At 72.3% G+C, this 56,747-nt stretch carries 51 protein-coding genes and 1 other RNA gene (1 of these 52 running past the window's edge); 14 read left to right on the top strand and 38 right to left on the bottom strand.

Features of this window, described 5'->3' with window-relative positions:
- Positions 1–61: 61 nt before the first annotated feature.
- From VMF51_RS10135 to VMF51_RS10160, 6 genes are all read right to left on the bottom strand, one after another.
- Positions 62–415 carry a cupin domain-containing protein gene (locus VMF51_RS10135; RefSeq protein WP_325474302.1) on the bottom strand — a complete coding sequence of 118 codons (354 nt, stop codon included), beginning with the start codon at positions 413–415 and terminating at the stop codon, positions 62–64.
- Positions 416–478: 63 nt separating this feature from the next.
- On the bottom strand, positions 479–1,204 hold the full coding sequence (narI, locus tag VMF51_RS10140; protein ID WP_325474303.1) for a respiratory nitrate reductase subunit gamma: 726 nt from the start codon (positions 1,202–1,204) through the stop codon (positions 479–481).
- Positions 1,204–1,938, bottom strand: a complete 735-nt coding sequence (narJ, locus tag VMF51_RS10145; RefSeq protein WP_325474304.1) for a nitrate reductase molybdenum cofactor assembly chaperone — start codon at positions 1,936–1,938, stop codon at positions 1,204–1,206. The genes narI and narJ overlap by 1 nt, the downstream gene beginning before the upstream one ends.
- Positions 1,935–3,584 carry a nitrate reductase subunit beta gene (gene narH / locus VMF51_RS10150; protein ID WP_325474305.1) on the bottom strand — a complete coding sequence of 550 codons (1,650 nt, stop codon included), beginning with the start codon at positions 3,582–3,584 and terminating at the stop codon, positions 1,935–1,937. The genes narJ and narH overlap by 4 nt, the downstream gene beginning before the upstream one ends.
- A 1-nt stretch (position 3,585) precedes the next feature.
- A complete protein-coding gene (locus VMF51_RS10155; protein WP_325474306.1) occupies positions 3,586–7,314 on the bottom strand; it encodes a nitrate reductase subunit alpha in 3,729 nt (1,242 codons plus the stop codon).
- Complete coding sequence (locus VMF51_RS10160) at positions 7,311–8,525, bottom strand: MFS transporter (protein WP_325474307.1); 1,215 nt, start codon at positions 8,523–8,525, stop codon at positions 7,311–7,313. The genes VMF51_RS10155 and VMF51_RS10160 overlap by 4 nt, the downstream gene beginning before the upstream one ends.
- Before the next feature lie 284 nt (positions 8,526–8,809).
- Between VMF51_RS10160 and VMF51_RS10165 the strand changes: the two genes are divergently transcribed.
- The gene (locus VMF51_RS10165; protein ID WP_325474308.1) at positions 8,810–10,354 is read left to right on the top strand and encodes a Ppx/GppA family phosphatase; all 1,545 of its coding nucleotides are present in this window, start codon (positions 8,810–8,812) and stop codon (positions 10,352–10,354) included.
- A gap of 29 nt (positions 10,355–10,383) precedes the next feature.
- On the opposite strand, the gene VMF51_RS10170 is transcribed toward VMF51_RS10165, so the two are convergent.
- From VMF51_RS10170 to VMF51_RS10180, 3 genes are read right to left on the bottom strand one after another with little or no spacing between them, the layout of a single operon-like run.
- Positions 10,384–11,922 (bottom strand): MFS transporter, encoded by a 1,539-nt coding sequence (locus VMF51_RS10170; RefSeq protein WP_325474309.1) that lies wholly within the window; start codon positions 11,920–11,922, stop codon positions 10,384–10,386.
- Between the two features lies 1 nt (position 11,923).
- A complete protein-coding gene (locus VMF51_RS10175) occupies positions 11,924–12,232 on the bottom strand; it encodes an SHOCT domain-containing protein (RefSeq protein ID WP_325474310.1) in 309 nt (102 codons plus the stop codon).
- 14 nt (positions 12,233–12,246) lie between these two features.
- The gene (locus VMF51_RS10180) at positions 12,247–12,687 is read right to left on the bottom strand and encodes a DUF6325 family protein (protein ID WP_325474311.1); all 441 of its coding nucleotides are present in this window, start codon (positions 12,685–12,687) and stop codon (positions 12,247–12,249) included.
- 121 nt (positions 12,688–12,808) lie between these two features.
- Here VMF51_RS10180 and VMF51_RS10185 point away from each other — a divergent pair, with 121 nt between their 5' ends.
- Positions 12,809–13,573: a hypothetical protein gene (locus tag VMF51_RS10185; RefSeq protein ID WP_325474312.1), complete on the top strand. Its 765-nt coding sequence runs from the start codon at positions 12,809–12,811 to the stop codon at positions 13,571–13,573.
- 27 nt (positions 13,574–13,600) lie between these two features.
- On the opposite strand, the gene VMF51_RS10190 is transcribed toward VMF51_RS10185, so the two are convergent.
- Both VMF51_RS10190 and VMF51_RS10195 read right to left on the bottom strand, forming a co-directional pair.
- Positions 13,601–13,843: a hypothetical protein gene (locus tag VMF51_RS10190; RefSeq protein WP_325474313.1), complete on the bottom strand. Its 243-nt coding sequence runs from the start codon at positions 13,841–13,843 to the stop codon at positions 13,601–13,603.
- On the bottom strand, positions 13,840–14,073 hold the full coding sequence (locus VMF51_RS10195) for a ribbon-helix-helix protein, CopG family (protein ID WP_325474314.1): 234 nt from the start codon (positions 14,071–14,073) through the stop codon (positions 13,840–13,842). The genes VMF51_RS10190 and VMF51_RS10195 overlap by 4 nt, the downstream gene beginning before the upstream one ends.
- 222 nt (positions 14,074–14,295) lie before the next feature.
- On the opposite strand from VMF51_RS10195, the gene VMF51_RS10200 reads away from it, so the two are divergent.
- On the top strand, positions 14,296–15,798 hold the full coding sequence (locus VMF51_RS10200; protein WP_325474315.1) for an amidase: 1,503 nt from the start codon (positions 14,296–14,298) through the stop codon (positions 15,796–15,798).
- A gap of 103 nt (positions 15,799–15,901) precedes the next feature.
- On the opposite strand, the gene ssrA is transcribed toward VMF51_RS10200, so the two are convergent.
- From ssrA to VMF51_RS10235, 7 genes are all read right to left on the bottom strand, one after another.
- Positions 15,902–16,272, bottom strand: a transfer-messenger RNA (tmRNA) gene (ssrA, locus tag VMF51_RS10205).
- 56 nt (positions 16,273–16,328) lie between these two features.
- A complete protein-coding gene (locus tag VMF51_RS10210) occupies positions 16,329–17,201 on the bottom strand; it encodes a hypothetical protein (RefSeq protein WP_325474316.1) in 873 nt (290 codons plus the stop codon).
- Entirely contained in the window at positions 17,198–18,070 is an 873-nt protein-coding gene (locus VMF51_RS10215) for an amidohydrolase family protein (protein ID WP_325474317.1), read from the bottom strand. The genes VMF51_RS10210 and VMF51_RS10215 overlap by 4 nt, the downstream gene beginning before the upstream one ends.
- Positions 18,063–18,542, bottom strand: a complete 480-nt coding sequence (gene smpB / locus VMF51_RS10220; protein WP_325474318.1) for an SsrA-binding protein SmpB — start codon at positions 18,540–18,542, stop codon at positions 18,063–18,065. The genes VMF51_RS10215 and smpB overlap by 8 nt, the downstream gene beginning before the upstream one ends.
- A gap of 149 nt (positions 18,543–18,691) precedes the next feature.
- Positions 18,692–20,140 (bottom strand): LCP family protein, encoded by a 1,449-nt coding sequence (locus VMF51_RS10225; protein ID WP_325474319.1) that lies wholly within the window; start codon positions 20,138–20,140, stop codon positions 18,692–18,694.
- A 153-nt stretch (positions 20,141–20,293) separates the two neighbouring features.
- Positions 20,294–20,875, bottom strand: coding sequence for a GNAT family N-acetyltransferase (locus tag VMF51_RS10230; RefSeq protein ID WP_325474320.1), 582 nt, complete (start codon positions 20,873–20,875; stop codon positions 20,294–20,296).
- A gap of 5 nt (positions 20,876–20,880) precedes the next feature.
- On the bottom strand, positions 20,881–21,390 hold the full coding sequence (locus tag VMF51_RS10235) for an acyl-CoA thioesterase (protein ID WP_325474321.1): 510 nt from the start codon (positions 21,388–21,390) through the stop codon (positions 20,881–20,883).
- Between the two features lie 23 nt (positions 21,391–21,413).
- On the opposite strand from VMF51_RS10235, the gene VMF51_RS10240 reads away from it, so the two are divergent.
- Positions 21,414–22,640 carry an LCP family protein gene (locus VMF51_RS10240; RefSeq protein ID WP_325474322.1) on the top strand — a complete coding sequence of 409 codons (1,227 nt, stop codon included), beginning with the start codon at positions 21,414–21,416 and terminating at the stop codon, positions 22,638–22,640.
- A 104-nt stretch (positions 22,641–22,744) separates the two neighbouring features.
- Positions 22,745–23,428 (top strand): HAD family hydrolase, encoded by a 684-nt coding sequence (locus tag VMF51_RS10245; RefSeq protein WP_325474323.1) that lies wholly within the window; start codon positions 22,745–22,747, stop codon positions 23,426–23,428.
- Positions 23,429–23,431: 3 nt separating this feature from the next.
- On the opposite strand, the gene VMF51_RS10250 is transcribed toward VMF51_RS10245, so the two are convergent.
- From VMF51_RS10250 to VMF51_RS10265, 4 genes are all read right to left on the bottom strand, one after another.
- Positions 23,432–24,010, bottom strand: coding sequence for a DNA starvation/stationary phase protection protein (locus tag VMF51_RS10250; protein WP_325474324.1), 579 nt, complete (start codon positions 24,008–24,010; stop codon positions 23,432–23,434).
- Positions 24,011–24,116: 106 nt separating this feature from the next.
- On the bottom strand, positions 24,117–24,878 hold the full coding sequence (locus VMF51_RS10255; protein WP_325474325.1) for a dienelactone hydrolase family protein: 762 nt from the start codon (positions 24,876–24,878) through the stop codon (positions 24,117–24,119).
- Between the two features lie 14 nt (positions 24,879–24,892).
- A complete protein-coding gene (locus VMF51_RS10260) occupies positions 24,893–26,557 on the bottom strand; it encodes a GAF domain-containing sensor histidine kinase (RefSeq protein ID WP_325474326.1) in 1,665 nt (554 codons plus the stop codon).
- Positions 26,554–27,201, bottom strand: coding sequence for a response regulator transcription factor (locus tag VMF51_RS10265; RefSeq protein WP_325474327.1), 648 nt, complete (start codon positions 27,199–27,201; stop codon positions 26,554–26,556). Before VMF51_RS10265 ends, VMF51_RS10260 begins: the two co-directional genes overlap by 4 nt.
- Positions 27,202–27,310: 109 nt before the next feature.
- On the opposite strand from VMF51_RS10265, the gene VMF51_RS10270 reads away from it, so the two are divergent.
- The 4 genes from VMF51_RS10270 to cydD are packed head-to-tail and all read left to right on the top strand — an operon-like array spanning position 27,311 to position 34,133.
- Entirely contained in the window at positions 27,311–28,234 is a 924-nt protein-coding gene (locus VMF51_RS10270) for a nitroreductase family protein (RefSeq protein ID WP_325474328.1), read from the top strand.
- Between the two features lie 58 nt (positions 28,235–28,292).
- On the top strand, positions 28,293–29,744 hold the full coding sequence (locus tag VMF51_RS10275) for a cytochrome ubiquinol oxidase subunit I (RefSeq protein ID WP_325474329.1): 1,452 nt from the start codon (positions 28,293–28,295) through the stop codon (positions 29,742–29,744).
- 29 nt (positions 29,745–29,773) lie between these two features.
- Entirely contained in the window at positions 29,774–30,793 is a 1,020-nt protein-coding gene (gene cydB, locus VMF51_RS10280) for a cytochrome d ubiquinol oxidase subunit II (protein ID WP_325474330.1), read from the top strand.
- 7 nt (positions 30,794–30,800) lie between these two features.
- Positions 30,801–34,133, top strand: coding sequence for a thiol reductant ABC exporter subunit CydD (cydD, locus tag VMF51_RS10285; RefSeq protein ID WP_325474331.1), 3,333 nt, complete (start codon positions 30,801–30,803; stop codon positions 34,131–34,133).
- Between the two features lie 15 nt (positions 34,134–34,148).
- Here the strand turns inward: cydD and VMF51_RS10290 are convergent, their stop codons facing one another.
- The gene (locus VMF51_RS10290; protein ID WP_325474332.1) at positions 34,149–34,625 is read right to left on the bottom strand and encodes a GAF domain-containing protein; all 477 of its coding nucleotides are present in this window, start codon (positions 34,623–34,625) and stop codon (positions 34,149–34,151) included.
- Between the two features lie 94 nt (positions 34,626–34,719).
- Positions 34,720–36,060, bottom strand: coding sequence for an FAD-dependent oxidoreductase (locus VMF51_RS10295; RefSeq protein ID WP_325474333.1), 1,341 nt, complete (start codon positions 36,058–36,060; stop codon positions 34,720–34,722).
- A 92-nt stretch (positions 36,061–36,152) separates the two neighbouring features.
- On the opposite strand from VMF51_RS10295, the gene VMF51_RS10300 reads away from it, so the two are divergent.
- The gene (locus VMF51_RS10300; protein ID WP_325474334.1) at positions 36,153–37,043 is read left to right on the top strand and encodes a LysR substrate-binding domain-containing protein; all 891 of its coding nucleotides are present in this window, start codon (positions 36,153–36,155) and stop codon (positions 37,041–37,043) included.
- Positions 37,044–37,148: 105 nt separating this feature from the next.
- Here the strand turns inward: VMF51_RS10300 and VMF51_RS10305 are convergent, their stop codons facing one another.
- Positions 37,149–37,706: a cysteine dioxygenase family protein gene (locus VMF51_RS10305; RefSeq protein WP_325474335.1), complete on the bottom strand. Its 558-nt coding sequence runs from the start codon at positions 37,704–37,706 to the stop codon at positions 37,149–37,151.
- Positions 37,703–38,620: an amidohydrolase gene (locus tag VMF51_RS10310; protein WP_325474336.1), complete on the bottom strand. Its 918-nt coding sequence runs from the start codon at positions 38,618–38,620 to the stop codon at positions 37,703–37,705. The genes VMF51_RS10305 and VMF51_RS10310 overlap by 4 nt, the downstream gene beginning before the upstream one ends.
- A gap of 128 nt (positions 38,621–38,748) precedes the next feature.
- Between VMF51_RS10310 and VMF51_RS10315 the strand changes: the two genes are divergently transcribed.
- Entirely contained in the window at positions 38,749–39,132 is a 384-nt protein-coding gene (locus VMF51_RS10315) for a hypothetical protein (RefSeq protein ID WP_325474337.1), read from the top strand.
- A 48-nt stretch (positions 39,133–39,180) separates the two neighbouring features.
- Here VMF51_RS10315 and VMF51_RS10320 read toward each other — a convergent pair whose 3' ends face one another.
- From VMF51_RS10320 to VMF51_RS10340, 5 genes are all read right to left on the bottom strand, one after another.
- Complete coding sequence (locus VMF51_RS10320) at positions 39,181–39,756, bottom strand: RNA polymerase sigma factor (protein WP_325474338.1); 576 nt, start codon at positions 39,754–39,756, stop codon at positions 39,181–39,183.
- Positions 39,749–40,447 carry a hypothetical protein gene (locus VMF51_RS10325; protein WP_325474339.1) on the bottom strand — a complete coding sequence of 233 codons (699 nt, stop codon included), beginning with the start codon at positions 40,445–40,447 and terminating at the stop codon, positions 39,749–39,751. The genes VMF51_RS10320 and VMF51_RS10325 overlap by 8 nt, the downstream gene beginning before the upstream one ends.
- 115 nt (positions 40,448–40,562) lie before the next feature.
- Positions 40,563–41,810 (bottom strand): threonine ammonia-lyase IlvA, encoded by a 1,248-nt coding sequence (gene ilvA, locus VMF51_RS10330; RefSeq protein WP_325474340.1) that lies wholly within the window; start codon positions 41,808–41,810, stop codon positions 40,563–40,565.
- Between the two features lie 58 nt (positions 41,811–41,868).
- On the bottom strand, positions 41,869–42,723 hold the full coding sequence (locus VMF51_RS10335; protein WP_325474341.1) for a resuscitation-promoting factor: 855 nt from the start codon (positions 42,721–42,723) through the stop codon (positions 41,869–41,871).
- A gap of 487 nt (positions 42,724–43,210) precedes the next feature.
- Positions 43,211–44,116: a LysR family transcriptional regulator gene (locus VMF51_RS10340; protein WP_325474342.1), complete on the bottom strand. Its 906-nt coding sequence runs from the start codon at positions 44,114–44,116 to the stop codon at positions 43,211–43,213.
- A 363-nt stretch (positions 44,117–44,479) separates the two neighbouring features.
- Between VMF51_RS10340 and VMF51_RS10345 the strand changes: the two genes are divergently transcribed.
- Complete coding sequence (locus VMF51_RS10345; RefSeq protein ID WP_325474343.1) at positions 44,480–48,073, top strand: glycosyl hydrolase; 3,594 nt, start codon at positions 44,480–44,482, stop codon at positions 48,071–48,073.
- Between the two features lie 82 nt (positions 48,074–48,155).
- On the opposite strand, the gene VMF51_RS10350 is transcribed toward VMF51_RS10345, so the two are convergent.
- The 4 genes from VMF51_RS10350 to VMF51_RS10365 all read right to left on the bottom strand — a co-directional run bounded on the left by VMF51_RS10350 (position 48,156) and on the right by VMF51_RS10365 (position 52,677).
- On the bottom strand, positions 48,156–49,319 hold the full coding sequence (locus VMF51_RS10350) for a matrixin family metalloprotease (RefSeq protein WP_325474344.1): 1,164 nt from the start codon (positions 49,317–49,319) through the stop codon (positions 48,156–48,158).
- 268 nt (positions 49,320–49,587) lie between these two features.
- Complete coding sequence (locus tag VMF51_RS10355) at positions 49,588–50,295, bottom strand: hypothetical protein (protein ID WP_325474345.1); 708 nt, start codon at positions 50,293–50,295, stop codon at positions 49,588–49,590.
- Between the two features lie 330 nt (positions 50,296–50,625).
- Positions 50,626–51,798: an acyl-CoA dehydrogenase family protein gene (locus VMF51_RS10360; protein ID WP_325474346.1), complete on the bottom strand. Its 1,173-nt coding sequence runs from the start codon at positions 51,796–51,798 to the stop codon at positions 50,626–50,628.
- 24 nt (positions 51,799–51,822) lie between these two features.
- Positions 51,823–52,677 (bottom strand): 3-hydroxybutyryl-CoA dehydrogenase, encoded by an 855-nt coding sequence (locus VMF51_RS10365; protein WP_325474347.1) that lies wholly within the window; start codon positions 52,675–52,677, stop codon positions 51,823–51,825.
- Positions 52,678–52,779: 102 nt separating this feature from the next.
- Here VMF51_RS10365 and VMF51_RS10370 point away from each other — a divergent pair, with 102 nt between their 5' ends.
- Together VMF51_RS10370 and VMF51_RS10375 are read left to right on the top strand one after the other, a co-directional pair.
- Entirely contained in the window at positions 52,780–53,421 is a 642-nt protein-coding gene (locus VMF51_RS10370; RefSeq protein WP_325474348.1) for a TetR family transcriptional regulator, read from the top strand.
- A gap of 158 nt (positions 53,422–53,579) precedes the next feature.
- Positions 53,580–53,987: a CoA-binding protein gene (locus tag VMF51_RS10375; RefSeq protein ID WP_325474349.1), complete on the top strand. Its 408-nt coding sequence runs from the start codon at positions 53,580–53,582 to the stop codon at positions 53,985–53,987.
- A 59-nt stretch (positions 53,988–54,046) separates the two neighbouring features.
- Here VMF51_RS10375 and VMF51_RS10380 read toward each other — a convergent pair whose 3' ends face one another.
- The 3 genes in view from VMF51_RS10380 to VMF51_RS10390 are tightly spaced (at most 4 nt apart) and all read right to left on the bottom strand, a layout consistent with a single transcriptional unit that may run on beyond the window.
- Positions 54,047–55,162, bottom strand: coding sequence for a heparan-alpha-glucosaminide N-acetyltransferase domain-containing protein (locus VMF51_RS10380; protein WP_325474350.1), 1,116 nt, complete (start codon positions 55,160–55,162; stop codon positions 54,047–54,049).
- A 4-nt stretch (positions 55,163–55,166) separates the two neighbouring features.
- Positions 55,167–55,691: a 5-(carboxyamino)imidazole ribonucleotide mutase gene (gene purE / locus VMF51_RS10385; protein ID WP_325474351.1), complete on the bottom strand. Its 525-nt coding sequence runs from the start codon at positions 55,689–55,691 to the stop codon at positions 55,167–55,169.
- A 1-nt stretch (position 55,692) separates the two neighbouring features.
- Positions 55,693–56,747 carry the 3' portion of a 5-(carboxyamino)imidazole ribonucleotide synthase gene (locus VMF51_RS10390; protein WP_325474352.1) on the bottom strand. The gene runs 106 nt beyond the window's last position, so only the last 1,055 of its 1,161 coding nucleotides appear in the window; the start codon falls outside the window, past its right edge — the gene reads right to left on this strand; its stop codon occupies positions 55,693–55,695.

A 56,747-nucleotide genomic window follows, 5' to 3' on the forward strand; every position in this document is an offset into this window, starting at 1 on the left:
CGACCCGGCGCGAGTTCGCGCCGGGTCGGCACCACACTCACGCCGGGTCGGCAGTGCGGGGTCAGGCGCGGGGGGCGCGGGTGGCGACGGTGAGGAGGACGACGGCGTCGGTCTGGGCGTGCAGGTCGTGGCGGCTGGGCGGGATGACCAGGTGGTCGCCGGCGTCGGCGGTCCAGCTCTCCGAGTCGGCGCTCAGCCGGACCGACCCGTCGAGGACCTGCAGGGTGGCCTCGCCCGGGGACTCGTGCTCGCCGAGCGAGCGGCCCTCGGCGATCGCGATCAGCGTCTGGCGCAGGTCGTGCGCCTGGCCGCCGTACAGGGTCCGGGCGGCGCGGCCGCTGGAGGCCGAGCGAGCGGTCTCCAGCAGCTCGGAGGAGATCCGGGTGATGGACTGGGGCTGGTCGTCGCTCTGCATCGGTGGCTCCTGCTCAGCGGGTGGTGGACGGGATCGCGGACTCGGGAGGAAACGTCGGGACCATCAGCCCACCCGGTCCCATCCCCGGCGGGGCCGGTGGCTGCCCAGCTGCGCGTCGCGGCTGCGGTAGACGATGTAGGGCCGGGTGAGGTAGCCGAGCGGCGCGCTGAAGACGTGCACGAGCCGGGTGAAGGGCCAGAGCGCGAAGAGCGCGAACGCGACCAGGGCGTGCAGCTGGAAGCCGATCGGGGCGTCGGCCATCAGGGAGGCGTCGGGCTGGAAGGCGAGGAACGAGCGGTACCAGACCGAGACGCCCTCGCGGTAGTTGTACTCACCGCCGAGGGTGAAGATCGACCCGGCGATGGTGTTCCACATCCCGAGCAGGATGGCGAGGCCGAGGAACAGGTACATCACCTTGTCCATCACGGTGGTCGCCGAGAAGACCGGCCCCGTCGTACGCCGGCGGTAGATCAGGATGACCATGCCGACCGTCGCCGCGATCCCGGCGAGCAGCCCGCCGAGGACGGCGACGTAGTGGTAGACGTGGTCGTCGATGCCGACCGCCTCCGTCCAGGAGCGCGGGATCAGCAGGCCGATGACGTGACCACCGACCACACCGAGCATGCCGAAGTGGAACAGCGGGCTGCCCCAGCGCAGCAGTCGGTCCTCGTAGAGCTGCGAGGAGCGGGTGGTCCAGCCGAACTTGTCGTAGCGGTAGCGCCACACGTGGCCGACCAGGAACGTGGTCAGGCAGACGTAGGGCACGACGACCCACAGGAAGGTGTCCATCAGCGAGCTCCCGGGAACGACGGCATGGGCAGCGGGGTCGGGCCGGACGCCACGGGCGCCGCGGGTCCGGGGTCGAACCCCGGGGTGGCGTACGGCGTCAGCCCCACCTCCTCGGCGGGTGGTCCCTCGGCGGCGAGCCGGCGGATCGCCTCGACCTCGTCACCTCCGAGCGGAGGCAGCGTCGCGGTCACCGCCTCGACCGCGCCGGCCCAGCGCGAGCCGCGCTCGGCCAGAGACAGCCGGAGCACCTCCAGCCCGGCCCGGTGGTCGAGCAGCAGCGTGCGGCCCCGCTCGCGGTCGACGGTGGCGGCGTACTCGAGGACGACGCAGAGGTGGTCGGGCAGCTCCCCGCCCGCGAGCTCGCCGTCGTCGCCGAGCTCGACGCCGGACTCGCGGTAGGCCTGCTTGAACCGCAGCAGCGCCATCCCCCGCTTCCGGGTATCGCCGTGGGCGAAGTAGGTGAGGAACAGGTTGTGACGCCGGCGCGAGTCGAAGGTGTCGACGTAGTCGGCCTGCAGGTCGACCAGCGGCGTCGCCGCGAGCCGCGCCCGCGTCTCCTCCAGGGGTACGGCGAGCCGCGGCGGCAGCTCCGCGACCGCGCGGGCGACCAGCCCGAGGCGGTCGGCGAGCTCCTCGCCCGGGTAGTCGAGCAGCAGCGAGGCGCTCTGCCAGGCCCAGCTCAGCTGCTCGCCGGTGGCCTCCTCGGCGCGCCGGCGCCGCAGCCCGGCGATCATCGGTCCTCCGGGGCCGGGGGGAACAGTCCGGGCGGTGAGCCCTTGCCGTCCCAGTTGAGCAGGTTCACCCGGCTCGCCTTGTCGTCGGGCGCGGCCATCGTGTCGGCGCTCTGCCGGTCCTGGAGCATCTGGAAGTTCTCCACCGCGATCGGCAGCTGCCGACCCGAGCCCTCCCCGAACGGTCCCTGCTGGCCGCCGCCGTACTCCGAGACCGAGCACTCGGTGCCGATCTCCTCCAGCGAGTGCGCCTGCTCGGTGTGCGCGGCCGGGATGACGTAGCGCTCGTCGTACTTGGCCAGGGCGAGCAGGCGGTACATGTCGTACATGTCCTCCTCGCCCATGCCGACCGCCGCCGGGATCGAGCCGTCCGGCTCGCGCCCGAGGTTGATGTCGCGCATGTAGGAGCGCATCGCGGCGAGCTTGCGGAGCACGCCGTCCACCGGCGCGACGTCGCCGGCCGTGAACAGCTCGGCGAGGTACTCGATCGGGATCCGGAGGGCGTCGATCGCGGCGAACAGGTTGTCCTTGTCCTCGGCGTCGACCCCCGTGTCCCGGACGACGTCGACGACCGGCGACAGCGGCGGGATGTACCAGACCATCGGCATGGTGCGGTACTCCGGGTGCAGCGGGAGCGCGACCTTGTACGTGTTGATCAGGGCGTGGATCGGCGAGCGCTGGGCCGCCTGCACCCAGTCGTGCGGGATGCCGTCGCGCTCGGCCGCGCGGATCACCTCGGGGTCGTTCGGGTCCAGCAGCACCGAGCGCTGCGCCTCGTAGAGGTCGTGGTCGTCGGGCGTGGACGCCGCCTCCAGGACCTTGTCGGCGTCGTACAGCACCAGGCCGATGTAGCGCAGCCGGCCGACGCAGGTCTCGGCGCAGACGGTGGGCAGGCCGACCTCGATGCGCGGGAAGCAGAAGGTGCACTTCTCGGCCTTGCCGGTGCGGTGGTTGAAGTAGACCTTCTTGTACGGGCAGCCGGAGACGCACATCCGCCAGCCGCGGCACCGGTCCTGGTCGACCAGCACGATGCCGTCCTCGGACCGCTTGTAGATCGCCCCGCTGGGGCACGACGCCGCGCACGACGGGTTGAGGCAGTGCTCGCAGATCCGGGGCAGGTAGAACATGAAGGTCTGCTCGAACTCGAACTTCACCTTGTCCCCGATCTTCTTCAGCATCGGGTCGTGCTCGAGCGTGGCGGCCGAGCCGCCGAGGTCGTCGTCCCAGTTGGACGACCACTCGATCTTCATGTCCCGGCCGGTGAGCAGGGACTTGGGCCGCGCCACCGGCGTGTGCTCCTGCGCGGGCGCGTCGGTGAGGGTGGAGTAGTCGTAGGTCCAGGGCTCGTAGTAGTCCTGGATCGAGGGCATCTTCGGGTTGGAGAAGATCGTCGCGAGCTTCTTCCACCGCCCGCCCGCGCGCAGCTTCAGGCGGCCGCGCTTGTTCAGCTCCCAGCCGCCCTGCCACTCCTCCTGGTCCTCGTAGCGGCGGGGGTAGCCCTGGCCGGGCCGGGTCTCCACGTTGTTGAACCAGACGTACTCCGTGCCGGTGCGGTTGGTCCACGCCTGCTTGCAGGTGACCGAGCAGGTGTGGCACCCGATGCACTTGTCGAGGTTCATCACCATCGCCATCTGGGCCATGACCTTCATGTCAGTACGTCACCTCCTGCGAGCGCTTGCGGATGACCGTGACCTCGTCGCGCTGGTTGCCCGTCGGGCCGAGGTAGTTGAAGGCGAAGGCGAGCTGCGCGTAGCCGCCGATGACGTGGCTCGGCTTGACCAGGATCCGGGTCAGCGAGTTGTGGATGCCGCCCCGCTTCCCCGACGTCTCCGCGATCGGTACGTCGATCAGCCGGTCCTGGGCGTGGTGCATGTAGACCGTCCCCTCGGGCATCCGGTGCGACACGATCGCCCGGGCGACGACCACCCCGTTGCGGTTGACCGCCTCGATCCAGTCGTTGTCCTCGACGCCCACCTTGGCCGCGTCCTTGTCGCTCATCCAGATCGTCTGGCCGCCGCGGGAGAGCGAGAGCATGAACAGGTTGTCCTGGTACTCGGAGTGGATCGACCACTTGTTGTGCGGCGTCAGGTAGCGCACCGTCACCCCCAGCTCGCCCAGCGACCCGATGTCCGGCTCGCTGAACAGCGCCCCCATGTTGAGAGGTGGTCGGTAGACCGGCAGCCCCTCGCCGAGCTCGGTCATCCAGTCGTGGTCGAGGTAGAAGTGCTGGCGCCCGGTCAGCGTGTGCCAGGGCTTGAGCCGCTCGACGTTGATGGTGAACGGCGAGTACCGGCGCCCGCCGCTCTCGGAGCCCGACCACTCCGGCGAGGTGATCACCGGGACCGGCGCGGCGACGGTGTCGGCGAAGGTGATCTGCTTGCCCTCGTGCTCGGCCGCCAGGTCGTGCAGCAGGGTGCCGGTGCGCTTCTCCAGGGTCTTGAACCCCTGGGTGGCGAGATGGCCGTTGGTGGTGCCGGACAGCGCGAGGATCGCCTCGCAGGCGTGCACGTCCCGCGCCAGGGACGGCCGGCCGTCGGCCGCTCCGCCGCGGATCGCGCCGTTCTTGTGCTGCAGGTAGTCGACGGCGGCCGTCACGTCGTACGTGACGCCCTTGGTGGTCGTGCCGAGCTTCTCCATCAGCGGGCCGAGGGCCTGCATCCGGGCGCCGACCGCGGTGTAGTCGCGCTCCACCTGGACGAGCTTCGGCATGGTCACGCCCGGTACCGGCTCGCACTCGCCGTGCTTCCAGTCGCGGACGACGCCGTGCGGGTTGGCCATCGCGTCGGGCGTGTCGTGCAGCAGCGGTACGGCGACCACGTCGGTGCGGGTGTCGAGCCGGCCGGCCGCGAGCTCGCTGAACTTGGTCGCGATCGTCTGCCAGGCGTCCCAGTCGGTGCGGGTCTGCCACGGTGGCGCGATGGCGGGGTTGAACGAGTGCACGAACGGGTGCATGTCGGTGGTGTTGAGGTCGTGCTTCTCGTACCAGGTGGCCGCCGGCAGCACGACGTCGCTGAAGACGGTGGTGCTGGTCTGCCGGAAGTCGAGGGTGAGCAGCAGGTCGAGCTTCCCCTCGGGGGCGCCGTCGTGCCACTCCACCTCCTGCGGCCGCTGGCCCTCGGCGGCCTCCGCGGCCCGTAGCGAGCTGTCGGTGCCGAGCAGGTGCTTGAGGAAGTACTCGTTCCCCTTGCCCGAGGAGCCCAGCAGGTTGGCCCGCCAGATCGAGAGGATCCGCGGGAAGTTCTCCGGGGCGTCCGGGTCCTCGGCCGCGAACCGGAGGTCGCCGGACTTCAGCTGGTCGACGACGTGCTCGGCCACCGGCCGCCCGGCCGCGGCCGCCTCGTCGGCGACCTCCAGCGGGTTGCGGTTGAAGGTGGGGTACGACGGCATCCAGCCCATCCGTGCGCTCTTGGCGATCACGTCGGCCGTGCTCATGCCGTCGAGCAGCCCGCGGCCGGTCTTCGCGGAGACGGTGTCGGCGCCGAAGGTGTCGTAGCGGAACTGATCGGTGTGGAGGTACCAGTACGCCGTGTGGATCATCTGCCGCGGTGGCCGGACCCAGTCGAGCCCGAAGGCCAGCTGCGCCCACCCGGTCACCGGACGGCACTTCTCCTGCCCGACGTAGTGCGCCCAGCCGCCGCCGTTCACGCCCTGGCAGCCGGTGAGCGTGGTCAGCCCGAGGAAGCCGCGGTAGATGGTGTCGGAGTGGAACCAGTGGTTGGTCCCCGCGCCCATCAGGATCATCGAGCGGCCCTGCGAGTCCTCGGCGTTCTGCGCGAACTCGCGGGCGATCCGGGCCGCCGCGGCGGCGGGGACGTTGGTGATCGCCTCCTGCCAGGCCGGGGTGTACGGCGCGGACGCGTCGTCGTACGACGTGGCGTAGTCGCCGCCGAGCCCGTCGCGACCCACGCCGTACTGCGCCAGCATCAGGTCGAAGACCGTGGTGACCAGCCGGCCGCCGACCCGCCGGACGGGGACGTCGCGCGGCAGCGAGCCCGGAGTGCCGTCGACGTCGTCGAAGCGCGGCAGCTCGACGGAGACCGTCTCGGCCCCCGGCTCGAGCAGGGTGAGCAGCGGGTCGACGTCGCCGAGGTCGAGGTTCCAACGGCCCGCTCCCGCTTCGCCGAAGCGGTGGCCGAGCGCGCCGTTCGGCACCACCGGCTCCCCGGTCCGGGCGTCGACGAGCACGGTCTTGAAGTGCGCGTTCTCCTCCGCGGCGTGCTCGGGGAGGTCGGCGGCGGTGAGGAACTTGCCGGCCCGGTACGTGCCCTTCTCGGTGGTCGAGCCTGTCGAGACCTCGTCGAGCGCGACGAGGTAGGGCAGGTCGGTGAAGCGCTTGGTGTAGTCGGTGAAGTACGACGTCTGCCGGTCGACGAAGAACTCCTTCAGGATGACGTGCCCCATCGCCATGGCCAGCGCCCCGTCGGTGCCGGGCGCGATGGCCAGCCACTCGTCGGCGAACTTCACGTTGTCGGCGTAGTCCGGCGAGACCACGACGACCTTCTGGCCCCGGTAGCGCGCCTCGGCCATCCAGTGCGCGTCGGGCGTGCGGGTGACCGGCACGTTCGAGCCCCACATGACGAGGTAGCCGGCGTCCCACCAGTCCCCTGACTCGGGCACGTCGGTCTGGTCGCCGAAGACCTGCGGGGAGGCGACGGGCAGGTCGGCGTACCAGTCGTAGAAGGAGAGCATCGAGCCGCCGACGAGCGAGGTGAACCGGGCGCCCGAGGCGTGGGAGACCATCGACATCGCGGGGATGGGCGAGAAGCCGGCGACCCGGTCAGGTCCCCACCTCCGGATCGTGTGCACGTAGGCGGCGGCCACCATCTCGGTCGCCTCGTCCCAGCTCGCCCGGACCAGACCGCCCTTGCCGCGGGCGGACTTGTAGGCCTTAGCGCGCTGCGGGTTGTCGACGATGTGCGCCCACGCCTTCACCGGGTCGCCGCCGTGCTGGGACTTGGCCTCGCGGTACATCTGCAGCAGCACCCCGCGCACGTAGGGGTAGCGCACCCGGGTCGGCGAGTAGGTGTACCAGGAGAACGCCGCCCCGCGCGGGCACCCGCGCGGCTCGTACTCCGGCTTGTCCGGCCCGACCGAGGGGTAGTCGGTCTGCTGGGTCTCCCAGGTGATGATCCCGTCCTTGACGTAGACCTTCCACGAGCACGACCCCGTGCAGTTCACCCCGTGGGTGGAGCGGACGATCTTGTCGTGGCTCCAGCGGTCGCGGTAGAAGTCGTCGGCCGCGCGCCCGCCCTGCTTGGTCAGGGTGCGCTGGTCTGCCGACACCTCGCCGCGGGTGAAGAACCGCCGGCTCCCCACGAGCGCCTCGGACAGCGGGCCGTCCAGGCCGGGGCGGCGGGTGCCGTCGGGGTGCGTGGTCACGCGGGCGTCCTCTCGTCGATGGACTGCTGGGCGGTACGGCGGACGACGGTGAGGGTCAGCACCAGGGTGCCCGCGGCGGCGATCGCCAGCAGCCACAGGCCGATGGCGTACGAGTCGGTGCGGCCGTAGACGTAGCCCATGATCAGCGGCGGGACGAACCCACCGAGGCCGCCGGCCGCGCCGACCAACCCGGTGATGCCGCCGACCCGCGACGGCTCGCTGACCTGCGCGATCAGCGCGAAGGTCGCGCCGCTGCCCGAGCCGAGGGCGGCCGCCATGGCCAGGAACGCGACGGTGCCGATCCCGTCGAGCGGCGGCGTGCCGGCCGAGATCGCGGCCCCCACGACCACGACGGCGAACCCACCGGCGAGCACGGGGATCGCGCCCAGGCGGTCGGCGAGCCAGCCGCCCACCGGCCGCATCAGCACGGCGACGACCACGAAGCCCGCCATCCGGTTCGACGCGTCGGCGGCGGTCAGGCCGTGGGCGGTCTTCAGGTACGCCGGGAGGTAGACCGAGAACGCGACGTACCCGCCGAAGGCGACGGCGTACAGGATGCAGGCCTGCCAGGTGATGCTCAGTTGGGCGGTGGCCGCCAGCCGGCTCGCGAGCGGCGTGGTCGGCACGACCCGCCCGGGGGCGTCCCGCAGGACCAGCCAGGACACGACCGTGTAGATCGCGAGCGCGCCGGCGGTGATCAGGAACGGCGCGGTCTCGCCGACGTCCTCGAAGAGGCGCACGGTGGTGAGCGCGCTGATCGCCGTACCGCCCATGCCGGCGCCGAAGATCCCGACCGCGAGGCCGCGCTTGGCCGGCGGGAACCAGGCGTTGACGAACGGGACGCCGACCGCGAACGCCGTACCGCCGATGCCGAGGAAGAAGCCCCCGACCAGGATCAGCGCGTACGAGTCGAGGGCGAAGAAGCCGAGGAAGAGCACGGGGACGACCGTCGCCGCGGAGACGAGGGGGAACATCACCCGCCCGCCGTACCGGTCGGTGAGGGCGCCGACCACGATCCGGCCGAGCGAGCCCACGATCACCGGGACGGCGACCATCAGCGAGACGTCGGACTCGCTCAGGTCTCCGAGACGGCCGTTGTCGCGGAAGAGCGGGCCGAGGGGGCTGATCAGCGCCCAGGCCCAGAAGTTGAGGGCGAAACCGATGGTGGCGATCGCCAGCATCAGCCAGGCCGTGCCGAGTCGCTCCGGCACCTCGTGTTGGGCTTGCGCTTCGTGGCTCAAGTGGCCTCCCTGGTGTGCCCGATCACACTCTGGGCTCCCACACTGGCACAACATCTGAGCCCTTGCACGGACCGGCGGTCGAGTGCTTCGTACCCACTTTCCGGCCCCGGGCCGACGACCGTCAGGGCCATAAGTCCCGATCTGGACCGGCCGGATCCGGCCGGGCCACCCGCCCCGGGGTGGTGCGCGTCCACCTGCGCCGAGGGGAGGCTCGGATGGCCCCGCGACCGCGACGGGCGTGGGGGTGAGCATCCGTGAGCCAGGACCAGGCCGACGACCAGGCCGACGACCAGGTCGACTCCGTGTCGACGCCGGTCGCGCCCGTCGTACCCCGCTGGGAGTGGCGCTGCTTCGGGGACCTCGCGAACGCAGACCGGGTACTCACGCAGCTGCGGGCCACCCCGGCGGCGGCGAGTGACGAGACGTACCTGCTGTCGAGGTCGCGCGATGCCTCGGTCAAGATCCGCGCCGGCCTGCTCGACCTGAAGACCCTGCGCCGGATCGACGGCACCGGCCTGCAGCTGTGGGCACCCGTCCTGAAGGCGCCCTTCCCGGTCGGCGAGGCCACGGCGGCCACGGTGTTCGAGGCCCTCGGCCTGCCCACACCGCGCCGGCCGCGCTACACCTACGACGAGCTCGTCCGCGAGGCGCTCGGGGCGCGCGACGACGTCCGCGTCCTGGACGTGCACAAGGCCCGGCACCGATCGGTGCTGGACGGCTGCATGATCGAGTACACCGAGCTGACCGCGGACGGGCGCACCGTCGGGACGGTCGCGGTGGAGTCGCCGGACAGCGAGCTGGTCGTCGACACCGTCCGCCGACTCGGCCTGGACGACCGGACGAACACCTGCGTCGCGGAGGGGCTCCGCTCGCTCCTCGGCTGGGAGCCGCCCCGGCTCGCGGTCGTCGACGTCGGCACCAACTCGGTGAAGCTCACCGTCGGCGACGGGCGGGACGGCGTACCGCTCCCCGACCGCGACGCCGCCGTCGTGACCCGGCTGGGCGAGGGACAGTCGGAGGCCGGGCTGCTGCAGGCCGAGCCGATGCGTCGCACCGCCGGCGCCATCGCCCGCCTGGTCGACGGCCTGCGCGCGGAGGGTCCGACGCGGATCCTCGCCGTGGGGACCGCGGGCCTGCGCCAGGCGCCGAACAGGGACGTCCTCCTCGACCTGGTCCGCGCCCGCAGCGACGTGGTGGTCCAGGTGATCTCGGGTCCCGAGGAGGCCCGTCTCGCCTACCGCGCCGCGGTGTCCAGCCTGCCGCGGACCGACGGACGGCTGCTGGTATTCGACTCCGGGGGCGGCAGCAGCCAGTTCACGTCCGGCAGCCTGGAGGCGATCGAGGAGCAGTTCAGCCTCGACGTGGGGGCGGTGGGCATCACGGAGCGCTTCGCGCTGGCCGAGGCCGTGCCGCGCGAGAGCGTCGATGCCGCCCTGGCCGCGATCGAGGCCGAGTTCGACCGGGTGAGAAGCCGCTCGCGTCCGGACGCCGTCATCGGGATCGGCGGCACCTCGACCAACCTCGCCGCGGTCAGCCGCGGGCTGACGGCGTACGACCCCGACATCGTCCACGGCACCGTCCTCGGCGTGGCCGAGGTGGACCGGCAGATCGAGCTCTACCGGCGCCGTACGACGCAGGAGCGACGCGGGATCGCCGGCCTGCAGCCGGCCCGGGCCGCGGTGATCCTCGCCGGCGCCTGCATCGTCCGCACCATCCTGGCCATCGCTGGCCTCGACGAGCTCACGGTGAGCGACCGCGGCCTGCGGCACGGCGTCCTGGCCGAGCGAAGCGGGACCTGACGCCGGCACGCTGACTCGACCGGGCCGGCTCAGCCGGCCGCCGCGGTCTCCTTCGTCGGCGTGGCCGTGGTCGGGAGCGTGTGCGCGGACGACGCGGCAGCCGCGGCGGCGTCGCCCAGGGTGCCGCGGGCCTGCGGGTGCCGGCCCATGACGACCGCCATCAGGACGCCGGCGAAGCTGATCACCGCCATCACCCACGCGGTCGTGCTGAGACCCGCGGTGAGGGCCACGGCGTCGCTGCTGCCGTCGGCGAGCCGGTCGGCTGTGACGCTGCTGTAGAGGGTCGCGGCGAGGGCGGTGGCGACGGCGGCGCCGACGTACCGGGCCATGTTGGAGACGCCGGACGCCTCGCCGACCTGGCTGGCGGGCACCGTGGCGGTCGCGGCGGCCGACGAGGGGCCGTTCGACAGCCCCATCCCGACGGCGGCGGCGATGAGCGGGAGGAAGAAGGCGCCGTACTTCCAGGACTCGTCGGCGAGGCCGATCCAGGCGAAGCCGGCGGTGGTGACGAGGAAGCCGACGCCCACGATCTGGCGGCCGCCGAACCTCGCGGCCAGCCGGGGCACGAGCGGGGCCGAGATCACCAGGCCGACCGTGGCGGGCAGGGTGGCGATGCCCGCCTCCAGCGGGCTGAACCCGAGTGTGCTCGGGTCCTGGAAGTACAGGCTGAGCACGTACATGAGCGCGTTGATGGTGCCCGCGCCGATCAGGATCGCGATCGTGGCGCCGACCAGCACCCGGTTGCGCAGCAGCCCGAGGTCGAGCAGCGGGAGGGCGGTCCGTCGTTCCACCGCGACGAACCCGACACCGGCGAGGATCGCCACCACGACGCACCCGATGGTCGCGGCCGAGACCCAGCCCCAGTCGCTGCCCTTGCTGAGCGCGAGGATGAACGGCCCGAGCGTGAGGGCCACCAGGACGGTGCCGAGGTAGTCCACCGAGCGCGGCCGGTCGACGTCCCGCGACTCGCCGACCGTGGCGAAGGTGAGCGCCATGCAGCCGACCGCGATCGCGGCGTCGATCCAGAACAGGCCCTGCCATCCGGTCGTGTCGACCAGGACCCCGCCGACGAGCGGGCCGGCCGCGGCGCCGACCGCGGCCGCGGCGCCCCACAGGGTCACCGCGCGCACCTGTTCCTGTCCGGTGTACGCGACGGTGAGCAGACTCATCCCGCACGCGAGGATCGTGGCGCCCGAGGCGCCCTGGATCATCCGGCCCGCGATCACCATCTCCCCCGAGCCGGCCAGCGCGATCATCACGCACGACGCGACGAAGAGCAGCAGGCCGAGCTGGAAGACCCGCTTGCGGCCGAAGACGTCGCCGAGCGAGCCCGACGTGATGATCACGGCCGCGCCGACCAAGGAGTAGCCCGTGACCGCCCACTGCAGCGTGTTCACCGACGTACCGGTGTCCTCGCTGATCGCGGGCAGCAGGATCGCGACGGCCGAGGTGTTCGCGTTGACGACCAGCGTCGAGATGCAGGTGGCCAGGAGCACGCCGGTGCCGCGCCGCTGGGCACGGTCGGACGGGGCGGGGCGAGATCCGCCGTCGGTGGGGAGTTCAGGCACGTCAGCCGCCGAGCAGCTTGGCCTTCTGCGCCGCGAACTCGGCGTCGGTCAGGATCCCCTGGTCGCGCAGCTCGCCCAGCTTCTGCAGCTGCTCGATCAGGTCGCCCGAGCTCGCCGCGGCGGGCGCGGCCGGCGCGGGGGCGGCGTACGCCGGCTCCTGGTACTGCTGCTGCTGGTAGTACTGGTGCTCCATCTGCTGCTGGTCCTGCGCGGCCCAGCGTCCCGCCTGGCGCCGCGACACGCGGTTGGACACCGCCGTGGCGGTGCCGGCGACGACGGCGGTACGGGCCATTCCTCCGATGAGTCCCATCTCGGTCCTTCCTCTCAGGCCTCGGTCGTCTCGAGCGCTTCGAGCGCCGCGACCACGTCGTCGGCCGGGATCCGGCCACTGGCGATGAGCTCGGCGCCCGACTCCCGCATCGCGGTGACGAACGGACCGGCCCAGGTGTTCTCGTAGACGAGCAGGGCGACGGCGCTGCCCGGCTCCAGCAGCTCGGCGCTCTGGGCGATGTCGTCGTCGCTGAGCAGGCCCGACCGGGCACCCTCGAACACCGCCACGTCCAGCTCGCCGTCACCGTCGAGGTCGGTGAGCTCGACGACCGCGACGGTCCCGTCCTCGTCGACCGTGGCGACGACCAGGTCCAGGATCCGGATGATCCCCCGCTCGGTCAGGTCGAGCAGGGCGGTGAGGCCCTTCCCCTGGAGCTTCGCCCCGGGGAGCTCCACGGCGAGGTAGTCGATCGGTCCTACGTCGAACTGGGTCATCGGGTCCTCCTCGACCGATGTCGGGTGCTGACGCGCTCACGCTCACACGCACCCGGGTGGTTCGACCCCACCCCGGCACGGGTGAGGCGGGGCCACCCGAACGGTCCGCACCATCTGAGGCATGGCCACCTTGCCGACGTACGACGCGGAGCAGCTCGGCGCCGTCCTGGACCTGCTGCCCGACGTGGACTCCGTCGAGCTGAAGCTGACGGTGCCCGGAGCCGATCACCGCCGCGTGCTCGACAGTCTGGGCATCGACTCCCTGGACGCGCAGATCCGGCAGGTCGCGTTCTTCGACACCCCCGACCTCAGGCTGTCGGCAGCCGGCCTGGTGGTGCGGGCGCGTCGTACCCAGCACAAGCCGGGCGACGCGACCGTGAAGCTGCGCCCGATGTTCCCCGCCGACGTCCCCGACGGGCTGCGCGCGCTCCCCGGCTTCAAGGTGGAGGTGGACGCCTCCCCCGCCGGCTTCACGTGCTCGTGCTCGCTCACCGCCGAGGTGCCCGACCGCAAGGTCAAGCGCCTGTACGCCGGCACCCGCACGCTCGACGACGTCCTCGACCACGAGCAGCGCGCGCTCTTCGCCGACCGGTTGCCTCCCGGTGTCGATCCCGCCGACCTGCGGGTGCTGGGTCCCGTGCACCTGCTGAAGGGCAAGTTCGCCCCGAAGGACTACCCGCGCCGGATGGTCGCCGAGCTCTGGCTGCTCCCCGACGGCGGCCGGATCCTGGAGCTCTCCACCAAGGCGGACCCCGCCCAGGCGCTCCAGGCCGCCGCCGAGACCAAGGTCTTCCTCGCCTCCCGTGGCATCGACCTGGAGGCGCCCCAGGAGGCGAAGACGCAGACCGTGCTCAGCGCCTTTGCGGGTGCGCTGGAGCAGGCCTGAGGGTCGCTGGGCGGTGGGTCTGTGGGATCAGGGCAGCAGATCCCAGTACTGCTTGCGAGCAGGCATCGCGTGGATGACCATCTCCTCGCCGCTCTCGAAGACCAGGACGACGGTTTCGAGGAGACGTGCCCGAGTGTCGAAGCCCAGTCGCAGCTCTCGATGGGGCCAGTCATCCTCGTCAAGCGGTTCGATCCACTGTGACCAGTCGGCTGCGTGGAGCGCGTCCTCGGGCGAGATCCCGTGCTTGAGCGCGCTGGCGTGGATCCTCACGCAGCGAAGTTCGCCAACGCTCGGCGGATCGCCTCCGAGCGAGTCAGGTGCTCCCGCTCGGCCACCGCGTCCAGCGCCGCGATCTCCTCGACGGTGAGCCGCACTGCCACGACCTGCATCGGCTCACTGCCGCGACCCGGTCGACCGCGCCCGCGACGCTTCAGCTCCTCGACGTCGTAGCCGTCCTCCGCCTCGTCAACCCACTGCCGGATCTGTTCCTCGTCGACCATGAACAAATCGTATAACGAAAACTGGTGGTCCGTGGGGTCTGGGCTCGCAGAGTTGCACCCCGGGCCACCCGCGCCAGCCCGGGCCAACGACCGCAATTGCAGCCTGCCGACATGCTGAGCGCTGCGCGACCTGTCCAACGGCCGCAATTGCGGCCGTTGTGCGCCTGCGCCCCACCCGCCCGATCACCTGCGCGACGCGGTACGCGTACCTAGACTCGGCGCGTGCAGCTCGACGAGTACCTGACCGCCGACGCCACCGCGTTGGCCGCCCTGGTCGCCGACAAGCAGGTCACGGCGGTCGAGCTGCTGGCCCTGGCGCGCCGGCGCGCCGAGCAGGTCAACCCGCAGATCAACGCGGTCGTGGCGTCGCTTGACGACGTGGCGGACGCCCGGGCGGCCGAGGCGTTGGAGGGGCCGTTCGCCGGGGTGCCGTTCCTGGTCAAGGACCTCGCCCAGGAGTACGCCGGCTTCCCCACCACCGGCGGCTCGCACGCCCTGGCGCACGACGTGGCCGACGAGCACGCGCTGGTCACGCAGCGGTTCCTCGACGCCGGACTGGTCGTCTTCGGCAAGACCAACACCCCCGAGTTCGGCGCGAAGGGCATCACCGAGGACGACCTCCTGGGACGCGCGCGGAATCCGTGGAACCTGGCCCACACCCCGGGCGGGTCCTCCGGGGGATCCGGCGCCGCGGTCGCCGCCGGCATCGTGCCTGCCGCGGGCGCGAGCGACGGCGGCGGGTCGATCCGCATCCCGGCAGCCTGCAACGGCCTGGTCGGGTTGAAGCTCAGCCGCGGGCTCACGCCGTACGGCCCGCAGGGCAGCGAGGCCATGTTCGGCATGGTCACGCAGGGCGTGCTCTCCCGCACCGTGCGTGACAGCGCCGCGCTGCTCGACGCGATCGCCGGGGCTCCCACCCGCTACGCGGCGTACGTCGCGAGGACCCCGGAACCCTTCCTCCCCGACCTCGACCGGACTCCGGGGCGCCTGCGGATCGGCTTCTCGGTCTCCTCGGCCATCAACCCCAGCCCCGATCCGGAAGCGGTCGCCGCGGTGGAGAACGCCGCCCGTCTGCTCGCCGAGCTCGGCCACGAGGTCGAGCCCGTGGATCAGCCCCACGACGACGCGGCCCTGGCCCGTGACTTCCTGAGCATCTGGTTCGCCCAGCTCCACGGCCAGATCGAGGCGATCAAGGCGCGGCTCGGCTCCCCCGACAGCGCCTTCGCCGCCGACACGCTCGCGGTGGCCGAGATCGGGCGGGCCGCGGGTGTCGGCGCGCTCTTCGCCGCGCTGGACAACATCAACGCGCATATCCGCGCCCTCGACGACTTCCACCAGCGGTACGACCTGCTGCTCACCCCGACCCTGGCCAAGCCCCCGTTGGAGGTGGGCTCCGTCGACACCCCGCCGCTCCTTCAGCGGGCCTCGCGGATCATCGCCAAGGTGCACGCCGGGAAGCTCCTCAACGCCACCGGCATCCTCGACCAGCTCATCGCCGAGAACCTCGGCTGGGTGCCCTACACCCAGCTGGCCAACATCACCGGCCGGCCCGCGATGTCCCTGCCTCTCCACTGGACCGCCGCCGGCCTGCCGCTGGGCGTCCAGCTCGTCGGCCCGCTCGGCTCCGACGGCCTCCTGCTGCGGCTGGCCGCGCAGGTGGAGCAGGCTCAGCCGTGGTCCCACCGCTACGCCGAGCTCGACCCGAAGCTGACTGCCGGGCCGTAACGCCGGCCGGCCGCGCCCCGCGCGGGTCGCCCAACGGACGCCTCGCGCAGCGAGGGCCGCCCCGGATCCGGGGCGGCCCTCGCTGGTGATCAAGAGGTGATCGCGGTGGAGCTGCGGGGAATCGAACCCCGGTCCTCGAGCGTCGATCCAGGTCTTCTCCGGGTGCAGTCGGTGCTGTCGCTTTTCTCGGCCCCGGCGCTCGCACAGACACGTCGCCGACAGGCCCAGTCAGGAAAGAGTCCCGGTCACCCCTCCTGACAGGGAGTGACCAGCAAGTCTCCTAGATGACGCCAGGATCCGGGACGGAGACGGGTGCCCGGACTGACGCTTCGATCACTGCTCAGGCAGCGAGAGCGAAGGAACTGCGATTGGTGTTGGCAGTTATAGGTTTCCAGCGATCGTTTACGAGATGGCGCTGGCTTCTCGACCCGCTTCCCCTGGAACTAACGTCCCAAGTCGAAACCGATCAGCCCCTCTTGAGTTGTCCTGCACAAGGCAGTCTACGTGTCCCAACAGCCCCGCACGAACCACTATTCCGCCACCCGGTCGTCCAGGATCGGGGCGATCGCCTCGTACGCCGCCACCGGGACCAGCGCGGCGAGCCGCTCGCTGAACCGCGTGAGGCGTGCGTAGTCGCGGGTGAAGTCCCGGTTGGCCTTCGTGATCGCCTTCAGCGACTGCCGCGGGGTGGAGGCGCCGTCGCGGAGCCGGACGACCGCCTTCCGGCGCTGCGCGACCAGCCGCGCGTAGCGGTCCGACAGCCTGGCCAGGTCCTCGTTCTCGGACTCCGCGAGGCCGGCGCTCAACTTCAGGCAGGGGGCGGCGGCCTCCCGGTGCCGCTCGAGCCAGGTGCCGGCATACGCCGTGAACGCCGCGGGCGCGGTCACCTCGACGCCGAAGATCCGCTGGCACGCCGTCCCGACGGCGAGGAAGAGCGGGAAGGAGCGGTCGAAGCCGTCCTGGTACGCCGCCGCGGCGGCGTACTGCGTCTGGAAGGCCTGGTACGCCGCGCTCAGCTCCTCGTCGACCATCGCCGGATGCGCGGCGAGGGTGGCGAGGGCGGCGTCGCGCTTCGCGGCGACGTCGCGCTGCTGGCGGACCGCCTTCACGATCCGGGGCGCCTTGCGGAAGCCCTCCGGGTCGTCCTCCCAGGCGTTGCGGACCACGTCCTGGTACGCCGCCGACCGCTTGTTCGTCTGGTTCAGGACGTCCGCGAGCCCGCGGTAGAGCGTCTGGGCCTCGGCGTACTCGGCCGCGGTCGCCCGGGTCTCCACGCTCGCGGTCACCGAGGGCGTGCCCCCGGGGCCGGAGTCGGCGTCGTCCCCGCCGCCCCCGCTGCACGCCGTCAGCGCCGTCCCGACGAGCCCGAGCGTCAGCGCGGTCGCCGCGATCCGCGCCCTCATGCCGGCGCCCCGAGGAGTCGTACGCCGTTGCCCCAGCAGACCGCGCGCAGCCAGTCGTCACCGAGGTCGAGCCGGGCCAGGCCGTCGAGCTGGTGGGCGTAGGGGTACGGGATCGTCGGGAAGTCGCTGCCGAGCAGCACCTTGTCCTGCAGGTCGGCCAGGCGCGGCACCAGGTCAGCGGGGTACGGCGGGAAGAAGTCGGTGAACACCATCGTGGTGTCCAGGTGCACCCGCTCGTACGACGCGGCCAGCTCGAGGAACTCCGCGCACTCGGGCGCGCCCATGTGCGCGACGACCAGGGTCAGCCGCGGGAAGCGGCGCAGCAGCCGGGCAGTCGACTCCGGACCCGTGAACCCGTTCGGGACCGGGCCCGAGCCCGCGTGCACGACGACCGGCGTACCGCTGTCCTCCAGCACGCCCCACGCCTCGTCGAGCAGCGGGTCGTCGAGGTGGAACTCCCCCACCTGCAGGTGCACCTTGAAGATGTCGACGCCGGCGGCGACCAGCTCGGCGACGTACGCCCCGACCCCGGGCTCGGGGAAGAAGGTCGCCGACCACAGCGACTCCGGCACGTCGGCGGAGAAGCCGCGCGCCCAGTCGTTGAGGTACGCCGCGACGCCGGGCTTGTGGGCGTACGGCAGCGTCGGGAAGCGGCGTACGCCGAACTCGCGCAGGATCTCGACCCGCTCCTCGTGCGACTGCCGGTAGCGGATCGGCCACTCCCGGCCGATCTTCGGGCCGGCGTTGTCGAAGACGGCGTACACGGCCCGCTGGATGTTCGGCGGGAGGAAGTGCACGTGCACGTCGAACAGCCCCGGCAGGCCGAGACGCTCCCAGAACGCGCGGACCGGCGCGGCCTCGTCAGTCACGCATGCCCTTGAGGTGCCGCCCCAGGGCCTGCTCCTTCTCGCGGTTGGCGGTGCGCTCGGCGATCGACTGGCGCTTGTCCCACGACTTCTTGCCCTTGGCGAGCGCGATCTCGATCTTGGCCCGGCCGTCCTTGAAGTACAGCGCCAGCGGGACGACCGTGAGGCCCTTCTCGTTGACCCTCCGCTCGATCTTGTCGATCTCGACCCGGTTGAGCAGCAGCTTGCGCTTGCGGCGGGCGGAGTGGTTGGTCCAGGTGCCCTGGGAGTACTCCGGGATGTGCACGTTGTGCAGCCAGGCCTCGCCGCGGTCGATGTCGACGAACCCGTCGACCAGCGACGCGCGGCCCTGGCGCAAGGACTTCACCTCGGTGCCCTGGAGCACCAGGCCGGCCTCGAAGGTGTCCTCGATGGCGTACTCGTGTCGCGCCTTCTTGTTCTGCGCGATCATCTTCTGCCCCTGCTCCTTCGCCATGGCTCCAGTGTCCCAGAGACGCGCAACGGCATTGCCGACGACGCTGGTCGAGGTGCTCCGAAGCGACGCAGGATCCCGGCTCACCGAGTTTCGAGGCTCAGGACTTCGTCCTTCGCACCTCAACCAGCGTCGGCAGCGCTCAGCCAGCGTCAGCAGGCGGCGGCGAGGTCCTCGGCCTGGTTGGCGGCGTACCCCTGCTTCAGCGAGCCGAGCGAGCCGCCGGTGACCGGGGTCGACGCGCCGGTGTCCGGCTTCTCCGACTTCTTCCCGCCCGCCTGGGCCGTGTCCTTCGGCTTCTTCTTGGGGGCGTCGCCCTCGGAGCGGTCGATGGCCTTGCGGACCTCGGCGCGGATCTTCTTGATGTCGGGGTTCGCCGTGTTCACCAGCGGCGGGACCAGCGACAGCGTCGCCATCTTGTGGTCGCGGGCCTTCATGGCGAGCGAGGCGAAGGTGTCGATCTCGGAGGCGGGGAGGTCGGTCGAGATCATCGCCGAGGATGCCTTGGCGATCTTCTCGAAGTTGCGTACGGCGACCTGCGGGCTGATCTCGCCCAGCATCGCGCTCATCACGCACTTCTGCCGCGCCATCCGCGAGTAGTCGTCGGAGCCCTCACGGGCGCGGGAGTACCAGAGCGTCTCGAAGCCGGTGAGCTTGCGGTTGCCGGGCTCGATGTAGCCGGTGACGTCGCTGCCGAGACCACCGACCGGGATCCGGGAGCGGACGTTGAGGGTGACCCCGCCGACCGCGTCGACGAGGTTCTTGAACCCCTTCATGTTGACCATCGCCCAGTAGCTGATCTCCAGGCCGGTGATGCCCTCGATCGCCTCGATCGTGGCGTCCACGCCCGGGTTCTTCGAGTCCGGGAACAGCTTGGTGTTGTCGCCGGCCCAGGTCGAGACGCCGTTGAGGTAGCAGCCGTCGCAGTCGAAGCCGTCGGGGAACTGCTCGTGCATGACCGAGCCCTTGCGGAACGGGAAGTTCGCCATGTTGCGCGGCAGGCCGATGAGCACGGTCTTGCCGGTGTCGGCGTCGATCGAGGCGACGGTCATCGAGTCGGGACGCAGCCCCCACCGGTCGGCGCCGGAGTCGCCGCCGAGCAGCAGCACGTTGTAGCGGCCGTTCGCGGCGTCGCTCGCGGAGCCGTCGCCGAACGTGGTGAGGATGAAGTCGCGCTGGACGGCGACCAGGTGGGCGCCGAAGAGCATCACACCCGCGACCGTGAAGCAGAGCAGGCCGTTCACGCCGACGATCGCGCGCCGGTGGCCGAGGCCGAGGGTCAGCGGCTGGCCGATCCGCCAGGCGTCGACGAACAGGTACGCCCACGCGACCGCGCCGACCATCAGGCCGAGCCGCAGGACGAGCAGCAGTCCGGGCTGCGTCGCCAGGGACACCGCGCTGGACGGGTGCACGAGCAGCACGAGCGCGGTGACCAGACCGACGACGAGCAGCACCAGCCAGGTCGTGACCGCGATCCGCCCGACCCGGCGGTTGCCCGCGCTCAACTGGGCCGAGCCCGGCACGAGCAGCGTCATCGCCATCAGGGACAGCGCCCGGCGGAACCGCACGCGCGCGGCACGCTCGGCGACCGAGGTGCGCACGTGGTCGCGTGCGGGTCCGGGGTGCGACCCGGGGGAAGAAGCGGGTGGCGTAGGCATCGAGATGCCTCTCTGTGCTGCGTACTGCGGGTGAGTACTGAAGGGGAAGGTCAGTGCTGCCCGGCCAGTATCACCAGCCACACGTGTCACAGCGGGTCACGACGCGCCGGGCGGCTCGCAATGACGTGAGATCTCGGCCATCAGCTCGGGGCCGGGCTCGCGGTCGACGTACACGAGCCGGATCGCGGCCGGGTCGGGGTTGCCCACGTCGCGGCCTCGCCAGACCTGCCGCAGCCCGACCCGCTCCGCCGTACGGCGCGACGGCTCGTTGTGCTCCAGCAGCACGGCCAGCACCGGCCGGTCGGGGCTCACGTCGTGGGCCGCCTCGATCGCCGTACGCGCCATCTCGGCGGCGTACCCGCGCCCCTGCACGGCAGTGTCGAAGCGGTAGTAGAGGTTCCACCAGGTCCGGTCCAGCGGGACCGCGCAGCCACCGCGGCCGACGACGGACCCGCCCTCGCGGTCGCGCACCGACCAGTAGCCGAGCCCGTACGACGCCCACTGCCGATCGCCGATCACCACCATCTGCTCCGACATCAGGCGGTCGGCGTGGCGACCCGGCGGGAACTGCACCCAGGACTCCGGGTCGGCGTGCATCCCGTGCAGGTCCGCGACGTCGGCGACCGTGGGCGCGTCGAGCCAGAGACGCTCGGTGCGCACGTGCCGCCAGTTCGTCACGCGGCTCAGGTACCCGCTCGACCCGACTCGATCTCCTCGCGCCGGGCCAGCCGGTGGGCGCGCCGGATCTCGGCCTCGCGCCAGCGGCGTACCTCGTCGGGTGTCTCGGGCAGCAGCGGAGGTACGGCGCGGGCCCGGCCGTCGGCGTCGATGGCCACGAAGACGAAGTACGCCGACGCGACGTGCAGCGCGCTCACCGACGGGTCGTTCCACGGCTGCGCCTCGACCCGGACGCCGATCTCCATCGAGGAGCGGCCGGCCCAGTTGACCTGGGCCTGCGTGCGGACGATGTCGCCGACGTGCACCGGCGCCAGGAAGGCCATCTCGTCGAGGGCGGCGGTGACCGCCGGCCCGCCGCTGTGGCGCTGGGCGACCGCGCCCGCGGTGGAGTCGGCGAGCTTCACGATCTCGCCGCCGTGGATGTTGCCGAGCAGGTTGGCCTCGCGCCCCGACGTCATCAGCGCCAACGACACGCGCGCGTACGAGGGCGGCCTGCCGGACAGCTCCTGGCTCATGACCGCACGGTAGCGTCAGCGCCATGGCAGACCGTCCCCGGAACGACGGCTCCGGGGACGGGGACCCGGAGTTCGGCTGGCTCTACGGCAAGAACCAGCCCGGCAACGACCCCACCCGACCCGTCCCGCGGCAGCAGCGCGAGCCGCGCCCCGACGAGACCCGGGTGATGCGCGTCCAGCCGCCGGGGTCCTCGACGACGCCGCCTCCCCCGCCGCCGCGCGCTCCCCGGCCCGCGCCCACGCCGGCGCCCTCCACTCCGCCGAGCAGCGGCGGCGGCTCCGGGCCGCGACTGCGCCGGCCCCGGTTCCGGTTCCGCTACGTCCTGCTGCTGGTCGCCGCGTGGATCGTGTTCCTCGTCGCTGTGCCGATCTACGCGTGGACCAGCGTCGACAAGGTCGAGTGGGAGCCGCGCGGCAGCCGGCCCGACGACCAGCCGGGCACGACGTACCTCCTGGTCGGCAGCGACTCACGTGGCGACCTCAGCGAGGAGGAGCGCAAGAAGCTCGGCACCGGTGGCGCCGCCGGCCAGCGCACCGACACGATCATGCTGCTGCACACCGGCGCGGGGCCGAACCTGCTGATGTCGATCCCTCGCGACTCGATCGTCCCGATCCCCGGGCACGGCACGACCAAGATCAACGCGGCGTACGCCTTCGGCGGCCCGCGGCTGCTGACCCGCACCATCGAGGAGAACACCGGCATCCGCGTCGACCACTACGTCGAGATCGGGATGGGCGGGCTGGCCGGCGTCGTCGACGCGGTGGGCGGCATCGAGATCTGTCCCGAGAAGGACATGAAGGACAAGCAGGCCAACCTGGACATCAAGAAGGGCTGCCAGGAGGCCGATGGCGTCACCGCGCTCGGCTACGCGCGCTCGCGCAAGACCGACGCCGCCCTCGGCGACATCACCCGGGTCAAGCACCAGCGTGAGGTCGTCTCGGCGGTCGGCAAGAAGGTCCTCTCCCCCTGGACGGTCCTGAACCCGGTCCGCTACTGGCAGCTCAACAACGCCATCCCCGGCTTCTTCGGCTTCGGCGAGGGCACCGGCCCCGTCCGCGCCGGCATGTGGGCGATGGCCATGACCCGCGTCAACGGCGAGAACGGCCTGACCTGCACCGTCCCCATCGCCGACCTCGCTGTGAACTGGGACGACGAGCGCTCGGAGCAGATGTTCCAGGCGATGCGCGAGGACAAGGTCGACGAGATGGACGACAAGCTCTGCACGCCGACGGGCCTCCCCCCGCGCTGACCCGCAGGTCCGCCGACCCGTCGATCGTGCGGCGACACACCGCGAAAAAGGCCGAGAAAGTGACGGGTCGGCATCGCTTGAAGGTCCCGGGGTAACGGGTCGGCATGTCCCACGACCTCGACACCGCGATCGTCGACATCGACGGCACGCTGCTGGACTCGAACTACCACCACACACTGGCCTGGGTGCGGGCGTTCGCGCACGTGGGGATCACGGTCCCGGGATGGCGGATCCACCGGCACCTCGGGATGGGCGGCGACCGGCTCGTGGGCGCGGTGGCCGGCGACGGGGTGGAGGAGCGGCACGGGGACGAGGTGCGCGAGCGCTGGGAGCGGGAGTACGACGAGATCATCGACGAGACCCGGCTCCTCGACGGGGCCCGGGACCTGCTCGACGCGCTGGGCGACGCCGGACTCACCGTCGTGCTGGCCAGCTCCAGCATCCCCCGCCACGCCGAGCACGCGTTGGAGCTGCTGGACGCCGGGGACCGCGCCGCGGCGTGGACGACGGCCGAGGACGCGTCGGCCACGAAGCCGGACCCCGAGCTCCTCGACGCGGCGCTCGACCGGGTCGGCGGCGGGCGCGCGGTGATGCTGGGCGACTCGGTGTGGGACGTGGCCGCGGCGAACGAGCGCGGTATCCCCACGATCGGGCTGCGCAGCGGCGGCGTCGGTGCGGCGGAGCTGCGCGAGGCCGGAGCCGTCGCGGTGTACGACGACCCGCGCGGCCTGACCGAGCACCTGCGGGAGGCACTCGACCAGGCCGCGCGGGCCGGTCGGTCGGGGTAGGGCTCAGCCCTTCTTGCGGCTCGTCCTCTTGGAGGCGGCCTTCTTGGCGGCGCCCCTCTCGGTGTCGGCACCCGCGGTCGAGAGGCTGCCGCTCTTGTCCTCCAGGTGCGCCCGGATGAACCAGTGGAACAGCTCCAGCTGCTCGGTCTGGGCGATGAACATGTCCTGGGTGACCGGGTCGAGCTCCTCGAGCTCCGTGATGCCGTCGCGGTACTCGGAGATCACGCCGTGGTAGACGAGGTCGAGCGCGCCCAGGTGCTCCTGGGTGGTGGCCCGGCCGATGCTGTACTCGTCCCAGGTGCGGGCCTCGACGAGTCGGCCGGGGGTGCCGACCGGGGACCCGCCGAGGGTCGCGATCCGCTCGGCGAGGTCGTCGGCGAACCCGCGTACGGCGTCGACCTGCGGGTCGAGCATCTCGTGGACGGCGATGAAGTGCGGGCCGACGACGTTCCAGTGCACGTGCTTGAGGGTCAGGTGCAGGTCGTTGGCCGCGTTCAGGCGGCTCTGCAGCAGGTCCACGACGCGCTCGGCGTCGGCCTCGGACATGCCGGGAACGGTGTACTTCAGCTTCGAGGTCGTCATGGCCAGCCAGTAACCCGGCCACCGAGCGGGGAAACGAGCCGGGACCGCCTGAGTGGGGGTGGAGACGGTCCCGGCTCCCGGTCGTCCGTACCCGCCCCGCGACGGGCTAAGCGCCGGTCTGGACCGCCGCGCCGATCGTCCGGTCGAGCAGCTCGCGCAGCTCGAGGAAGTGGCGCTCGGCCCCGGCCTCGTCGTACGACGAGGAGTCGGCCATCGAGTAGCCGTGCCGAGCCCCCGGGTAGACGGACTCGCGGTGCACGACGCCGGCCTCGTCGAGGGCGGCCGCCAGCGTCCCGATGTCCTCGGGCGGCATGGAGGCGTCCTGGTCCGCGTGCCCGAAGAGGAACTCCGCGCGGGCGCCGTCCACCACCCGGTGCGGACTGTCGGGAGCGTCGGTGACCAGCCCGCCGCCGTGGAAGCCGCCGACCGCGGCGACCAGGTCGGGCCGCAGCGCCGCGGTGCGTACGGCGAGCCGCGCGCCCATGCAGTAGCCGGTCACGCCGACCGGTCCGGTGGCGTGCCGGAGCAGCTCGTCGAGCCAGGCCTCGGCGTCGGGGAGCGAGCGGTCGGGGGTCAGCGCGTTCACCCGGTCCATCACGCCGTCGGCGAAGAACGCCGCGCGCGCCTCCGGCTGCCGCAGGTCGGCCTTCGGCGCGAGGTCGGCGGCGGAGCCGTCGCGGTAGAAGACGTGCGGCACGAGGACGACGTACCCCCACGAGGCGATCCGGTCGGCCATCGCCTCGGTCCGCGGGCGCAGACCGATCGCGTCGACGTAGAACAGCACCCCCGGGCGCGGCCGGTCGTCGGGCCGGGTCAGGTAGGCCTCGGCGGTGCCGTCGGCGGTGGTGATCTCGATGCGCTTCCCCATGGCCAGGAGGCTAGTCAGGTCGGCACCGTCCAGACGACGGCGGTGCCGCTCCCCGGCGCGGACTCGATCCGGCACGTCCCGCCCAGCCGCTCCGCGCGGTCGCGCATGTTGCGCAGGCCGCTCTCGGCGACCTCCCCCGCCATGCCGACCCCGTCGTCGCGCACCACCAGCTCGATCTCGTCGCCGACGGTGAGCGACACGGTGATCGCGGCGGGGCCGGCGTGCCGGACGGCGTTCGACAGCGCCTCCCCCAGGACGGCGAGCAGGTGCGGGGCGACCCGTGGGGCGATCCGGGTGCGGACCGGTCCGCGGAAGGTCAGCGCCGGGCGCCGTTCCAGGTTGGCCGCCGCCCGGTCGACGATCCGGGTCATCTCCGACTGCAGGTCGGTCGACTCGTCGGCCGAGCTGAGCGCGAAGATCGAGCGGCGGATGTCGCGGATCGTCGCGTCCAGGTCGTCGACGGCCGTCTCGAGCCGCTCGGTGACCTGCGGCTGGTCGGCGAGCCGGCCGGCGCCCTGCAGCCCCAGCCCGATCGCGAACAGCCGCTGGATGACGAGGTCGTGCAGGTCCCGGCCGATCCGGTCGCGGTCCTCGAGGACGGCGAGCTTCTGCTGGTCCTCGCGGTGCCGGGCCACCTGCAGCGCCAGCGCCGCCTGCTCCGCGAACGCGGCCGGCAGGGCGGCGTCGACCGCGTGGAAGGCCTCGACGTTCGCGGGGTGCCAGGCCAGCGCGAGCACGCCCTCGATGCCCGCCCCGTTCCGCAGGGGTACGACGACCGCCGGCCCGAGCCCCTCGGCGTCGAGGTCCGGGACGGAGGTCGGCACCCCGGTGCGGACGACCTCCTCGGCGAGCGCGTCCTGGCGGGCCAGGGCCTCCAACAGGCCCGCGTCGACCCGCTGGCCGGAGACCGCCTCCACGGCCAGTTCGGCGTCGGAGTCGCCGGCGAGGATCCAGGCGACGTCGGCGGCCGCGACCGCGCGGGCGCTGTCGGCGACCGCCTGGAGCGCGTCCGCGCCGACGGTCGTGCCGGAGAGCAGCCGGGTGATCTCGGCCGTCGCCGAGAGCCACCGCTCCCGCTGCGAGGCCTCCTCGTAGAGCCGGGCGTTCTCGACCGCCACGCCGGCCGCGGCCGCGAGCGCGACCACGATGTCCTCGTCGGCCTGGGTGAAGTCCTCGCCGCCGGCCTTCTCGGTCAGGTAGAGGTTGCCGAAGACCTGGTCGCGGATCCGCACCGGGACGCCGAGGAAGGAGCGCATCGGCGGGTGGTGCGGCGGGAAGCCGTACGACGCCGGGTGCTCGGCGATGTCGTGCAGCCGCAGCGGGTGCGGCTGGTCGATGATCAGCCCGAGCAGCCCGTGGCCGGTCGGCAGGTCGCCGATCTCCAGGACCTCCTCCTCGCCGATCCCGTGGTGCACGAAGGTCCGCAGCCGCTTGCCGGGACCGGCGCCGAGCACGCCCAGGGCGGCGTACCGCGCACCGACGAGCTCGCTGCTCACGCGGACGATCCGGGCCAGCACGCCGTCGAGGCTGAGGTCGGCGCCGATGCCGACGACGGCGTCGAGCAGCAGCCGCCAGCGCGCCTGGTCGTCGAGGACCACGTCGACGCGGGTGAGCACCTCGCGCAGCAACGCGTCGAAGGCGACCTCGCGCAGCGGGTCCTCGTGCGGGTCGTCGCTCACTGGTCGAGGTGCTTGGTGGCGAAGATCGCCGCCTGGGTGCGGCTCTCCAGCCCGAGCTTGGCGAGCAGCGAGGAGACGTAGTTCTTGATCGTCTTCTCGGCGAGGAACATCGCCTCGGCGATCTGCCGGTTGGTCCGGCCCTGCCCGATCTGCTCGAGGATCTTCAGCTCCTGCGCGGTCAGCTGGTCCAGCGCGGGATCGGTCTTCGGACCCTCGCGGAGCCGGTCGAGGACCTGCTGCGTCACGGCCGGGTCGAGCATCGACTGGCCGGCGGCGACCCGGCGGACGGTGTCGACGAAGTCGGTGCCGCGGACCTGCTTGAGGACGTAGCCCGCGGCCCCGGCCATGATCGCGGAGAACAGCGCGTCGTCGTCGTCGTACGACGTGAGGATCAACGCCTTGATCTCGGGGTCGCGCGAGCGGATCTCGCGGCACACGTCGATGCCGGAGCCGTCCGGCAGCCGGCCGTCGAGGATCGCGACGTGGGGACGCAGGGCCGGGATCCGGCGGGCGGCCTCCTCGGCGAGACCGGACTCGCCGATGACGACGATGTCGCCCTCGCTCTCGAGCAGCTCGCGGATGCCCCGGCGGACCAGCTCGTGGTCGTCGAGGAGGAAGACCTTGATCGGCTCGCTCGTCGTCATGCCCCGGAATCTACCGATCCCGCCCCGGGCGGTCGACGGCCCCGGACCCGGCGGGCGTGGGACCTTCGTCCCTGTCGGCGACGGGGGTCGAGGGCGCATCGTTGCTCCTATGCCCTCGTCCCGTCCGTCACCGGCGCGCGTGGTGGAGCTCGCCTGCCGGGCGCCCAGCGTGCACAACACGCAGCCCTGGCGCTGGCGGGTCGACGGCGACCGGATCGAGCTGCGCGCGGACCGGTCCCGCCAGCTGCCCGTGGCCGATCCCGCGGGACGCAGCCTGCTGATCAGCTGCGGCGCCGCGCTGCACCACGCGATCGTCGCCGCCGCCGGGCTGGGGTACGACGCCCGCGTGGTCCGGCACCCCGACCCGGAGCAGCCCGACCTGTTGGCGCGCTTCGAGCTCGTCCCGGCCCGGCGCACGGCGGCCGCGACCGACCGGCTGCAGACCCTGCTGGCGCGCCGTACCGACCGGCGGCGGTTCACCGCGTGGCCGGTGACCGAGGAGCAGCTGGGCGAGCTCGCCGCCGGGATCCGCGACCCCGGCGTCCGGGTCGTCCCGGTCACGGGCATCGCCGACCGGCTGCGCGTCGAGCTGCTGGCCGCCCGCGCCCGCGCCGCCGAGGCGGCCGACGGGAGGTACGCCGAGGAGCAGCGCCGCTGGGCCGAGGAGGCCCGCTCGGACGCCGTCGAGCGCCCGGACGGCGTCCTGCTGCTGTGCACCACGACCGACGACCCCGACGCCTGGCTCGCCGCCGGCGAGGCGCTCAGCGAGCTGTGGCTGCGCGCCGCCCAGGAGGGGCTCTCCGTGGTGCCGCTGAGCCAGCTGCTCGAGGTCGAGGAGACCCGCTCGGCCCTGCACCACGAGGTGCTCGGCGGGCTCGTGGAGCCTCAGCTGCTGCTCCGCCTGGGCTGGCAGGAGATCGGTCTCAGCGACCTCCCCGCCACGCCCCGGCGCCCGCTCGCGGAGGTGCTGGACGGTCCCGGGACGCAGGGGACCAAGGTCCCCGCGCGCGGGGCCGTCGGGCCACTCCGCTGAGCCTGCTCTTTACCTAGCGTGGTCGTGTCCCACCCCGACCCCGCTCAGGAGAGCCCTCGTGGATCCGCTCGACATCGCCCGGTGGCAGTTCGGCATCACCACCGTGTACCACTTCATGTTCGTCCCGATCAGCATCGGTCTCTCCGCGATGGTGGCCTACTACGAGATCCGCTGGCTGCGCTCCCGCAACACGGCGTACCTCCGGTTGACGAAGTTCTTCGGCAAGCTCTTCCTGATCAACTTCGCCATCGGCGTCGTGACCGGCATCGTCCAGGAGTTCCAGTTCGGGATGAACTGGAGCGACTACTCGCGCTTCGTCGGTGACGTCTTCGGTGCCCCGCTGGCCATCGAGGGTCTGCTCGCCTTCTTCCTGGAGTCGACGTTCCTCGGGCTGTGGATCTTCGGCTGGGACCGGCTGCCCGGGAAGGTGCACGCGGCCTGCATGGTGGTCGTGCACGTCGGGACGCTGTTCTCGGCCTGGTTCATCCTCGCCGCGAACTCCTGGATGCAGCACCCGGTCGGCTTCGCCTTCAACCCCGACACCGGCCGGGCGGAGATGACGGACTTCGCCGCGGTGATGTTCAACAAGGTCCAGCTGGTGACCTTCCCGCACGTCATCCTGGCGGCGTACATGACCGCGGCGGCGTTCGTCGTCGGCATCGCCTTCTGGCACCTGCGCCGGCAGAGCGACCCCGCGTCGGAGGACGCCGGGATGTGGCGCAAGGCCGTCCGCGGCGGCGCTGCGCTGGTGCTGGTCTCGGGCCTCGGCGTCGTCCTGGTCGGCGACGTGCAGGGCAAGATCATGACCGAGGTCCAGCCGATGAAGATGGCGGCCGCCGAGGCGCTCTACGAGACCGAGCAGCCCGCGCCGTTCTCGGTCTTCACCGTCGGCACGCCGGACGGCACCGAGGAGAAGTTCTCCATCGTCATCCCCAACCTGCTCTCGTTCCTCGCCACCGGCACCTGGGACGGCGAGGTCAAAGGCATCAACGAGCTGCGCGAGCAGTACCAGGAGACCTACGGCCAGGACCCGGGCGCGGCGTACTACTCGGCGGGCGACTACACGCCGTACATCCCGGTGACCTACTGGACCTTCCGCTTCATGATGGGCCTCGGGTTCGCGGCCATGGCCGTCGCGCTGTGGGTGCTCTGGGCGACCCGGCGCGACCGGATCCCCCGCGGCCGGCTGCTCTACACCGCCGTACTCCTGCTGCCGTTCCTGCCGCTGCTGGCCAACTCGGCGGGCTGGATCTTCACCGAGATGGGCCGCCAGCCGTGGGCGGTGTTCGGGCTGATGACGACCGCGTCGGCCGTCTCCCCCGGCGTCAGCGCCACCGAGATGCTCATCTCGCTGATCACGCTCACCGTCGTGTACGGCGTCCTCGCCGTCGTCGAGGTCCGGCTGCTGCTCACCTACATCAAGAAGGGCGCCGACCCGATCACCGACGACGACCTCCCCCGGGTCCGCACCGACGCGGACGACGACAAGCCGCTCGCGTTCGCGTACTGACCGCGCGATTCGACAAGGACTGAGAAGACATGGAACTCACCACCGTCTGGTTCGCGCTGATCGCGATCCTCTGGATGGGCTACTTCGCCCTCGAGGGATTCGACTTCGGCGTCGGCATGCTGCTGCCGATCCTCGGGAGGTCCGACCGGGAGCGGCGCGTCCTGATCAACACGATCGGCCCGGTCTGGGACGGCAACGAGGTCTGGCTGCTGGTCGCCGGCGGCGCGACCTTCGCGGCGTTCCCGGAGTGGTACGCCACCTTGTTCAGCGGCTTCTACCTGCCGCTGCTGCTGATCCTGGTCGCGCTGATCGTGCGCGGCCTGGCCTTCGAGTACCGCCACAAGCGGGACGACGCCTCCTGGCGGCAGCGCTGGGACCTGGTGCTGATCATCGGCTCCTTCGTGCCCGCCGTGCTGTGGGGCGTGGCGTTCGCGAACATCCTGCGCGGCGTCCCGATCGACGCGGACTTCGAGTACGTCGGAGGCTTCTTCAACCTGCTCAACCCCTACGCCCTGCTGGGCGGGGCGATGACGCTGCTGCTGTTCCTCACCCACGGCGCCATGTTCATCGCGCTGAAGACCGACGGCCCGATCCGGTACGCCGCCCGCGCGCTCGCCGTGAAGCTCGGGGTCGCGGCCGCCGCGGTCGCGGTGCTGTTCCTCGGCTGGACCCAGGTGAAGACCGGGGACGCCGCCTCGGCGGTCGCGTTCGTCGTCGCCGCGCTCGCGCTGGTGGCCGGCATCGCCGCCGCCGTCGCGGGCCGCGAGGGCTGGGCGTTCCTGGGCACCTTCGTGGCCATCGCCGTCGGGGTGGCCGGGCTGTTCCTGGCCCTGTTCCCCGACGTGATGCCCTCGACGCTGGCCGACGGGACGTCGCTGACGACCACGAACGCCGCAGCGACGGCGTACACGCTGAAGATCATGACGGTGGTGGCGGCGATCTTCACGCCGATGGTGCTCGCCTACCAGGCCTGGACCTACTGGGTCTTCCGCAAGCGGATCGCCGTCCACCACATCCCGGAGCCGGTCCTCGCGGCCGGCCCGCGGTGACGCCGGGATGAGGCCGACCGATGCGCGGCTGCGCCGGCAGCTGGCCCCCGCCCGGGTCCCGCTGGCCGGGGTCCTGGCGACGGGCGGGCTCGGGGCGCTGCTCATCGTGGGGCAGGCCTGGGCGGTCACCGGGCTCCTGGTGGCCGCGGTGCGCCGCGAGGAGCTCCTGGGCTGGGCCGTCGCGGTGGCCGGGGTCTTCGCGGCCCGGGCGCTGACCGGCTGGGTCGGCGACCTGCTGGCGGCCCGCGCGGCCTCCGTCGTCGGCACCCACCTGCGCCGCCAGGTCGTGGCCGCGGTGCTGCGCCGGCGCGAGGTTCGCTCGGCCGACGCCGTCCTGCTCACCCGGGGCGTCACGGCCGCGGAGCCGTACCTCACCCGCTACCTGCCCGCCGTCGTCCTCGCCGGGGTGCTGCCGGTCATCACCCTGGCCGCGATCGCGTGGCTGGACCCGCTCAGCGGGCTGGTGGTGCTGCTGACCCTGCCGCTGGTGCCGGTCTTCGGCGCCTTGGTCGGCCTCGCCACCCGCGACCGGGCCGAGGAGCAGTGGCGGGCGATGGCGTCGCTGTCGGGGCACTTCCTCGACGTGGTGCGCGGCCTGCCGACGCTGGTCGCGCACCGCCGGGCGCGCGCCCAGTCGGCCACGATCGGCCGGGTCACCGACCGCTACCGCCGGGCCAGCATGGGCACCCTGCGGGTGGCCTTCGCCTCCTCGGCGGTCCTCGAGCTGGTCGCCACCCTCTCGGTGGCGCTCGTCGCCGTCGTCGTCGGAGTCCGACTGGCGCACGGCGGGCTGGACCTGCACACCGCGCTGCTGGTGCTGCTGCTCGCGCCCGAGGCGTACTGGCCGCTGCGCCGGGTCGGCGCGGAGTTCCACGCCGCAGCCGAGGGCGTCGCCACCTTCGAGCAGGTGCACGAGCTGGTGACCGGGACCCCCGACGAGCCCGTCGGCACCCCGGCGCCGGCGGAGAGCGCGCTGCTCGCCACCGGCCTCACCGTCCGGCACCCCGGGCGCACCGTCCCCGCCCTCGACGGCGTCGACGTCGTCATTCCCGGCCGCGGCGTCACGGTGGTCACCGGACCGTCGGGCTGCGGGAAGTCCACGCTGCTGGCGGCGCTCGTCGGCCTGGTGCCGCGCACGGCCGGGCGGGTCGAGGTCGGCGGGATCGAGGTCGGCGGCCAGGCCTGGCGTTCGCAGGTCGCCTGGGTCTCCCAGCGACCGGTCTTCGTCGCCGGGTCGATCGCCGACAACCTGCGTCTGGCCCGCCCCGAGGCGAGCGACGACGACCTGTGGTCGGCGCTGCGCGCCGTCGCCCTCGAGGAGCGGGTCCGCGCGCTGCCCTGGCAGCTGGCCCAACCGCTCGGCGAGGACGGCGTGAGCCTGTCCGCCGGCGAGCGCGCCCGGCTGGCGCTGGCCCGGGTGGTGCTCGCGCAGCGGCCCTGGGTCTTCCTCGACGAGCCGACCGCGCACCTCGACGACCTGACCGAGCAGGTCATCGCCGACACCGTCGTCGAGCTCGGCCGCACCAGCGCGGTCGTGGTCGTCGCCCACCGGCCCGCGCTGGTCGCGCTGGCCGACCACGTCGTCGACCTGGCCGTCGACCTGGCGGCTCCGGCCGCCGTACCCGAGACGGCGGTGAGCAGGCAACCGTCCGGGGTCGCGGACCGGTTGCCTGCTCACCGCTCCCCCGCCGTACCGGCCGAGGACGAGGAGCCGGCAGGACGACTCGGTCTCACCGCCAGCACCCTGCTGGGCGCCCTGGCGTCGCTCGCGGGCGTGGCGCTCACCGCGACGGCGGGCTGGCTGATCGTCCAGGCGTCCTCGCAGCCGCCGGTGCTCACGCTGATGGTCGCGATCGTCGGCGTCCGCACCTTCGGCCTGGCCCGGCCGGTGCTGCGGTACGTCGAGCGGCTGCGCTCCCACGACGTCGCCCTGCGGCTGCTCGCCCGCCGCCGCGTCGAGGTGTACGACGCCCTGGTGCCGCTCGTCCCCGGTCGGCTCGGCCGGCGTCGCGGCGACCTGCTGGCCTCGGTCGTCGACGACGTCGACGGCGTGGTCGACGACGCCCTGCGGGTCAAGCTCCCGCTGCGCTCCGGCGCCCTGGTCGCCGTCGTCGCGACGGCCGTCACGGCCTGGCTGCTACCCGCCGCCGGTGCCGTGGTCGCCGCGGTCTGCCTCGTCGCGGGCCTGCTCGCCTTCGCCCTCGCCCGGCTGGGAGCAGGCGCCGCCGAGCGGGCCTCCGTCGGCCTGCGGGCCGAGGTGTCCGAGGCGGCCGTCGAGACCGCCCAGGTCGCCCCCGAGCTGGTGATGTGGCAGGCCGAGCCCGCGGCCGTCGACCGGGTCGCCCGCCTCAGCGACCGGCTCGGCCGCGCCGCCGCCCGGGCCGCCGCCTGGCTCGGCGCCGCTCGCGCCGCCGTGCTGCTCGCCTGCGGCACGGGCGTCGCCCTCACCGCCTGGGCGGGCGCGCCGGCGTACGGCGCGGGCGAGGTGTCGGCCCCCGTGCTGGCCCTGCTCGTGCTGGTACCGCTCGCCCTCGCCGACACCCTGACGACCGTCGCCGACGCCGGCGCCCTCTCCGCGCGCACCCGGGCGGCCGCGGCCCGGCTCGAGGCGCTCGAGCGGACCCGCCCCGCCGTCCGCGCCACGGTCGGCGACCCCCTGCCCGAGCGGCACGACGTCGCCGTCGACGACGTCACCGCGGGCTGGTCGCCCGACCGGCCCGCCCTGTACGACCTGGCGCTGACCGTCGGTCCCGGCGAGCGGGTCGTGGTCGTCGGTCCCTCCGGCTCGGGCAAGTCGACCCTGGCGGCGCTGCTGCTGCGCTTCCTCGACCCGGTCGCGGGCGAGGTCCGTCTCGGCGGTACGCCGACCACCCGGCTCGACCCCGACGACGTACGCCGCCTCGTCGGGCTGGTCGACGACGACCCGCACGTCTTCGCCTCCACCCTGGTGGAGAACGTGCGGTTCGCCCGTCCGGGCGCGAGCGACGACGAGGTCGAGGACGCCCTGCGGCGCGCTCGGCTGGGACGCTGGCTCGACGACCTGCCGGACGGCCTGCACACCTGGCTCGGCGACGGGCACGCCCAGGTCTCGGGCGGCGAGCGGGCACGGATCGCACTGGCCCGGTCCCTGCTCGCGGAGCAGCCGGTGCTGGTGCTCGACGAGCCCACCGCCCACCTCGATCACGCCACGGCGGAGGAGCTCGCCGCCGAGGTGCTGGACGCGGCCGCGGGCCGCACGATCGTGTGGATCACGCACGACCAGGTGGGCGTCGACCGGGCCGACCGGGTCGTCGACCTGGGCACGGTCGTGAGCCGGGTAGCGAGCGACCGGGGCCGCTGAGGACGGGTGCCGCGGTCAGGCGCTCCGGTCGGTCGGGGCGCACTCGGCCACGACCGCGCGCACCGTCGGACCGCACTCCTGGGCGAGCTCCAGCAGGGTCAGCAGCTCGGTCGAGCTCCACGCCCGGGGGTCGCACTCCATCGCCGCGAGCACGCCCACCGGCTGGCCGTCCTGTCCGACGATGTGCCAGCCGGCGTACGCCCGCACGCCCAGCTCGACCACGAGCGGGTGGGTGGCGATCCCGGTCTCGACCTGGGTGTCGTCGACCACCAGCTGGCAGCCGTTCTCCCAGACGTATTTGCAGAACCCCTCGAGCGCCGGCATCTCGCGGACGCCCTGGAGACTCTCGGGCAGGCCCGCGGTGCCGAGGAAGAGCTGCCGGTCGCCCACGAAGGCGGAGAGCACCGCGACCGGGGAGTCCAGGGCCTCGCGGAGCCGACGGGCGTACTCGTCACCGGCCCGGCAGTGCTCGCTGAAGCTGCTCGTGGCCACTCTCACTCCTCGCTCGGCGCCCGATCCCGTACGGGGCCATCCACGAGTGTGACTGATCTCCTCCGAAGGGGCGAATCGCTCCGGGTCCGAGCGGTCAGCCGAGCGCCGCGCGCAGCATGTCCTCGCGCGGCACCACCTTGATGCGCTCCCGGCCCTGGGCCTCGCCGAGGGCGACCTCGTGCGCGTCCAGGCGCTCCCAGCCGTCCCAGGTGACGACGTCCACTCCGCGGTCGGCGAGGTGCTCGAGGATCGCGGCGGGGTCGTCGGACTCGGCGCTCCGGAGCGCGTCCAGGTCGGCGAGCAGGCTGGCCACGGTCTCGGCGGCGTCGGACTTGGTGTGCCCGATCAGGCCGATCGGGCCGCGCTTGACCCAGCCGGTGACGTAGGTGCCGGGCAGCGCCTCGCCGTCGAGGTCCAGGACCCGGCCCGCCACGTGCGGGACCACGCCGGCCGCGTGGTCGAACGGCAGGTCGGCGACCTCGCTGGAGAGGTAGCCGACCGCGCGGTAGACGGCCTGGACGGGGGTGTCGACGTACCGGCCGGTGCCGCGGGCGGTGCCGTCGCCGACCAGCTCGGTGATCTCGGTGCGCAGGCCCTCGACGGCGCCGTCGCCGAGCACCTCGACCGGCGCGTGGCACAGGTGGATGTGGATGCGGTGCGCGGCGCCGGTCGGCTCGGCCTCGACGTGCTTGAGCAGGGTGTCCACCACGAGGCGGGTGCCCTTGTTGGAGCTGATCGCCGCCTGGCTGGCCTCGTCGATCTCGAAGCCCTCGGGGTGCACGATCACCTCGACGCTCGGCGAGTGCGAGAGCTCGCGCAGCTCCATCGGCGAGAACTTGATCTGCGCGGGGCCGCGCCGGGCGAACACGTGGATGTCCGTCGCCTGGTTGAGGTCCAGGCCGCGGTAGACGTTGTCGGCGATCTCCGTCGTCAGCTGCTCCGCGGCGGGCTTGGCGAGCATCCGAGCGACGTCCAGGGCGACGTTCCCGGCGCCGATGACGGCGACCTCCTTGGCCTGCAGCGGCCAGGACTCGGGCGCGTCGGGGTGGCCGGCGTACCAGCTGACGAAGCTGGAGGCGCCGTGGCTGCCGGGCAGGTCGATGCCGGGGATGTCGAGCTCGCGGTCGGCCATCGCGCCGGTCGAGAAGATCACCGCGTCGTAGAAGCGGCGCAGGTCGTCGAGCTTGAGGTCGGTGCCGTACTCGACGTTGCCGAGGAAGCGGATGTTGTCGCGGGAGAGCACCCGGCGCAGCGCCTTGATGATCTCCTTGATCCGCGGGTGGTCGGGGGCGACGCCGTACCGGACCAGGCCGTACGGCGCGGGCAGCCGCTCGATCACGTCGACGCTGGCCTCGGGGTGCTCCTTGGTCAGGATGTCGGCGGCGTAGATGCCGGCCGGGCCGGCACCGATCACGGCAACGCGCAAGTTCCTCATGCGTCCAGCCTGACGTGGCCGCCGGGGACGCAGTAGCCACCGCGTCACTGTGAACCCACAGGCTGTGCCTGTGAGCGCGCTAGGCTGATCGGGTGCTCCCCGACCTGCCCTCGCTGCGGCTGCTCGCCGACGTCGCGCGGCACGGGAGCATCGGCGCGGCCGGTCGGGTCGCGGGCATCTCCCAGCAGTCCGCCTCGGAGCGGCTGCGCGCGATGGAGGCCCAGACCGGGCTGGTCCTGGTGCAGCGCGCCGCCAGCGGATCGAGCCTCACCTCCGCCGGGCGGCTGCTCGTGGAGTGGAGCACCCGGCTGCTGGAGCAGGCCGACGAGGTCGAGGTCGCACTCCGCACGCTGCGGCAGGAGCGCACCGAGGAGCTGCGGGTCTTCGCGAGCATGACCACCGCCGAGTACCTCCTCCCCCGGTGGCTGGTCCGGCTGCGCCAGCAGCGCTCGGTCACCGTCAGCCTGCACGCCACCAACTCCGAGGCCGTGCTCGGCGCGGTCCGCTCCGGCGAGGCCGGGCTCGGGTTCGTCGAGGGACCCGGCGACCTGTCCGGGCTGGCGTCCCGCGCCGTCGGCGACGACGAGCTGATGCTGGTCGCCGCGCCCGACGACCCGTGGGCGCGGCGCCGCCGCCCGCTCGACGCCGCCGCCGTCGCCGCCCGCCCCCTCACCAGCCGGGAGCGCGGCTCCGGGACCCGCGGCGTCATCGAGGACGCGATGACGCGCGCGGGGGCGGCCCTGGCCCCGCCGGAGGCCGAGCTGACCACCAACGCCGCGGTCGTCGGCAGCGTCCGCGCCGGGAGCCCGCCCGCGTTCGTCAGCCGGCGCGCGGTCGAGCGGGACCTCGACTCCGGCCTGCTGGTCGCCGTCCCCACCACCGGGCTGGACCTGCGCCGGCGCTTCACCGCCGTGTGGGTCGGTGGCCGCACCCCGCCTGCCGGGCCGGTGCGTGACCTGCTGGCCATCGCCGGGCGGGGCTGACCCGCTGGTCGAGCAGCGGCTGACCCCGGTGGTCGAGCAGCGAACGGACGAAGTCCTGAGCGCCCGTCGAGACCCCCGCAGCACGCAAGCGACCGCGGACCCCCGTCAGTCGATCGGCCGCAGCTCCTCGGCGTACGACACCGACCGGCGCCGCAGCCGGCCGTCCGGCCCGACGGCGTACTGACCCATCCGCCACAGCGGCGGGCTGTAGGCATGCACCGACACCGCCCCGTGCACGGCGCCGGTGAGTCGGTGGATGTGGTCGGGACCGAAGCTGAAGACCCGGCCCGCCTCGAGGCGGGTCTCGATGGTCTCGGCCCCCACGGCGAGGTTGTGCTCGACCAGCGCGCCGTCGACGACCGCGACCGCACCCGAGGAGACGTCGTGGTCGTGGAAGCCGGTGTCGTTCTCGGGCGTCCAGCACAGCAGCCACACGTCGACGTGAGCGTCGCGATGCAGCGAGACGTAGACGCGGTCGTCGTCGTCGAAGGCCAGGTGGTGGCGCCACAGCTCGGGGCGCAGGGCGAGGTACGACGCCAGCGAGCGCAGCTCGTCCTGGTCCAGGTCGCGCCCCGGCAGGGCCTCCAGGGACAGGTCGCCCCCCAGCGGCGTCGCCGCCCGGGCGGGGATCTCACTCGGCCTCTCGACCAGGGTCGCGGTCATGCGGCGTCCTCCACTCGCGTGTCGATGCTCCGGACGCCCAGGGCGCGGAGCGGGTTGTCGGTCCGGATGGCGCGGGTCGCGGCCCCGCCGAAGAGGGCGGGCAGCGGGTCGGCGTACGGCCGGTCGCTCCCGAGGGCGACCACGTCGATGCCCAGCACCCGGATCAGGGCGTCCACGCCCTGGGCGCCGTACGACGAGGTCTCGACGAAGACGTCGCGGTCGACCGGACCCGCGTTTCCTCCGCGGGCGGCCAGCCGCTCGTGCTGCAGCGGCGCGAGGCCCGCGCCCGCCGCGAAGATCACCCGCAGGCCGGGGTGCTGGGCGCGCACGCCGGCGGCGTGCCAGCCCCACCAGGCGCCCTGCAGCTGGGCGACGTAGCCCACCACGGGCGCCCACCACGCGGGCGCCCCGTCGACGGCGGTCGGGCCGGGATGCACGAAGACGGGCTTGCCGGCGGCCTCCGCGACGGCGAGGACGTCCCCGACGGCGTCCCAGCCGCCGGGCGTCGCGATCTGCGTCGCGGGCAGCTGCACGCCCACGAACGACCCGGCGAGCAGCTCGGCGAGCGCGGCCGGATCGGGCTCGACGGCCGGCACCGAGGCCCAGGGCGCGAAGTGGCGGGGCAGCGCGGCCGCGCCGTCGTGCCAGGCGGCGAGCGCGGCGCGGGCCTCGTCGCCGGGCAGCGACTCCAGGCCGAGCGGCGCCGACAGGCTCACGCAGGCCAGCTCGGTGCCCGCCGCCCGGTCGAGGTCGATCCGGCGCTCGACGTCGTGGTCGCCGGGGCGGACGTCGTACGGCGCCTCGCCGGCGGTGTGCAGCGTCCAGCCACGGAGGTACGGCGCACGGGTCCGCCGGCGCAGCAGCTCCACCAGCGGCGCGGGCCACAGGTGCTGGTGCAGGTCGATGGCGGTCACGGTCTCCTCAATTCAAACTAAGTCAGGTGACTTTATACCATTAACTCGATGTAACACCGCCCGCGACTCGCGGCAGGTGAGGGATGAACGCCCCGTTCTCGGGACCTCTCACCACAAGGAGCACCTCCATGCACACAGCCACCCGGACTGCCGGCGTCCTCGCCGGCGTGGCGCTGACCCTCGGCTCGCTCAGCACGATCGCGAGCTCGCCCGTGAGCGCCGCCCCGCCCGCGCCGTGCGCCCAGCAGCAGAAGCAGGTCGACAAGGCGACCGACGCCCTGGCGCGGGTCACCGCCGTCTTCGAGCGCCAGAAGGACAAGGTCGCGAAGGCCCGCGGCGAGGTCCGCGCCGCCGACACCGCACGCGAGCGCCGCCAGGCCAAGCGCCAGGTCGCCGAGGCCAAGGCCGACCGGGCCGACGCCCGGACCGACAAGAAGGCCCAGCAGCAGCGGCTGGCCAAGGCCGAGGCCCGCCTGGAGAAGTGCCAGGCCCAGCAGCCCACCGAGGGCTGACCCGAACGACCGCCGGCCCGTTGACCTGGACGTCCGTCGGGCCGGCGGTCACCCTCGCGGCACCTCGGGGCCGCGTCCCTCCAGCCCCGACAACCGGCCACGGAGCCGGCGCAGGCCGCGGTGCCGGGCGACCCGCACCGCGACCGCGCTGATCCCCAGCGTCGTCGCCGCCGCGGAGTTGTCGAACCCCAGGCCGTCCACGAGTCCGATCACATCTCGCTCACGCGGGGGAAGCGAAGCGATCGCGTGGCGGACCCAGTCCTGGCCCGCGAGGGCCAGGACCGGGTCCGGGGCCGCCGGCAGGTGACCGTCGGCGTCGTGCGGGTCGCTGGGGTCGGTACGACGACGCTCCGAGCGTCGCCGCGTGCTGCCGCCGATCTTGCGGGCGATGCCGAACAGCCACCCGGCGAACTCCGACGACGTGCCGTGGAAGTCCGCGATGCGGGTCGCCGCCACCAGCCACGCCTCGGCCGCGACGTCCTCCCCCGCGACCATGCTGTCCCCGCTGGGGCGCGTCGAGAGCCACGCGAGGAGCCGTCCCGCGTGCGCCCGGTGGAGCTCCCGCCAGGCCTCCGGATCCCCGTCCTTCGCGCGGGCGACGACGTCGTCGTCGCGGTCAGCCATCCACGTCCGCTCCGGCCGGCGCCTCGGGCTTCGCCGGCTTGGTGGGGTGGACCGGCTTCGTGGGACGCGCGGTCTGCGTGGGGCGGGCCGGCTCGGTCGGGTGCGTCGGCTTCGTGGGATGCACCGGCTTGGTCGGCTTGACGGGGTGCGTCGGCTTCGTGGGATGTGCGGGTTTGGTGGGCTTGGCGGGCTTGGCGGGCTTGGTCGGCTTGGTCGGAGGCACCGGCCGCGAGGGGTCCGCGGCCTGGGACGGCAGGACGCCTCCGGGCTCGGTGGAACCGTCCCGGTCGGTGGAACCGCCCCGGTCCGGGACACTCGGCGTACCGCCGTCCGGACGCTCGGTCCCCGGCTCGGTCGCCCCGTCCGACCCGGGCGCGCCGGTGGGGTCGACCAGGTTCGTCGGCGAGTCGCTGGCCGGCGGCGCGGGCGTGGTGGGACCCGGCGAGACCGGCGCGTCCTGGCGGGGGCTCGGCAGCCCGGGGAGGGTGACCGCCCCGGTCGCCCAGGCGCCCCCCACCGAGAGCAGCACGGTCCCGGCGACGGCGCCGACCACGGCGGCGGTCCTCCGGCCCCGGGTCACCCCCGTCGGCGTGCTCTGCCTCGCCAGCTCGGCCAGCTGGTGGACCAGGTGGTCGGGTGGCTCGATCTCGGGCGCGGCGAGGCGCAGCTCCTCGCGCCTGGGCTTGGTCATGGTCGCCTCTCGGTTGCGTCGACCGCCGCGTCGTACGCCCTCAGGGCAGGCTACGACGACAGCGGTCCTCCGGGGACTACCTGCCGCGACCGGGGCCGGTCGTTACACGCACCGCCTACTGCACGAACCGGAACAGCGGGCTGTCCGGCGAGACCACCTCGACCCGCAGCGGCGAGACGGCCATCCGGTCGAGCAGCGGCTGGAAGTCGTCGCGGTCCTGCAGCTCGATGCCGACCAGCGCGGGGCCGGTCTCGCGGTTGGAGCGCTTGACGTACTCGAACAGCACGACGTCGTCGTCGGGCCCCAGCACCTCGTCCAGGAAGCGCCGCAGGGCGCCGGGCTCCTGGGGGAACTCGACGAGGAAGTAGTGCTTGAGCCCCTCGTGGACGAGGGCGCGCTCCCAGATCTCGGCGTACCGGCTGACGTCGTTGTTGCCGCCGGACAGCACGCACACCACGGTCGAGCCGGCGGGCAGGTCGAGGCCCTGGCGCAGCGCCGCGGTCGCGAGCGCGCCGGCGGGCTCGGCGATGATGCCGTCGGACTGGTAGAGGTCGAGCATCTCCACGCAGATCAGGCCCTCGGGGACGGCGGTCAGGGCGGGCGCGTGCACCCGGACCGCCTCGTACGTCAGCGTCCCGACCCGGCGTACGGCGGCGCCGTCGACGAACGAGTCGACCGTGTCCAGCCCGATCGGGCCACCGGCGTCGACCGCGGCCGCCATCGACGCCGCACCGGCCGGCTCGGCACCGACGACGCGCGCTGCGGGCGCGTGCTCTGCCAGCACCACGAGCATGCCCGCGAGCAGGCCACCCCCGCCGACCGGAACCACGACCGCGTCCGGCGCCGTGCCGAGCTGCTGCAGCACCTCGGCCGCGACCGTGCCCTGGCCCGCGATGGTGCGCGGGTCGTCGAACGGCGGCACCGGCGTCGCGCCCGACTCCTCGGCCCAGGTCGCGCTGGCGAGCGCGGCGTCGTCGTACGTGTCGCCGTCGATGACGACCTCGACCCAGTCGCCGCCGAGCGCGGCGATCCGCTGCCGCTTCTGCCGCGGCGTCGTGCGCGGCAGGAAGATCCGGGCGCGTACGCCGGTCCGGGCGCACGCGAACGCCACCCCCTGCGCGTGGTTGCCCGCGCTCGCGCAGGTCACGCCGCGCGCCCGCTCCTCGTCGGTCAGGGAGGCGATCACGGTGTACGCGCCGCGGCCCTTGTAGGAGCGGACCTCGTGCAGGTCCTCGCGCTTGACCCAGACGTCGTACCCCGTCAGGGCCGAGAGCCGGGGGCTGCGCTGCAGCGGCGTCGGCTCCGCGATCTCCTTCAGGCGGACCGCAGCCCGCTCCACGTCCTCCACGCCCGGCAGCTTCACGGCACGACCGTACGGCGGGCCCAGGAGCACCGAGAACACCACCCCGGTCGCAGCTCCCTCAGAGCAGGCGACCGCAGTGCGGCCACGGGGAGCGCCCGCGGTCGCGGTAGAGCAGCTGAGCCCGGTAGGTCTGCTCGGCGCTCGACGCCTGGTGGGCCAGGCCACGCCCGCCGACGCTGCGCCAGGTGCCCCCGTCGAACTGGTAGAGGCCGTAGTAGCCAGCCGCGTTCACCGCTCGCGGGTTGCCCGAGGACTCGCACTTCGCGAGCGCCCGCCAGTTGAGGTGCCCGGTGCCGGGCACCGTGCCGAAGCGGGCGCCGACGAGCACGCGGCGCGGGGCCGGCGCCTTCACGACCCGACGCGCCACGTCGGTGTCGACCGGGCGGCCGTTGCGGGACCAGCGGGTCACCCGGACCTTGCGGACGCCGTCGCGACCTCGGGACACCACGCGGTGCTTGCCCGGCCGGAGCTCGCTGGTGGTGCGGACGGCCCGACCCCGATCGATGGTCACCCGGCGGAACCTGACCGACTTGGAGACGCGGACCACCCGGACCAGGTCACCGCCGCGGACGGGCAGGCGCGCCTCGCCCGTCACCACCCGGCCGGCGCGGATCAGCCGCACCCGGTCGTGGCGCTTCAGTCGGACACCGGCGGCGCGGACCACCCCGCCCGGCGTGGCGGCAGCGCTGGCCACCGTCCGCCTGGCCTTCCGGCCGTCCTTGACCTGGACCTGCTGGACGGCGCGTGGCGCGGTGGTGCCGCTCGGCTGGCCCACCGCGCCCGCGCCGGTCCGGGCGGGCGGGTGGGCGGCGTACGACGGACCGGCGCTCAGCGCGGCCGTCGAGACGGCGGCCGCGACGAGGGCGACGCTGCGGGAGACGCTGCGAGAACAAGGGGCAAAGCGGAATCGCAAGAGTGAGAACCTCGTGGTGGGGTAACCCGATCACGCACCGGGTATCTGGCCCGCGCAACGGCGCGGCTGTGCATCCTCGGATGCGCGCGTGCCCGGCCGACGGCCTCGGCACACGATCATCGACCGTAGAGGACCCCACCAAACCCTCAGGAGCCGGCGCTCCCGCGCGCGACCCGCGCAGCGTGCACCCCCGCGCCCTAGCCGTTATCGACGTTCACGACCACCACCCCGGCGCTGATCGCCGGCGGCGTCGCGGACGACGTCCTCGATCTCGAGGGCGACGGGCACGCCCGCGCCCTGGCAGTCGTCCTCGTGCTGCTCGGGATGGCGCGGCGGTGCGGTCGGGGGCGCGTTGGGCCCTGTCGCTGGTGCTGTTGCTCGCCTGAGCGCCGTCGTTCCGGCGGCTTCCGGCACGACTGTGGGGCGGGCGGGATCCCGCCGCCCACCTCTGTCCTACGACAGACCGCGACAAGCCGGCGGGGCGCCCTCAGGACACCCCGAGGTCGGTCATCGCGGAGCGCAGCCAGACATGGGCGGGGTCGAGCTCGTGGGCGGGGTGCCAGAGCATGGCCATCATCAGCGACGGCAGCGGCAAAGGCGACTCCTTCACCACGGTGCCGGACACGTCGGCCAGCAGGGTGGCCAGGCGTCGCGGCAGGACGCCGATCCGCTCGCTGCCGGCGACCAGGAACGGCACGCTCGTGAAGCTGTTCACGAGGACGTCCTGCGAGGTCTCGAGGCCCTGGCTGTGCAGGTGGGTGATCGGCGGGATCTGCCCGCCCTGGGCGAGGCGGAAGGCCACCCAGGAGCTCGCCCCGAGGTCGTCGGGCGTGAGGTCGCGCTCGGCGAGCACACCGCCCCGGGACACGACGAGGACCCAGTCGTCGCGCGCGATGTCGACGAACGGGTAGTCCGGGATCGAGGCCCGCGGGAGCATCACGCCGTCGGCCTCCATGAGGTGACCCGGGAAGTCGTCCAGGGTGATCGCCTCGAACGAGGAGAACCGGACGGTCGCGTGCGGGGCGTCGCGCCGGATCCGGTCGACCGTGGCGGCGCCGTACAGCGACGTGAAGTGGTCGGAGACGACGAAGTTGAACTCCCGCGTGGTCGTCGCGAGGTCGAAGCTGTTCGAGATGTCGAGCAGTCCGCGGACCTCGGCGAGCGTGCCGGGCGTCCGCTCGGCGATCACGCTCGCGAGCGGCGTCAGCACGTAGCCGCCGTCGCGCCGGACCAGCAGGTCGTCCCCGAAGTGCCGGCGCAGCCGCGCCAGCGAGGCGCTCATCGACGGCTGGCTCACGCCCAGCCGTCGCGCGGCCGCCGTCACCGACCGCTCGCGCAGGAGGTGGTCGAGCGCCGTCAGCAGGTGGAGGTCGAGGTTCCTGGTGCCGGCCATGACCGGAGTATGGCTCTTGAAACGTCCGCCCGCAGCCGCGGATCGGCGGCCCGATCAGACCAGCGCGGGCGTACGACGAGGTGCGCGCCGACCGCCCGCGACACGGTTTCGCTGCCTGACCTGTCGGTATAGGAGACCCCCATGGGCGGCATACGAAGATCGCCCGCCCGATCCTGTTGCGGTCGTCACATCGGCTGGGCCACAGTGGTGCCGCCGCCAACCTGAAACGATTCAGGTTCGCTCCGGCCATCTCGCGGGCCCCGGCGCTGATCCGGCCCGCCCTCCCGACGCCGACCCCGTGGTCGACGGCGATCCGTCCTGCCCTGCCCGGGCGCGGCGACCACTGAGAGAAAGAAGCACCGCATGCGATCCACGAAGTTGTCGAGAGGGTGGGCCAGAGCCACCCGGCGGAAGACCGTCGCGCTGTCGACCGCGGCGGTCCTCGGCGCCTCGGTCCTGACCCTGACCACCGCCACGGGTGCCCCCACGGCGGCCGCCGCCGACTCCCGGAGCAGCGTCTCCCCGACCCAGTTCGACACCCCGGGCATGGAGTACCGCCCGGGCGTGCGCTGGTGGTGGTCCGGCGGGGCCGTCGAGACCGACGTGCTCGCCGAGCAGCTGGAGTACCTCGCCTCGCACGGCTTCGGGACCGTGGAGATCAACCCGTACCGCATCGTGCCGGACGTCGCCGACGCCCGGATCCAGGACATCTACACGCCGGCGTTCTACGAGAAGCTCGAGTTCGCGGTGAAGAAGGCCCAGGAGCTCGGCATCACCGTCGACCTGAACATGGGCTCCGGTTGGAACGCGAACAGCCAGTTCACGACGGTCGAGGACAGCGAGGGCAACCTCGCCCTCGGCCGCGCCACGCTCAGCGGCGCGCAGGTCAAGGCCGGCGCGATCGGCGTACCCGCCCTCGCCAAGAGCCGGCAGTACGGCGACCCGATGCCGCGGTTCGAGCCGTCCCTGGTCCGGCTGCAGGGCGTGGTCGTCGCCAAGCGGACCGGCGTCGCAGGCGCCCTCACCGGCGACGCGACCCTCTTCGACGACGGCGCGACCGTGTGGGACCAGCGGATCTCCCTCGACGTGGCCGACAGCCACTTCGTCGACGCGAGCGAGATCTCGGGCCCCTCCTTCGCCCTGCCCGCCGAGGTCACCGCGGGCATCGCCGACGGCGACGACTACGAGGTCGTCGCGCTCTACTCCGTGCCCGCCGGCGCGGGTGCCGCCGGCACGACCGGTGCGCGCCCCGACTGGTTCACCGTCGACCACATGAACGCGGCGAAGACGCTGGAGTACGTCAACCAGTGGGTCGGCGAGGAGCACCTGAGCCGGATCGTCGACACCTACGACAACGTCCGCGCGCTCTTCAACGACAGCCTCGAGCTGCACACCGACCTCTACTACAACCAGGGCCTCTTCGAGCTGGCCAAGGACGCCGAGAACAACGGCCTGGGCTACGACTTCAGCAAGTACCTGCCCACCGTCTACAAGCAGAACCTCGGCGCCGCCGCCTACCGCCCCAACACCATGTCCGGCGCGGCCGACTCCTACCTGACCTACTCGACCGACAACGCCGTGACCAACCGGATCCTGGCCGACTTCCGGACCCTGGTCGGGAAGAAGTTCGAGGAGGGTCTGCAGGGCTTCCAGCGCGGGACGAACTCGCACGGCCTGCTCTACCGCCAGCAGGCGTACAACCCGCCGATGGACATCATCGGGTCGGCGGAGTTCGTCGACATCCCCGAGGACGAGCAGCACGACGAGTACCGCCTGATCACCGCCTCCTCGGGCGCCAATCTGCACGACCGGAACCTGGTCACCGCCGAGCAGTTCACGCTGGGCCTCACGCCGATGCAGAACTCGCTCGACTCGCTCAAGGTCGGCTTCGACCTGATGGCCACCGGCGGCGTGAACAACTTCTTCTACCACGGCCTGAGCTACCCCTACGGCAAGGGAACGGCGCAGTACGGCGAGAACGGCTGGGCGTCGTTCCCGACCATCGGCGTCAACATGTCGGCCGAGAACACGCTGGCGCCGTACTTCGGCCAGCTGAACGCGTACGCCTCCCGGCTGAACTACCTGATGCAGCAGGGCGACCCGAGCCGCGACGTGGCGGTCTACGCCCCGTTCAACACCCGGGCCGTCGCCACCGGCGCCACCCCGACGCTCAACGCCAACGGCTACGCCTGGGACGTCATCAACGACAAGTCGATCCAGGCGGACGACACCGTCGTCGAGGACGGCCGGCTCAGCGTCAACGGCGGCAAGGCGTCGTACGACGCCCTGGTCGTGCACACCTCCACGGTGCCCGTGGAGACCATGCGGCACCTGCACGCGCTCGCCGAGCAGGGCGCGCCGATCGTCTTCTACGGCGCCCTGCCCAACGCGCAGTCGGGGTACGCCGACGGCCAGTTCGCCGCCGAGGACCGCAAGGTCGCCTCGCTCGCCGACCGGATCCTGCTGGACGGCACCCGGACCTACCACCGCACCAGCGAGACCTCCCTCGCCAACGTGCTGAAGCGGGTCGTCACGCCCGAGGTCACCTACGACACCAACACCGACGTGCGCTTCACCCGGCGCACGCTCGACGACGGCGGCGAGCTGACCTACCTGCGCAACACCAGCACCGCCGCGAACACGATCACCGTCCGGGCCGACGAGCGGTACGAGAACTTCTACTGGCTCGACCAGAAGACCGGTCGCATCCACGAGGCGGACGTGCAGGACGGCGCCGTCAGCATCACCCTCGACCCGGGCAACGACCCGCTGGGCCGCGGCTCGTCGCCGTCGAAGCCGAGCAACGGCATCGCGCTGCTCGCCGAGCCCGCCGGGGTCACGATCGACGAGGCCGAGCTCACCTCCGGCCTGCCCGCAGGCGTCAACCGGGTCGCCCCGGAGCAGACCCTGCCGGTCACGCCCGAGTCGCTCACCGTCACCGCCGACAACCTCGACGGCGTCATCGGCGGCGAGGTCACGACCCGGACGTTCACCGAGGACGTGCTCGGCAACTGGAAGGACGCGACGTACCAGGACGGCACGCTGCGCTCGGTCGTGTCCGACGGCGTCTACCGCGCGCGCATCGACGTCACCCCGGAGAAGGGCCGCTCGTACGTCCTGGACCTCGGCGAGGTGTTCACCGCCGCCCGGGTGACGGTCAACGGCACGGACGCCGGCAGCGCCATCTTCGCGCCGTACGAGCTCGACGTGACCAAGTTCCTGAAGGCAGGCGCGAACGAGATCGAGATCGCCGTGACGCCGCGGAAGAAGAACCGCTACTTCCCGGCCGCGACGAACGCGAACGGCCAGTACTCCATGGCCAGCCCGCAGGACGCGGGGCTCGTCGGCCCGGTGACGCTCGGCGTCTCCGCCCTCTCCGACGGCACGGCGCCCGCGGTCGTCACCGCTCCGCAGGTGAACGGCAACGCCTCCGTCGGCGGCACGCTGACGGCGACGCCCGGCACCTGGGACGTCGCCGGCACCGGCTTCGCCTACCAGTGGCTGCGCGACGGTACGGCGATCGCCCGGGCCACCGGCGCGACGTACCGCCCCGTCGCCGCGGACGCCGGTCGTGCCCTCAGCGTCCGGGTGACCGCGACCCGGACCGGCTACGGGTCCGGCACCGCCACCTCGGCCGCCGTCCGGGTCGACCGGCTGGGCTCGAAGGCCCGGGTCGCCCTGAGCGCGAAGAAGGTCCGGGCCGGCAAGCCCGTCACCGTGGCCGTGCGGGTCACGGCTCCGGGCGTCGCGGCACCGACCGGCACCGTCCGGATCACCCGCAACGGCACGGTCGTGCGGACCGTGTCGCTGAAGGCGGCGAACCGCGGGGTGGCCCGGGTCCGGCTACCGAAGCTCCGCAAGGGCACCTACCGGATCGCGGCCCGCTACCTGGGCGACGCCCGGGTGGCGCCGAGCAAGGCCTCGCCGGTCGTGCTGAAGGTGACGCGCCGGAAGTAGCGAGTACGGCGGCGGCCGGGACGGCTCACACCGTCCCGGCAGCCGCCGTTGCCCACATTGCTGGCTTGCGCTCGTCGTCAGGTCAGTTCCAGAACCCGACCCCGTAGATGGCCCTGACCCCACGGATGTCGCCTCGGCCGAGGTAGCGGTGGTAGGACTCGCAGTGATGGACAGTCGGGCGCATCACCTGGCTCGACGACTGCGGCGAGTGGTCCAGGCCGAGGGCGTGGCCGAACTCGTGGACCATGATCGCCTCCAGGTCGTGCCGGTTCGAGCACGCGGTCTCACTGGCGCCGGCGTAGAACGCATGACCTCTGTTGTTCTGGATGCTGAACCGCGCGGAGCCGTCCGAGTAGTTCCACCTGCAGGCACGCGCGACGGTCGTCATGTCGGAGATGGTCGCCCAGCCGACGACATTGACCGGAGGCGCAGTACTGCAGCCAGCGGCCGCGCTCGTCGTGCCTCGGTAGTCCATGTAGATGTTTGGCCAGGAGACATTGATGTTGCAGTTGTTCCAGAGGACGTCCCAGCTGTCGGCCGCTGACTTGATCCGGGTCCGATACTGAGCATCGGTGTAGATCGTCGGCTCCCCAGCGGGGTTGTAGTACCACTGGATGTTCCGGTAGCCGCCCTCGTCGGTACCCATCTTCTGATAGTTACTCGAAGGCACGTGCGACGTGTAGCCGCACTTGGTGGCAGCACTCCAGTTCGCAGCGGCGGCCGAAGAGCTGGCGTTCTCGGACGCGGCCGGGATGTCCCTGTGCTGAGAGCCGACTGGCTCACTCTCCTCAGCGCGGCGGGTCGCGGCTTCGAGCTTGGCAGCCTTCTTGCCGGCGACCTCCTCAGCCAGACGGGATGCGTGGGGGCCGTGGGCTGAGTGGCCCTCTCCTGCTTGGGCTACTACTGCGTCGGCCTCAGTGATGGCATCGTCGGTCCCGTACTGGTCGTCATCAACGGCGGTGACCAGCTGGCCGTCCTCTGTCAGATGCGCGCTGTACTCGGCTGAGTCGCTCTCCGTGGCCGCGTCGACGTGCATGTGGACGCTGCTGCCCGGTTCGGTGGGAATCAGAAGGGTGGTCTGATCGTCGAACGTCACGGTCGCCGGAGGAGTTTCGCACTCGGATGCCAGAGAGGCATACGCCGTGGCCTCGTCGAAGCGCAGGGTGTCGCCGCACTCCACAGTTGAGTTCGCCGCTGTTTCAGGTCTGTCTGCCCAGGCGGCGGCTGGTACGGCTGCGATTGCCAAGATGGTGACGATCCCAAGGCTGGAACGGGTTAGGGATGATGAGAACCGCATGGTTCCTTCCGATTGGTGAGTGAGTGGGAGGTTGGTTTTGAATCCCGAGTTGAGCCAATCGAAGGCACGTCGAACAGGCGGGCCGCGAATGAGCTCCGCAGAATGAGCTCCGCCTGCGTCGCAGGCCGCTCACCGGAACCATCAGGAGCCCGTTGTCCGAGCAAGCGTGACGCGGCGCCTGTAGGTAGTTCAAACCTTCCGGCGCGAACGGCAGAGATCAGGAGATCTTCGCTCTGTTCACCAGTGCGCGCGCGGTGATCCTAAAGGTCTTAGACCTGCGGTTCCGGACGAATTCCGAGTCGGTGACGACATATACGGTGCCGGGTCGGATCTTGCGCGAAACCAGCCTCCATGTCCCGTTGGGGGCGCCGTGGACGGTGCCGATGGCGCGGTAGGCCTTCTTCCCAGCCGGCCTGAGGTAGACGCGGTACCGGTTGCTGGGCAGGTCGCGTGACGCCTTGCCCCACACGACTCGCTTGCCCGGCTTTGACCGGTGCTTTCCGACGCCGGTGACTCGGGGCCTGGTGGTCCTGCTCAGCGTGGTGATGGTGGTCTCTGCACTGGTGGTGGCTCCGCGGGCGTCCTTCACGGTCATCGTGAACCGGCTGACCCCTGGATAGCTCAGCACCGCCGTGTCGCTCACCGTGATGACGCTCGCGCCGGTCGGCAGGTCCGTGGGGCCGACGATCTCCGTGGAGACCAGGACGTCACTGGCCGCGCGATACGACAGGACACCGCTCCACGTGAATGGGCCGTCGCCGGTAAGACTGACTGCGACATTGACCGGCTCCTTCCGGCCGGTGATCTTCGTGGAAGATACCGTCACCTTCTCCACCTTGGCACCGGGACTGGATTCGGTGGCATAAGCCGGGCTAGCGAGCGTCAGGGCGATCAATACTGCGGGCATGGCGGCAGAGACTCTCACGGATCTCCTTCATATCTGTCCGGGCGACTTTGGCACTGAGAGGAAGATTAGTCGGCCCGAATCATCCCCGTATATATTTTAGACAGATTTTGTGGATGGCCTGGTCGACGTCCTCCGAACGCCGTTTTCCTGGCGCGGCGACCGGTCAGGCCTGCCATCCACCTGGACGAGCGTCGCGACCTTCCAAATCCTCACGACAACAGCGACGGGCGACCCGAACCATGCCCGGGCGGTCCTGACACAGGTAACCGACCGGTAAATAACAGCGGCCGCTGCCCGAACGGTTCACACCGTTCCGGCAGCGGCCGTACTTCTCGTAGACCAGGAACCTCAGAGCTGGGACTGGATCCCCGCCAGGAGCTGGCGGGCCATCACGATCCGCTGCACCTGGTTGGTGCCCTCGTAGATCTGGGTGATCTTGGCGTCGCGCATCATCCGCTCGACCGGGTAGTCACGGGTGAAGCCGTAGCCGCCCAGCACCTGCACCGCGTTGGTCGTGACCTCCATGGCGACGTCGGAGGCGAAGCACTTCGCCGCGGCGCCGAAGAAGGTCAGATCCTGGTCGCCGCGCTCGGAGCGGCCGGCGGCGGCGTACGTCATCTGACGCGCGGCCTCGACCTTCATGCCCATGTCGGCGAGCAGGAACTGCAGGCCCTGGAAGTCGCTGATCGACTTGCCGAACTGCTGGCGCTCCTGGGCGTAGCCGAGCGCGTAGTCGAGCGCGCCCTGGGCGACGCCGACGGCCTGGGCCGCGATCGTCACGCGGGTGTGGTCGAGGGTCTGCATCGCGTACGCGAAGCCCTTGCCGACCTCGCCGATGAGCCGGTCGCCCGGGATGCGCACGTTGTCGAAGTAGACCTCGCGGGTCGGCGAGCCCTTGATGCCGAGCTTCTTCTCGGGGGCGCCGAACGAGACACCCTCGTCGGACTTCTCGACGACGAACGCGCTGATGCCCTTGGTGCGGGCGTCGGGGTCGGTGATCGCCAGGACCGTGTAGTACTCCGAGACACCGGCGTTGGTGATCCAGCGCTTGGTGCCGTTGAGCACCCAGTCGTCGCCGTCGCGCACCGCGCGGGTCTTCATGCCCGCGGCGTCGGATCCCGCGTCGGGCTCGGAGAGGCAGTACGAGAAGCCGCCCTCGCCGGCGGCCAGCCGGGTGAGGTACTTCTTCTTGATCTCCTCGCCGCCGCCGATCTGGACCGGCAGCGAGCCGAGCTTGTTGACGGCCGGGATCAGCGACGCCGAGACGTCGACCCGGGCGACCTCCTCGATGACCAGGCAGGTCGCGAGCGCGTCGGCGCCGGCGCCGCCGTACTCCTCGGGCACGTGGGGCGCGTGGAAGTCGACGGCGAGCAGCGCGTCGGCCGCCTCCTGCGGGTAGCGCGCCTGCTCGTCGACGTCGGCGGCGTACGGCGCGATCTTGGCCTCGGCGACCGCGCGCACGGCCTCACGGATCGCCTGGTGCTCCTCGGACAGGCCGTAGAGCGGGAAGTCGTTCGACATGGGGTGTTTCTCTCCTGGTTCGGATCAGTACGTGTAGAAGCCGCGGCCGGTCTTGCGACCGAGGAGACCGGCGTCGACCATCCGCTGCAGCAGCGGCGGGGCGGCGTACAGCGGCTCCTTGAACTCGTCGTAGAGCGACTCGGCGACGGCCTTGACCGTGTCGAGGCCGATCAGGTCGGCGAGCGCGAGGGGGCCCTGCGGGTGCGCGGCACCGAACACCAGACCGTTGTCGATGTCCTCGGCGGAGGCGAAGCCGGACTCGAACATCCGGATCGCCGAGAGCACGAACGGGATCAGCAGCGCGTTGACGACGAAGCCGGCGCGGTCCTGGCAGTCGATGGCCTGCTTCCCGAGCCTGCCCTCGACGAAGGTGCGCGCGCGCTCGGTGGTCTCGGACGACGTCAGCAGGCTCGGCACCAGCTCGACGAGCTTCAGCACCGGCACCGGGTTGAAGAAGTGGATGCCCATGACCTGCTGCGGGCGGGTGGTGACCACCCCGAGCTTCATGATCGGGATGGAGGAGGTGTTGGACGCCAGGATCGCGTCGGGCGACACGACGATCCGGTCCAGCTTCTTGAACAGGTCGACCTTGGCGGCCTCGTCCTCGACGATCGCCTCGACCACGAGGTCGCGGTCGACCAGGTCGCCGAGCGAGGTCGCGACCCGGATCCGGGCCAGCACGTCGGCCGCGGTCTCGCCGTTCGCGATCTTGCCCTTGGCCTCGGCCCGGGCGAGCGACTTCTCCAGGCGCGCGCGTCCGGCGCTCGCCGCCGCCTCGCTGGACTCGACCACCACGACGTCGAGACCCGAGCGGGCCGACACCTCCGCGATGCCCGCACCCATCAGGCCGCAGCCCACGACTCCGACGCGCTCCACCATGCCGTGCTCCTTCGTTCCGGTTGCGTTCGCACTGTTGGTCTTGTGACTAGATACCGCCATCATGGTACTCAGTACCATCGGGCGTGACCAAGGAGATGTGAGATGTCCGTACGGGAGCGGCTGTCGCAGGCGGCGTTCGAGCTGTTCGCCGAGCGCGGCTTCGACGAGACGACCGTCGACGACATCACCGCCCGCGCCGGCACCGGTCGTACGACGTTCTTCCGCGCCTTCGGCAGCAAGGAGGAGGTGGTCTTCCCCGACCACGACAGCCTGCTCGCCTCCGTGCAGGCCCGCCTCGACGCCGCCGCGCCGGGTGGCGAGGCCGTCGCGCTCGCCGAGGCCGCCCGACTCGTGCTCCTGCACTACCTCGCCGAGGGCGACCTGGCCCGCACCCGCTACGTGCTCACCCGCCGGGTGCCCGCGCTGCGGGCCCGCGAGATCGCCGGCCAGCGGCAGTACCAGCGGGTCTTCCTCGCCTTCGCCCGCCAGTGGTACGGCGAGGGCTCCCGCGCCGACCTGCACGCCGAGCTGCTCGCCGACGCCGTCGTTACCGCGCACAACCACGTGCTGCGCCAGTGGCTGCGCGGCCGTACCGACACCCCGGAGTCCGACTTCGACGAGGCGATGGCCGAGGTGCTGCGGATCTTCGGCAGCGGGTCCGACTCCACCGCCGGCATCGTGGTGCTCCGGACAGGCCGCGACCTGGACGACGTCCTGCCGGGGCTGCGGCGGTTGCTGGACTGATCCGGCGCCGCGGGCTGTCCGGAGGCTGCAATTGCGGCCGTTGGACAGGCTGAGCGCGCGCCGACCTGTCCGGCGGCTGCAATTGCGGCCGTCGGGCGACGGCGGCCCGACCCCGACCGGCCCGCACGACCCTTGGAGCCCGCTGCTTCGATGGAGCCATGACCGACTGGCAGGACCCCGACGCGGTCCGGTTCATGCTCGACGACTGCGAGACCTGGGCGGTGGTGGGGCTGTCCGGCGACCCGAGCCGGACGGCGTACCGCATCGCGCAGCTGCTGCAGGAGCGTGGGAAGCGGATCGTGCCGGTGCACCCGTCCGCGCCGACCGTGCTGGGCGAGCAGGGCTACGCGAGCCTGGCCGAGATCCCTTTCCCGGTCGACGTGGTCGACGTCTTCCGGCGCTCGGAGGCGGCCGGGGCGTTCGCCGACCAGGCGGTCGCGATCGGCGCGAAGGGCGTGTGGCTGCAGCTCGGCGTCATCGACGAGGACGCGTTCGCCCGCACCACCGCGGCCGGCGTACCCATGGTCATGGACACCTGCCCGGCGATCGAGTGGCGCAAGCGGTAGCCCCGCCGACCCGTCACTCCGCGACGACACCCCGACGAAAGTGCCGAGAAAGTGACGGGTCAGCGTCGGACCCGGGTGGCGGCGGCGTGGGAGGCGGACGAGACGAGGCGTTCGAGCGGGCCGGGGCGGCGGAGGGCGGCGAACGCCGCCCCGATGGCGAGCAGGATCAGCACGTGCCAGGAGTACGCCGAGGACTCGTCCGGGGGCCAGAGACGGTCGGTGCGCAGCAGGACGTGCAGGCTGTAGAGCGAGAGGGTCATCGTGCCCGCGCCGAAGACGATGCGGACCACCTCGTGCGGGAACGGCGGCAGCAGGCCGACGAGCAGCAGGCAGGCGCCGATGACGAACAGCGAGCTGCCGATGGTCTGGGACAGGTCGAACGGCGTACTGCTGTGCGGCGCCACCACGAGCAGCCAGGACCACGGCCCGTCGGCGGGGACGTTGCCGAACATCCCGGTCGCGACGACGTCGGGCAGCCCGTCCATCGCCGGGTGACGTGCGGTGAGGGCGTGCGAGACCTGGGTCGTGAGAACGGCGAGCACCAGCCCGACGCCCAGCGACCACACCTGGAGCCGCCGCGAGCGCAGGTCGGCCCTGCCCAGTGCCATGCCGACGAGCAGGTACGGCAGCCACAGCAGCACCGGGTAGTACCCGGTCAGCAGCAGCTCCGAGGCCAGCCGGCCGGGCTCGGCGAGCTGGTCGAAGGCCGGGCTCGCCACGCCCCGCTCGGGCAGGTGAGGACGCACCAGCCGGGAGAGCACCGGCATCACCAGGACCCCGACCCCGGCGAGCACGAGCAGCGCCCGCGTCCGTAGCCCGACGAACAGCGCACCGAGGCAGAACAGCACCCCGTAGTACGTCAGGATCACCGCGATCCCCGAGTCCGCCAGCGCGAGCGCCATCCCGAGCACCGCCACGAGCAGGGCGCGTACGGCGATCGCCGCGGTCGCCGCCAGCCGCTCGCGGCCGACCACCGGCGTACGTCCGCCCGTCATCAGCGCGAGCGTGACTCCCGCCAGGACGGCGAAGAGCGCGGACGCGCGGCCACCGGCGAGCCACTGCCCGGTGGTCAGGGCACCGTCGGCACCCCGCTCGTCGAGGACGTGCGTCGCGACCATCCCCAGCAGCGCCAGGCAGCGCGCGACATCGAGGCCGACGATCCGCCGGCCGGTCATGGGGTCAGAAGCCCACGCGTCGCGGAGTCGCGGCGCCGCGGACGACCGCGCCCTTCTCCTGCGCGCTCGCCTTCAGCGAGGCCTGGAAGTCCACCATCCGCTGCTGCAGCTCCGGGTCGGTCGCCGCGAGGATCCGCACCGCCAGCAGCCCGGCGTTCCGGGCTCCACCGACCGCGACCGTCGCGACCGGTACGCCGGCCGGCATCTGCACGATCGAGAGCAGCGAGTCCATGCCGTCGAGGTACTTCAGCGGCACCGGGACGCCGATCACCGGAAGCGGCGTGACCGAGGCGAGCATCCCCGGCAGGTGGGCCGCTCCCCCGGCGCCGGCGATGATCACCGACAGACCTCGGCCCGCGGCCTCCTTGCCGTAGGCGATCATCTCCTCCGGCATCCGGTGCGCGGAGACGACGTCCGCCTCGAAGGCGACGTCGAACTCCGACAGCGCTTCCGCGGCCAGCTTCATCACGGGCCAGTCGGAGTCGGAGCCCATCACGATGCCGACGCGGGGCTGGTCAGAGGCAGTCATCTCATTCGCTTTCGTTGCCGAGGTCGCCGCGGAACCAGGCGGCGGCGTGCCGCGCCCGCTCCAGGCAGTCCTCGAGGTCGTCGCCGTAGGCGTTCACGTGGCCGACCTTGCGGCCCGGCCGCAGGTCCTTGCCGTAGAGGTGCACCCGCAGGTGCGGGTCGCGCGCCATCGCGTGCGGGAAGCCGTCGTACAGCCGCCCGACCGAGACGTCGTCGCTGCCGAGGATGTTCACCATCACGGTCCACCGCGCCCGCGGCGCCGGCGAGCCGAGCGGCAGGTCGAGCACCGCGCGCAGGTGGTTCTCGAACTGCGAGGTGACCGCGCCGTCCTGGGACCAGTGGCCGGTGTTGTGCGGGCGCATCGCCAGCTCGTTGACCAGGATCCGGCCGTCGTTCGTCTCGAAGAGCTCGACGGCGAGGATGCCGGTCACGTCCAGCGCGCCGGCGATCCGCAGCGCGACCTCCTGCGCCTGACCTGCGAGCTCGGGGTCCAGGTCGGGCGCGGGCGCGATCACCTCGTGGCAGATGCCGTCCTTCTGGGTCGAGGCCACGACGGGGTACGCCGCCGCCTGCCCGCTCGGTGAGCGCGCGACCAGCGCGGACAGCTCGCGGCGGAAGTCGACCAGCTCCTCGGCCAGCAGGCGTACGCCGGTCTCGGCGGCGACCCGGAGCGGCTCGGCGCAGTCCTCGGCGGAGCGGACGAACCAGACGCCCTTGCCGTCGTACCCGCCCCGGGTGGTCTTCAGGACGCACGGGAGACCGAAGTCCTCGACCTCGGCGACCGAGGCGACGATGGCGTTGCGCGGGCAGGGCACGCCCAGCTCGGCCAGTCGCTCGCGCATCACGCCCTTGTCCTGGGCGTGCACGAGCGCCTCCGGACCGGGCCGGACCGCGACGCCGTCGGCCTCGAGGGCGTGCAGGTGCTCGGTGGGGACGTGCTCGTGGTCGAACGTGACGACCGCGCAGCCGGCGGTGACGGCGCGCAGCGTGTCGAGGTCGCGGTAGTCGCCGACCAGCTGGTCGGGGATCACCTGCGCCGCGGAGACGCCCTCGGCCT

This window comes from Nocardioides sp. (assembly GCF_035503875.1).
Classification (GTDB): Bacteria; Actinomycetota; Actinomycetes; order Propionibacteriales; family Nocardioidaceae; genus Nocardioides.

Excerpts from the sequence above, each read along its gene's own strand:
- VMF51_RS10175 (WP_325474310.1), bottom strand. The coding sequence starts at position 12,232 with ATGGGACTCATCGGAGGAATGGCCCGTACCGCCGTCGTCGCCGGCACC.
- smpB (WP_325474318.1), bottom strand. The coding sequence starts at position 18,542 with ATGGCGAAGGAGCAGGGGCAGAAGATGATCGCGCAGAACAAGAAGGCG.
- VMF51_RS10305 (WP_325474335.1), bottom strand. The coding sequence starts at position 37,706 with ATGACCGCGACCCTGGTCGAGAGGCCGAGTGAGATCCCCGCCCGGGCG.
- VMF51_RS10195 (WP_325474314.1), bottom strand. The coding sequence starts at position 14,073 with ATGGTCGACGAGGAACAGATCCGGCAGTGGGTTGACGAGGCGGAGGAC.
- VMF51_RS10365 (WP_325474347.1), bottom strand. The coding sequence starts at position 52,677 with ATGGTGGAGCGCGTCGGAGTCGTGGGCTGCGGCCTGATGGGTGCGGGC.
- narI (WP_325474303.1), bottom strand. The coding sequence starts at position 1,204 with ATGGACACCTTCCTGTGGGTCGTCGTGCCCTACGTCTGCCTGACCACG.
- VMF51_RS10295 (WP_325474333.1), bottom strand. The coding sequence starts at position 36,060 with ATGAGGAACTTGCGCGTTGCCGTGATCGGTGCCGGCCCGGCCGGCATC.
- VMF51_RS10360 (WP_325474346.1), bottom strand. The coding sequence starts at position 51,798 with ATGTCGAACGACTTCCCGCTCTACGGCCTGTCCGAGGAGCACCAGGCG.
- narH (WP_325474305.1), bottom strand. The coding sequence starts at position 3,584 with ATGAAGGTCATGGCCCAGATGGCGATGGTGATGAACCTCGACAAGTGC.
- VMF51_RS10375 (WP_325474349.1), top strand. The coding sequence starts at position 53,580 with ATGACCGACTGGCAGGACCCCGACGCGGTCCGGTTCATGCTCGACGAC.
- cydB (WP_325474330.1), top strand. The coding sequence starts at position 29,774 with ATGGAACTCACCACCGTCTGGTTCGCGCTGATCGCGATCCTCTGGATG.
- VMF51_RS10345 (WP_325474343.1), top strand. The coding sequence starts at position 44,480 with ATGCGATCCACGAAGTTGTCGAGAGGGTGGGCCAGAGCCACCCGGCGG.
- VMF51_RS10255 (WP_325474325.1), bottom strand. The coding sequence starts at position 24,878 with ATGGGGAAGCGCATCGAGATCACCACCGCCGACGGCACCGCCGAGGCC.
- VMF51_RS10380 (WP_325474350.1), bottom strand. The coding sequence starts at position 55,162 with ATGACCGGCCGGCGGATCGTCGGCCTCGATGTCGCGCGCTGCCTGGCG.
- VMF51_RS10265 (WP_325474327.1), bottom strand. The coding sequence starts at position 27,201 with ATGACGACGAGCGAGCCGATCAAGGTCTTCCTCCTCGACGACCACGAG.
- VMF51_RS10180 (WP_325474311.1), bottom strand. The coding sequence starts at position 12,687 with ATGACCCAGTTCGACGTAGGACCGATCGACTACCTCGCCGTGGAGCTC.
- VMF51_RS10270 (WP_325474328.1), top strand. The coding sequence starts at position 27,311 with ATGCCCTCGTCCCGTCCGTCACCGGCGCGCGTGGTGGAGCTCGCCTGC.
- VMF51_RS10250 (WP_325474324.1), bottom strand. The coding sequence starts at position 24,010 with ATGACGACCTCGAAGCTGAAGTACACCGTTCCCGGCATGTCCGAGGCC.
- VMF51_RS10210 (WP_325474316.1), bottom strand. The coding sequence starts at position 17,201 with ATGAGGGCGCGGATCGCGGCGACCGCGCTGACGCTCGGGCTCGTCGGG.
- VMF51_RS10240 (WP_325474322.1), top strand. The coding sequence starts at position 21,414 with ATGGCAGACCGTCCCCGGAACGACGGCTCCGGGGACGGGGACCCGGAG.
- VMF51_RS10315 (WP_325474337.1), top strand. The coding sequence starts at position 38,749 with ATGCACACAGCCACCCGGACTGCCGGCGTCCTCGCCGGCGTGGCGCTG.
- VMF51_RS10325 (WP_325474339.1), bottom strand. The coding sequence starts at position 40,447 with ATGACCAAGCCCAGGCGCGAGGAGCTGCGCCTCGCCGCGCCCGAGATC.
- purE (WP_325474351.1), bottom strand. The coding sequence starts at position 55,691 with ATGACTGCCTCTGACCAGCCCCGCGTCGGCATCGTGATGGGCTCCGAC.
- VMF51_RS10235 (WP_325474321.1), bottom strand. The coding sequence starts at position 21,390 with ATGAGCCAGGAGCTGTCCGGCAGGCCGCCCTCGTACGCGCGCGTGTCG.
- VMF51_RS10135 (WP_325474302.1), bottom strand. The coding sequence starts at position 415 with ATGCAGAGCGACGACCAGCCCCAGTCCATCACCCGGATCTCCTCCGAG.
- VMF51_RS10320 (WP_325474338.1), bottom strand. The coding sequence starts at position 39,756 with ATGGCTGACCGCGACGACGACGTCGTCGCCCGCGCGAAGGACGGGGAT.
- VMF51_RS10340 (WP_325474342.1), bottom strand. The coding sequence starts at position 44,116 with ATGGCCGGCACCAGGAACCTCGACCTCCACCTGCTGACGGCGCTCGAC.
- VMF51_RS10370 (WP_325474348.1), top strand. The coding sequence starts at position 52,780 with ATGTCCGTACGGGAGCGGCTGTCGCAGGCGGCGTTCGAGCTGTTCGCC.
- VMF51_RS10185 (WP_325474312.1), top strand. The coding sequence starts at position 12,809 with ATGGCCACCTTGCCGACGTACGACGCGGAGCAGCTCGGCGCCGTCCTG.
- cydD (WP_325474331.1), top strand. The coding sequence starts at position 30,801 with ATGAGGCCGACCGATGCGCGGCTGCGCCGGCAGCTGGCCCCCGCCCGG.
- narJ (WP_325474304.1), bottom strand. The coding sequence starts at position 1,938 with ATGATCGCCGGGCTGCGGCGCCGGCGCGCCGAGGAGGCCACCGGCGAG.
- VMF51_RS10245 (WP_325474323.1), top strand. The coding sequence starts at position 22,745 with ATGTCCCACGACCTCGACACCGCGATCGTCGACATCGACGGCACGCTG.